Genomic DNA, 55950 nt, shown 5'->3' with positions numbered 1-55950 from the left:
GCCGCCCAACTCGCAGGTCGCCCAGGGAAATCGGTCCGCGAAGGCGTCCGGCGTGCCGCCGCGCACGGTGGTCGGCCGCAGGTCGGCGCCGATGCCCTCGTCGTCGCGCTGATGGGTGAAGAAGAAGTGCTTGCGGCAGGTGTCCGGCCAGCCGCCGTCCGCCTCGGTCCAGAAGGTCTCGGTGTAACCGCCGTACAGCGGAAGCAGTTCGTCGGGCGGGAGCCGGACGCCGCCCCAGGCGGTCGACGTCCACAGCGGGGCGCTCAGTCCGGCCCGCTGCGCCATCCGTTTCAGGGTGAGGAGGTGGCCGGGCTCGTCGTAGAGCTCGTTCTCGATCTGGATCGCCACGATCGGGCCGCCGTGCGCGCGGTCGAGGCCGCGCAACTGCTCGGCGATCGCCGTGAACCAGGCGTGGACGGCTTCGAGATAGGAGGGGTTGTCGGTGCGCGGGACGCAGTCGCGGGCCAGCAGCCAGTCGGGCAGACCGCCGCCCCGGACCTCCGCGTGCGACCAGGGGCCGATCCGCGGGACGAAGTCCAGACCGTGCCGGGCGCACAGTTCGGCGAAGCGGCGCAGGTCGCGGTCGCCGTCGAAGCGGACACGGCCCTCGATCTCCTCGTGGTGGATCCAGATGACGTAACTGGCGACCGCGGTCACCCCGCCCGCCTTCATCTTCAGCAGCTCCTCCTCCCACTCCCCGGCGGGGTAGCGGGAGTAGTGGAACTCACCGGAGACCGGGAACCAGGGACGGCCGCCGCGGGTCAGCCAACGGCTGGTGACCTCGATGGGATCGGGCACTCCGGGGGCGTCCGCGAAGGGCAGATGACCGGTGAGCGGCGGCCCGGCGGGGGTGGGGACGCGCAGCCGGTGCGGGTGGGCCATCAGTCGTTCTCCGGTCCGAGGTCGGGAGTGTCGGTGAGGTGGGCACGGGTGCCGGTGGTGGCGTGCAGCTCCAGCAGGACGAGGTCGTTGGCGCCCGGCCGCAGGACCGGGCCGGGGACGTACAGGGTGTGCTGCGGGCCGCGGTTCCAGTAGCGGCCGAGGGAGAAGCCGTTGACCCAGGCCTGGCCCTTCGTCCAGCCGGGCAGGGCGAGGAAGGTGTCGGCCGGGGTGGCCACGTCGAAGGTGCCCCGGTGGAAGGCGGGTACGGCGTCGGTGAGGGCATCGGAGGGCCCGAACGGCACGGCGTCCAGGTCGCCGAGGGGCACCGCCAGGCACTCCCAGCCGTGCAGCTCCGTGCCCTGGAACGACACCGGGCCCAGCAGGCCCTTGGGCGCCCCGATGCGCGGCCCGTAGTTGACCCCGCCCTGGTTCTCCACCAGCACTTCGAGGACGGCACCGGGCGCCGGCACCCGCACGGGCAGCGTCTCGTCGTGGCGTTCACGTTCCAGTACGCCGACGGAGGCGCCGTCCACGAAGACCTGGGCGCGGTCGCCGACGCCGCCCGGGAAGTGCAGCAGGCCGTCGCCCGAGCCGGGAACGGTGGTGCGGTACAGGACGTAACCGGTGGACACCCCGAGGCCGTTCGTCGTCACCGGGTCCTCGGCGCGCACGACGTCTTCCAGGGTGCGCAGATACGGCAGCAGCGGCGCCCGGCGGTCCAACTCGACCGCGGTCTGCGGGAGTTTGGGTCCCGGCGCCGGGGCCGGTTCGTCGGGGACCGGCGCGTGCCGGGCGATGACCTCACGGAACGCGTGGTACTTGGGGCCGGGGTCGCCGCTCTCGGTGAGCGGGGCGTCGTAGTCGTAGGACGTGATGGTGGGCTCGTAGGCGTGCTTGTGGTTGGCGCCGTTGGTGAAGCCGAAGTTGGTGCCGCCGTGGAACATGTAGATGTTGACGGAGGCGCCGGCGGACAGCAGCCGGTCCAGGTCGGCCGCCGCGTCGGCCGCCGACCGCGTGTGGTGGGGCCCGCCCCAGTAGTCGAACCAGCCGATCCAGAACTCCGCGCACATCAGCGGGCCTTCGGGCTGGTGCCTGCGCAGCGCGGCCAGGTTCTCCTCGACCCGGCTGCCGAAGGTCGCGGTGGCGAGGACGCCGGGCAGGCTCCCGGCGGTCAGGTGGTCGGCGCCCGCCTGGTCGCAGGTGAACAGCAGCTCCTCGACGCCCCGGGAGCGCAACGCCTGCTCGACGTGCTTGAGATACGCGGTGTCGTCGCCGTACGCCCCGTACTCGTTCTCCACCTGGACGGCTATCACCGGGCCGCCGTTGGCGGCGAGATGGGGCCGCAGCGGAGGCAGCAGCAGGTCGAGGTAGCGGTCGAGGGCGTCGGTGAACCGGGGGTCGCTGGTGCGCAGCCGGATGTCGGGGTCCGAGATCAGCCACGAGGGCAGCCCGCCGTCGTCCCATTCGGCGCAGATGTACGGCCCGGGCCGCAGCAGCACGTGCAACCCCTCCGCCTGCGCCAGCCGCAGGAAGCGGGGCAGGTCGAGCAGACCGTCGAGGACGAGGGTGCCGGGCTCCGGTTCGTGCAGGTTCCACGGCAGATACGTCTCGACGGTGTTGAGGCCCATCAGGCGTGCCTTGCGCAGCCGGTCGGTCCACTGGTCGGGGTGGACGCGGAAGTAGTGCAGGGCCCCGGAGATGATCCGGAACGGCTCGCCGTGCAGGAGGAAACCGTTGGACGTGGTCGTCAGAGCGGGCATGCGGGTGTGTCCCTTCGGTGGTGGGGTGCGGGGCCGTGTGACATGGGGCGAGAGCGGGCGGCGGGGTGGTGGGGGCGCCCTGGTGCAGCGGGGCTGCCCGGGACGAGGGGGTCAGTGGGTTCGGGTGCTGCGGATCAGCCAGAGCGTGGCGGCCAGGCACAGTGCCGAGACGCCGGCGAGCAGGAGCGGTACGGATCGGACGCCGGCCGTCTCGATCGCCCTGCCGAGCGCCGGTCCCGCCGCGACCCCGCCCACCATGGACGCGGCGATCACCAGCGCTCCGGCCCGCCGGGCCCGAGGAGCCGCCCGGTGCAGCCATGGCAGGCCGGTGGGGAAGATCGGGGCGATGAACAGCCCGACACCGGCGTAGGCGTACGGCGCGAGCGCCGGGACCGACGCCAGCAGCAGACAGATCGTCATGCCCGCGCAGGAGACGGTGATGATGGCCTGGGCGGAGAAACGCAACGCGATCGGGGCGGCCAGGAACCGGCCGACGGTCATCATCAGCCAGAACACGGAGGTCGCGGTCGCGGCGGCCCCGGCGCCGTAGCCCACGGTCTCCAGATGGGTCGGCTCCCAGCCGCCGACACCCGCCTCGATGCCCACGTGCAGCACGTAGAGGGCGACGAACACGCCCAGGACCGAGGCCAGACTGCGGCCGAGGACCCGCGGGGCAGCCTCCTCCGGCGTGTCGGACGCGCCGGGCGCGTGCTCGCGTACGCCCTTCAGACACAGCAGCAACGGCAGGTTGGCGAGCGCGAAGCCGAGGAAGAGCGCCGGGTAGTGGTCGGAGCCGACCATGGCGATCAGCGCCGGGCCGAGGATGGCGCCGATGCCGAAGTGCGCGTTGAGGATGTTCAGCATCGCGGTGGACCGGTGGCCGAAACCGACCGCGAACAGCTGGTTGAGCCCGTAGTCGATCCCGCCGAAGCCGAGCCCGGCCAGCAGTGCCATGGCCAGCGCGGCCGGCCAGTTCGGCGCGAGGCCGAAACCGGCGGCGCCGACCGCCATGAGCAGATACGAGGCGCCGAGGATCTGCCGGTTGCCGAGCCGGCCGTGGAGCCGGTCGAAGAGCAGTACTCCGGCGACCCCGCCGGCGAAGTGGGCGCTCAGCCCCAGCCCCGCGGCCGAGGGGGACAGTCCGAACTCCTCGCGCAGCGCCGGGAGGGCCGGGCCGTACAGCGCCTGGAGCACGCCGATGAGCACGAAGCCCGCACAGGAGGCGACCACGGCTGCCGGGCTGAAGACCGGTGCGCCGTCCGGTGGAGGTGGGGTGGTGGAGCGCTGGGGACTGCTGGTGTCGACCACTGGACTTCCCCCGGTACGGCAGACCTCGTTGACTCCGACCGCAGTGATGTTACCGGTAACATTTCATTGGTCAAGGTCCCTGACAGTTATGGAGAGAGATTGGACTTTTGGTCCAGAGGTTGGACGTGTAGTCTAGAAGACCTGATTGCGGCAGGGAGGACGGGTCGGTGGGCGAAGCGGTGCGGGTGGAGGCGGAGCGGGACGCGGTCATCGCCGCGCTGGTCCCGGTGATCGACGGGATCGCGGCGACGTTCGGGCCGACGTGCGAGGTGGTGCTCCACGACTACCGGCGCCCGGAGGAGTCGGTGGTCGCCCTCGCCGGCTCGGTGACCGGGCGCGCGGTCGGCGGCGCGATGAGCGAGATCGGCATGCGGATCGTCGCCCGCGGCGAGGAGGCGACCGACGAGCTGAACTACGTCACCCGGACCGGAACCGGACAGACCCTCAAGTCGTCCACGATGGTGCTGCGCGACTCCACCGGCGCGGTCTTCGGCGCGGTCTGCGTCAACCTCGACGTCACCGCGCTCACCGACGCCCACACGATCCTCGGCGCGCTCGCCGGCCTCGGCCGCCCGCCCGCCGAGCTGCCGGTCACCACCTTCGGCAACGACATCGACTCCGTCGTCGACGTCATCCTCGACGACCACCACCTCGGCCAGGACCGGGCGTGGGCCGGCCTCGACCGCGCGGCCCGCCTGGAGCTGTTCCGCGGCCTCGACGACCGCGGGGTCTTCGCGGTGCGCCGCTCGGTCGAGCAGGTGGCCACCCGCCTCGGCATCTCCCGCGCCTCCGCCTACAGCTATCTCTCCCAGGCCCGGGCCGCGACCGACACGACCCCCGACTCCACTGGAGGACACGCGTGACGACGACCACCCCGCCGGTCACCCTCGACGACATCCGTGACGCGGCAGCCCGGCTCAAGGGCATCGCGCACCGCACCCCCGTCCTGCGCTCCCGCACCCTCGACGCGCTGGTCGGCGCCGAGGTCTTCCTCAAGTGCGAGAACCTCCAGCGCGCGGGCGCCTTCAAGTTCCGCGGCGCCTACCACGCGGCCTCGCGGCTGACCCCGGAGCAGCTCGCCCGCGGCATCGCCACCTACTCCTCCGGGAACCACGCCCAGGCGGTCGCCCTCGCCGCCCGCGAACTCGGCACCACCGCGGTCATCGTCATGCCGCACGACGCCCCGGCCTCGAAGCGGGACGCCACCGCCGGCTACGGCGCCGAGATCGTGACCTACGACCGCTACACGGGCGACCGTGTCGCCCTCGCCGAGTCCCTGGCCGCCGACCGGGGCCTGGCCCTCGTCCCGCCCTACGAACACCCGCACGTCATCGCCGGACAGGGCACGGCAGCACTCGAACTCCTCGAAGAAGTAGGGGAGTTGGACGCGCTGATGACCCCGGTCGGCGGCGGCGGGCTGATCGCCGGAAGCGCCACGGCCGCCAAGGGGCAGTACGCGAACCTGCGGATGATCGGTGTCGAACCGGAGGCCGGGGACGACACCAAGCGGTCCCTGGAGGCGGGCCGGCGCGTCGAGATCCCGGTGCCGCACACCATCGCCGACGGCCAGGCCCTGCACACCCCCGGCGAACTGACCTTCTCCATCAACCGTCGCCTGGTGGACGCCGTCGCCCTGGTCTCCGACGACGAGATCCGGGAGGCCATGCGGTTCGCCTTCGAACGCCTCAAGATCGTCGTCGAGCCGAGCGGTGCCACCCCGCTGGCCGCCCTCCTCTCCGGCCGGGCGGGCCGGCTGCCGCGCCGGGTCGGCGTGATCATCTCCGGGGGGAACGTGGACGCGGAGCGGTTCGCGCGGCTGTGCGCGGGGGCGGGATGACGTGGTGGTGTCCGGCGTAGTGGCGTAGTGGCGTAGTGGCGTAGTGGCGTAGTGGAGTTCGGGGGCGTGTGGCTGGCGACTGGCGTTGTGGCGTGGGGTAGTGCGGTGACGGGTGGCGTCCCGCGTGGGGTGATGGTGTTCGACGCGGGGCGGCCTGGTGGCGCCCGTGGCCCTCACTCGAATGGCGGAGCCGGGTAGGTGGGCGGACGATGGAAGTGAGGGGCTCGGCCCCCGCCGGTGCCGCTCGCCCCGGGCGGGAGACGGAGACCGGCCCCGGCCGTGTCGACCACGGCCGGAAGGGAGTGCCGTCATGATCGAGGTGAAGCCGCTGGAGAAGCCCGACGAGCGGCGAGATTTCCCCCGAGGTCATATCGAAGCCGTCCACCTCACCGGACTGGACTTCGCCGTGGCCACCTTCGAACCCGGGTGGCGCTGGTCGGAGTCCGTGGCCCCGATCGCGGGCACCGACAGCTGCCAGGTCCACCACAACGGCTATGTCGTCCAGGGACGCCTGCAGATCCGCATGGACGACGGCGGTGAGAGCGAAGTGGGTCCCGGTGACGTCTTCGTGTGTCCGCCCGGACACGACGCCTGGGTGGTGGGCGACGAACAGTGCGTGGTGTACGACTTCGCGGGAGGCATGGCGACGGAATACGCCAAGGCCGACTGACCCCGGCCGCGGGTGCGCGCTTCGGGGGGCGCGCCTCGCCGGTGACCGTCTGACCTCCCCCTCGCGCCCGCCCCTGCGCGCCCGCCCGGCTCACACGGTGACGACCACCTTCGCCCGCGCGTGCTCGACCTCCAGATAGCGCATCGCCTCGGGCACCTCGCTCAGCGGATACGTGCGGTCCACGACCGGGGCGATCTTCCCGGAGTCGACCAGCTCGCGCAGTGCGGTGAGGTTCGCCTTGCTGGGCTTGGCCGGCAGTTCGAGCAGGCGCTGCCGGACGAAGGGCGCCACCAGGCGCCGCTTGAGGAACAGCCCCATCGGCCCGACCAGGCTGCCGCCCTCGAACACACCCCCGCCGGACAGTACGAGCGTCCCGGCGGGGGTCAGGGCGCGCCGGAACGCCCCGAGCGAGTGGTTGCCCACCAGGTCCAGCAGGACCTCGTACCGGCGTCCGCCGCGGGTGAAGTCCTCCTGCCGGTAGTCGATGACGTGGTCCGCGCCGAGCGCCCGGACGAGGTCGACGTTGCGGGTGCTGCACACGCCGGTCACCTCGGCGCCGTACGCCTTGGCGAGCTGTACCGCGAACGTGCCGACCCCGCCCGACGCCCCGTTCACCAGCACCGTCGTGCCCGTGCCGACGCCGGCCCGGTCGCGCAGGCCGATGAGGGCGGTGTTGGCGGCCAGCGGGATCGCGGCGGCCTGCTCGAAGGTGAGGCCGGCCGGCTTCAGGTCCACCGCGTGGTCCTCGGCGCACACGAACTGGGCGAAGGCGCCGTCGGCCTCGCCGTACACCTCGTCACCGGGACGCAGCCCCTCGACGCCGGCGCCGACCGCCTCCACCCGCCCGGCGAAGTCCCGGCCCCGGATCCGCGCCCTCGGTGCCCGCAGCCCGAAGGCCAGCCGCGCGAGCTTGGGGTCGCCGCGCATGAGATGCCAGTCGTAGGCGTTCAGCGCGGCGGCGTGCACCCGCACCAGTACCTCCCCGGCGGCGGGCGCCGGTGTCTCGACCTCCCTGACCTCCAGCGTGTCCGCCGGGCCGTACCTGTTCTGGACCACTGCCTTCATGGGTGTCCCCTCCCTTGCCGCGGAGCGTAGAGGCGGGGCGGCGAGAGGGACATCGGGAACGTTCCCTACTCCTCCGGGAGGAGCCCACCGAGAGGAGCCCAGGGAGCCCAGGGAAGCCGGGGGAGGCGGGTCGGGAGGGAGCGCGCCGTTGAGCCGGTGCCGCCTTGCCGTGTGGAAACCGATCGGTTTACTCTGGTCGACGTAAGGAAACCGATCGGTTTCTCATCGGTCCGTTCATGTTCGGGAGAGTTCCATGACCACCATCGAAGGTTCCGTCGCCCTGGTCACCGGCGGCAGCCGTGGCATCGGCCGGTCGCTGGTCGCCGCGCTGTACGAGCGCGGCGCGAAGAAGGTGTACGCCACCGCCCGCGACCCGCGGACCGTCACCCACCCCGACGCCGTGGCGCTGCCGCTGGAGGTCAGCGACCCCGCGTCCGTCGCCGCGGCCGCCGAGCGGGCGCAGGACGTGACCCTGCTCATCAACAACGCCGGCGCGTCCGTGAACGCGAACTTCCTGGACTCGCCCGTCGAGGACGTCCGCCGCGAGTTCGAGACCAACTTCTACGGCCCCCTCCTCGTCGCCAGGGCCTTCGTGCCGGTCATCGAACGCAATGGCGGCGGCCACATCCTGAACGTCCACTCGGTGCTGTCCTGGCTCGGCCTCGCCGGCTCCTACAGCGCCTCCAAGGCCGCCCTGTGGTCGCAGACCAACTCCCTGCGCCTGGACCTGAAGCCGCGCGGCATCGGCGTCACCGGCCTGCACGTCGGCTATGTCGACACCGACCTGACCGCCGGCATCGACGCACCGAAGTCCACGCCCGAGAGCATCGCCGCCCAGGCCCTCGACGGCATCGAGGCCGATGCCTTCGAGGTGCTGGCCGACGACCTCTCCCGGCAGGTGAAGGCCGGACTGGCCGCCGATCTCGCCGTGCTGTACCCGCAGTTGGCGGCGTAGCGAAAGCGGTCGGACCGGCGGCAGGCGTCCCAGCGGGGCGCCGGGCCGGCGGGCGTCGCGGCACTCGTGCATCGAGACGCGCTGCCGCCGTGCCGGCCCGTGAGCGTCGCCTGTGCCCCGATTCGGGCGCCGAGCCTTGCGGATCGGCGGCGCCGTGCACGAGCGGCCCGGTCGCCTCGCCGACCCGGTTGACGAAGGCGAACACGCCTACCCTGCCGAACTGGTCGTGCGGCGCCTGTGCAGGCGGCATCGTGCAGTCCGAGAACCCGGACACCGAGCCCGGCGCATCGGGCAGCGGCACCAGTTCCAGGTGGGCGGGGCGAGCGGGGCGGCGTCGGCGCAACGCCCTGCCCAAGCGCTGGATCGGCGCTGCTGTCACGCGTGAACCGGGAGCCGACCCGTCGGTACACCGATCGGTTTCCCGGGGGTCGGTGCCGAGGTAACCTCCCTGTATGGCCACCACAGACAGGGCGTCCACCAGGGACCGGTTGCTCGACGCGGCCGCCGAGCTCTTCTACCGCGACGGCGTCTCCATCGGCGTCGAGGCGCTCTGCCGGACGGCCGGGATCTCGAAGCGGTCGATGTACCAGTTGTTCACCAGCAAGGAGGAGGTCCTCGCGGCGAGCCTGGAACGCCGGGCGCCCGAGTACCGGCGGCTGCTCATTCCGGAGGAGGACACGGGCACCGCGCGCGAGCGCGTCCTGGGTGTCTTCGACCGACTGGAGAAGGCGTCGGTGGAGCCCGGCTACCGGGGCTGCCTCTTCCTGGCCGTGCTGGTCGAGCTGAAGGATCCCGCGCACCCGGCGAGCGTGGTCGCCCGCACGGAGAAGGACCGGCTGACCGACTGGTTCCGCGGCCTGGCCGAACTCGGCGGGGCGAGCGATCCCCGGCTGCTGGCCCGCCAGTTGATGCTGGTCTTCGACGGTGCGAGCGCCCGCGCGGGCGCCGGGGCGGAGACCCTGGACGGACTGACCACGGCGACCGTGAGGGCCCTGCTGGACGCGGCGGGCATGGAATAGCGGCGGGGCAGTCACCGAAGTGACTGCCCCTGGTGGGTCCCGCTCTCCTCACGCGGCGACCGCGACCGCCCCCACCGCCGGGGTCCGCAGCACCCGCCGGGCCGTCGCCAGACTCGTGCCCAGCGTCGCCGCCGCGGCGATCGACACGACCGCCAGCCAGATGCCGAAGCCCTGGTGCGGCAGTACCGAGTCGCTGCGCACGACGGTGAACGGGATGATCCCGGCCAGCGCGGCCACCGTCCCGAAGAACAACCCGGTGACCGTCAGGATCAGCCCCTCCGCGCCCACCGTGCCGAGCACCTGACCCGGGGTGGCCCCCGCGAGCCGCTGCTGCCCGAACTCCCGGCCGCGGTAAGTGGTCGCCGCGTACAGCGAGTTGACCAGCATCACGCAGACGAACACCACGATGATCCCGACGACCGTGAGGTTCAGCGTCTCCAGGTTCTTCGCCTCGACCGACTTGGCCAGGCCCGAGGCGTCGACCGCGTCGCTCTCCACCGCCTGCATGTACAGCGTGGCCGTGGCGACCGCCGTGAACAGGATCAGCGGCATCAGGATCCCGGCGAGGTGGTCCGCCCGGCGGCGCAGGTTGCGCACCGCCAGCCAGCCGCTCGGACCGGTCACCGGCAGCCGGTCCAGCACCCCCTTCAGCAGCTTCGGCGACAGCAGGGCGAACCCCACCGACAGCAGGATCGCCCCGTACGCGGGCGGCGCCATCAGGGCCGCGTCCGTCGCCGTGACGGCGAACGTGGACAGGACTCCGAGGACCCCGGCCGTCAGCGCCGCGTAGGCGAGGACGGTCCGGGCCCGGCCCGGCTGCCGGGAGCCGCGCGTCGCCCGTCGGACGGCGAGGAAGGCCGCGCCCGCCGCCGCGACCAGCGTGATGTCGACGCCCGACATCAGCGCGACCGGACCGAAGGAGTGGTCGACGGACCGGGCCACCTGACCGCTGTCCTGGAAGACGCCGAGCAGTGCCTGCCCGCCGAGCATCGCCGGGCCGATCGCCAGTGCCGCGCCCACCAGGGCGACGGCCACCGCCTCGCCCACGACCATCCGCCGGAGCTGCGCCGGAGTCGCCCCGGAGCAGCGCAGCAGCTCCAACTCGGCGGTCCGCTGACGGACGTTGACCGTCAGCGTGGAGGCGACGGCGAAGAACACCAGGAGAGTGCCGTAGCCGCCGACCACGCTCGCCGAGGTGGTCAGGGTCTCGGCGCTGACCGAGTCGACGCCGTCCTGCCCCGCCGTGTCGTACATCGAGTTGAACGTCATGATGATCGCCGCGCCCAGGAAGGCGGACAGCAGTGTCGCCAGGAACCGTCCGGGCCGCTGCCGGATCGACCGCATCGCCAGTACGAACATCGTCACACCCCCGCCTTCGTGTCGTCGCCCAGGTGTGCCAGCCGCTCGGCGACCGCGTCCGGGGTCGGCGCGTCCAGGTGCCCGGCGAGCCTGCCGTCCGCCAGGAACTGCACGGAGTCGGCGTAGGAGGCGGCGACCGGGTCGTGGGTCACCATCACCACGGTCCGTCCGTGCACCCGCACCGCCTGCTGGAGCAGCCGCAGCACATCCCGTGCGCTGCGGGTGTCCAGGGCACCCGTCGGCTCGTCCGCGAAGATCACCCGGGGTTCGGTGACCAGCGCGCGGGCGATGGCCACCCGCTGACGCTGACCACCGGAGAGCTGGTCGGGGCGGTGCCCCAGGCGGTCGCCGAGACCGACGGACGTCAGCACGTCACGGACCCGTGCCCGGTCCACGCGACGCCTCGCGAGCTTGAGCGGCAGCACCGTGTTCTGGGCGACGGTCAGGGTGTCCAGCAGGTTGTACTGCTGGAACACGAACCCGACCCGGCCCCGCCGGAACCTGGTGAGCGCGGCCTCGTCGCCCCCGGTCAGCTCGGTGCCGTCCACCCGTACGATGCCGCTGTCGGGCCTGTCGAGTCCGGCCGCGCACTGCAGCAGCGTGGACTTGCCCGAACCCGACGGCCCCATCACCGCGGTGAAGGTGCCACGGCCGAGGGTGAGCGTGACCCCGTCCAGCGCGGTGACGGCACTGTCGTCCGTCCCGTAGGTCTTGCTGACCTTGACCAGCCGAAGTGCTTCGGCGGCGGGTCCCGTGTCGTGCGTACGTCGCGAGCCTGCGCGAAACATCGTCATCACTCTCCGTCCGGCACTCCGTGTGCCTCGCTCAAGAAGCTACGGAGACGCCGGGCGCGGCACATTGGGCGCAGAACCCGTATCGGGGGGTGTATTCAGTGACACCCCGGGGCCCGATGCGCCAGGGTGATCACCATGACCGACGGAATAGCCTGGCTCGCCGCACCACAGTCCATCGCCTGGGGCGGCTACGGCGTCGTGATCGCCCGCGACCTCGCCTCGGACACCCTTGCCGCGCGCGTCGCCGACACCGTGCACGGCCCGCGCCGGGACCAACGGTCCCTCGGCGAACTCACCGGCCGTCAGACGCAGGACGTCCTGGAGGGCCTCTTCGGAGACGTCTTCCACGGGATCGCCCTGCGCCACGGGGAGATCGGCGAGTGGGCGTACGTGGTCAAGTACGGAGGCTGGCAGGGCGAGTTCGGCGGCACACCCCCGGTCTCCCGCGGCGGGGCGGAGATCTTCCTCCTGGAGTTCGAGGAGGAGAACGGCAAGCCGGTGCCGCCGACCTTCGCGCACCTGCACGACGAGCGCCTGATGTGCGCGTTCAACCTGCACCTCGACCGCTCCTGGGGAAACGGCGAGGTCGACGGGGATCCCGGGACGGTGTCCGCCGTGCGGGCCCGGCTCAGCGCCGCCGGACTGCCCGACGCGGGACTGGAGCGGCGCGTCGTCCACCGCACCGCACTGGAGGTCGTCCAGCGGCACTTCGGCCTCACCCTGCCCCGCCGGGCCGTCCTGGAGGAGACGCTCCCCACGATGCTCCTGTGGACGCCGTGACAGGCCTGGCCGGCCGCGCCGCCGCGGCGAGCGTGGCCACCGCGGCGGCCCTCGCCCTGGCCGGCTGCGGCGCCACCCGCGCCGGGACGGACCCGGGCCCCTCGGACACCACGGCCTCGTCCCCGCCCGTGCCGCGCCACATCGCCGCGGAACTACGGGAGGTGGAGGACTCGGCGTGCGGCACCACGACACCGAGACCGTCGTTGTCGTCGGCCGGGAAGGCCTCCGCCTCGCCCTCCGAGGGGGCCGTCGAGGACCGGCCCCCCAACTACGCCGACAACAACGCCTATCGGCGCACCCTGCCCCTGAAGGGCCTGGCCGTGTGCCGGGGCGAGGTGCACGTCGGCCGGCTCAGCGAGGGCCTCGGGAGCATCCCGGTGAACCGGGCCGAGGTCGACACGGCGCTGTCCCGCCTGGGCTACGGCGACCAGGTCGAGGACGTCCGGGGCACCGGCACGGGCGTCCGGTTCGTCATCGCCCTCGACGGGGTCTGCGTCACGGGGACCCTGACCCCGAGCCGCCGGAACACCGTCGAGGCCCACGGGCCCTACCTGGAGGGCGGCTGCGTCGAGCCCGCCTACGGACACTGACACCGGCCCCGGGGGGTGGAACGCGTCCTCGCGCCCCGGCTGCCGGTGGCCGCGGTCCGCCTGACCACCACCCGTCCCACCCCGTACGGGTCACCACAACGCGCCGATCCCGCCGCCCGCCCGGTGCAATGGACCCGTGACCGCGCCCCCGGACGACTGCCTCGCGCGCAACGAGTGGATCTGTGGCGAGTACCTGACCACCCGCCGGCAGATCCTTCTGGATGCGGTCCTCCAGCACCTCCAGCTCACCACGGTCTCGGTGCTCGTCGGCCTCGCCGTAGCGCTGCCGCTCGCGGTGCTGGCGCGCCGCTGGGGCTGGGCGGCCGGACCGGTCCTCGCCGTGACGACGATCCTCTACACGATCCCGTCCCTGGCGATGTTCTCCCTGCTGCTGCCCGTGTACGGGCTCTCCGCGAGCCTCGTCGTCGCCGGACTGGTCCTGTACTCGCTGACCCTGCTGGTGCGGAACATCCTCGCCGGGCTGCGGGCCGTCCCCGAGGAGACCCGGCAGGCCGCACGCGGCATGGGCTACGGCCCGGTCCGGCTCCTGCTCACCGTCGAACTGCCCCTCGCTCTGCCCGCCGCGATGGCCGGACTGCGCATCGCCACGGTCTCGGCGGTCTCCCTGGTGACCGTCGGGGCCATCGTGGGCTTCGGCGGGCTCGGCAACCTCATCTACTCCGGCATGAACACCTACTTCAAGGCGCAGGTCCTCACGGCGTCCGTGCTGTGCGTGGTGATCGCGGTGGTCGCCGATGTGCTGCTCCTCGGTCTGCAACGCCTGATGACCCCCTGGACCAGGGCGGCCCGCTCATGAACACGCTCACCGACGCATGGGACTGGCTCGCCGACCCGGCGCACTGGTCGGGCGAGGACGGCATCGGACACCGACTCCTCCAGCACGTCGTCCTCACGGTGGTCTGCCTGGTCGTCAGCTGTCTGATCGCCCTGCCGATCGCGCTGGTGCTCGGCCATCTCGGCAGGGGCGGCGCCCTGGCGGTGAACATCTCCAACATCGGCCGCGCGGTCCCGACCTTCGCCGTCCTCGTCCTGCTCCTGCTCACCCCGGTCGGCGACTGGGGCGAGGGCCCCACGGTCGTGGCGCTGGTGCTGTTCGCCGTACCGCCGCTGCTCACCAACGCCTACGTCGGTATGCGCGAGGTCGACCGCGGCGTGGTCCGGGCGGCGCGCGGCATGGGCATGACGGGCCGGCAGCTGCTGCTCCGCGTGGAACTGCCCCTGTCGCTCCCCATGGTCCTGACCGGTGTGCGGATCGCCGCGGTCCAGCTCGTCGCGACCGCCACCATCGCCGCCCTGGCGGGCGGGGGCGGCCTGGGCCGGATCATCACGGCGGGCTTCAACCTCGCCAGTACGGCACAGGTCGTGGCGGGGGCGGTGCTCGTCGCCGCGTTCGCGCTGGTCGTCGAGGCCGTCTTCGAGATGGCCGAGCGGCTGGCCCCGCGCTGGGCGAGGGCGGCGGGATGAGACGACGCCCGGCCGCCCTGGCCCTCCTCCTGCTCCTCACCGGCTGCGCCACCGGCCCCTCCCTGGAGAACCAGGGCGAGGTCACCGCACCACCCGGCGGCAGCCACCACCTGACCGTCGGATCCGCCGGATTCACCGAGAGCGACCTGCTCGCCCAGATGTACGCGCTCCTGCTGGACCAGGCCGGATACCGGACGTCCCTGCTGACCGTCGCCAACCGCGAACTGTACGAACCGGCCCTGGAATCGGGCCAGATCGACGTCGTACCCGAGTACGCGGCCACCTTCGCCGACTGGCTGAACGCCAAGACCAACGGCGCCGACGCACCACCGGTCGGCTCCCCGGACCTCGACGCCACGATGAAGGCCCTGCGCCGACTGGCCACACCCCGCGGCCTCACGGTCCTCGACCCCGGCCGGGCCGTCGACCAGAACGCCTTCGCGGTGAGCGCCTCCTACGCCCGGAAGCACGACCTCAGAACACTCAGCGACCTCGGCGCATCCGGTCTGCCGGTCCGGCTCGCCGCGGGCGACGAGTGCGTGCAGCGGCCCTACTGCGAACCGGGGTTGAAGAAGACGTACGGCATCGACATCACAGGAGTGGACCCCAAGGGGGTCGGCACCACGCCGGCGAAACGGGCCGTGCAGAGCGGCAAGGACCAGATGGTCCTCACCACCACGACCGACGCCACCCTGGACGACTTCGGCCTGGTCCTGCTCACCGACGACAAGCACCTGCAGAACGCCGACCACGTCGTCCCCGTCGTCAACCGCTCCCGGGCCGGCGGCGAGGGGGTCACCAAGGCACTCGGCGCCCTCAACGACGTCCTCACCACCGCCGACCTGGCCTCGATGAACCAACAGGTGGACAGCTGGCGGCGGTTGGCGAAGGACGTGGCACGGACGTATCTGCAGGACAAGGGACTGCTCAAGTGAGACGGGCCTGATCAGGCGTCCGCCACCGAGTCGAACTCCACCTGCCCCCTCGGCACCCCGAGCGCGTCCGCGTCCACCGATCTCCGCAGCGCCTCGTGGAGCTTCGCCGGGGTGAGGACGCCCAGGAAGCGGGCGCCGTCCAGGACCGCGACCCAGCCGGCGTCGTGCTGGAGCATCACGCCGAAGGCCTGCTTCAGCGGGGCGCCCACCGGCACCCAGGCGTTCATCCGCCGCGCGCGGTCGCCGACCGAGTGGCCGGCGGTGCCCGTGCCGAGGTCGGCGATGCCGACCCAGCCGTGCAGGTCGCCCCGCGTGTCGAGGACCACGGCCCAGCGCGCGCCCTCCGTCCGCAGCCGCTCCGCCGCCCGCTCGGCGGGCTCGTCCAGCCGGGCCACCGGAGGCTGCTCCAGGTCGTCCGGTTCGATCTCGGTGACCGACAGCCGCTTCAGCCCGCGATCCGCGCCCACGAACTCGGCGACGTACGGTGTCGCCGGTGTGCCGAGCACGGCGCCCGGCGTGTCGAACTGCTCGATCCGCCCCTGCCCGTACACGGCGATGCGGTCGCCCATCCGGACGGCCTCCTCGATGTCGTGGGTGACCAGCAGCACCGTCTTGCGGACCGTCGCCTGCATGCGCAGGAACTCGTCCTGCAACTGCTCCCGCACGACCGGGTCGACCGCGCCGAACGGCTCGTCCATCAGCAGCACCGGCGGATCGGCTGCCAACGCCCTCGCCACGCCGACGCGTTGCCGCTGCCCGCCCGACAGCTGGTCCGGGTAGCGCGATCCGTACGTCTTCGGGTCCAGGCCCACCAGATCGAGCAGCTCCGCCGCCCGCGCCCGTGCCTTGGCCTTCTTCCAGCCGACCAGCGACGGCACGGTGGCCGTGTTGTCGAGGATCGTGCGGTGCGGGAAGAGGCCGACCTGCTGGATGACGTATCCGATCCGTCGCCGCAGCCGGACCGGGTCGAGCGCGGCGATGTCGTCGCCGTCGACGAGGATCCGCCCCGAGGTCGGCTCGATCAGCCGGTTGACCATCATCATGGTGGTCGTCTTGCCGCAGCCCGACGGTCCCACCAGCGTGACGAGCTCACCCTCGGACACCTCGAAGCTGAGCCCGTCCACGGCGGTCGTACCGTCCGGATACCGCTTGGTCACCTGCTCGAACCGGATCATGACCTCACGCTAACGGCGCCCGCCGCACACCGCTCACCGGCGGGAGCCGTCCTGACGAAGGCCGCTCAGGCCGTCACCAGCACCACTTCCAGGGTGCGCGGCCCGTGCACCCCCTCCACCCGGTCCAGCTCGATGTCACTGGTGGCGGACGGCCCGGAGATCCAGGTCAACGGACGGGTCGGGACGAGGCGTTCGAGAGCCTGCGGCACGGACGCCACGACCTGCTCGGGGACCCGTACGACACAGATGTGGTGGTCGGGGACGAGCGTGATGCGGCGGCGGCCCTGGTCCGGGCTGCCGTCCAGCACGATCGTGCCGGTCTCGGCGACGGCCACCGCGCACGCGGTCACCACGCTGTCGACCCGGTCGAGTTCGTCCGGGGTGCTCTCCGCCCGGTCGGCGACGGGCTCGGCCTCCGCCGCCGACAGCCACTCCGGGGCCAGCCCCGGCGGTGCCAGCACGGTCCGCGCGCCCCGCGCGGCCAGCATCCCGGCGATCGTCGACGCCAGGTCGGCGCCGGTGCAGCGGTGCACGATCGCCCGGTAGTCCGCCAGGTTCTCGGCCAGCAGATCCACCGTCCCCTCGACATCGAGGCCACCGTGCTCGTTCTGGTAGTCCCGGGGAAACGCCTGCTCGTACGGCGTGTCGTCCGGCGGTACGTCCGCCAGCGCGCGCCGCACCCGGCCCAGGATCCGTTCCCTGCTGCTCACTTCGCGGCCCCCTTGTCGCCGTTGCCGCCCTGTGTCCGCTGCCACCAGTCGCGGAACGGCTCCGCCGGAACCGGCGGCAGGTCCCGTGTGCCGCTCCAGGCGCCGCCGGGACCGGGCAGGGTGCGCGGATGGAAGCGACGGGTGCGCGAGGCGAGCCGCTGGCCGGCCCGCAGCGCCCCCGGACGGGCGAACGCCCAGCGCGCCGCCCGCATCGCCGCCCGCTCGGCGGCATGTCCCTTGGCGGGCTTGAGCACCACCTTGTTGCCCTCCCGCGTCACCGGGCCGCCCTCGACGATCCGCTCCCGCAGATGCACCAGCACCTCGGGGATGTCGATGGCGACCGGGCACACCTCGTAGCAGGCCCCGCACAGCGAGGAGGCGTACGGCAGGGAGGCGTCGATGTCGCTCGCCGTCCCCCGGAGCTGGGGGCTGAGGATGGCCCCGATCGGCCCCGGGTAGACCGAGCCGTAGGCGTGGCCGCCGGCCCGCTCGTAGACCGGGCAGACGTTCAGGCACGCCGAGCAGCGGATGCAGCGCAGGGCCTGGCGGCCGACCTCGTCGGCGAGGGTGTCGGTGCGGCCGTTGTCGAGGAGGACCAGATGGAAGGTCCGCGGTCCGTCGGCGGTCTCGGAGTCCGTCGTCCCGGTCCACATCGACGTGTACGGGTTCATGCGCTCGGCCGTCGAGGAGCGGGGGAGGGTCTGCAGGAAGACCTCCAGGTCCCGCCAGGTCGGCACGATCTTCTCGATGCCGACGACCGAGATCAGCGTCTGAGGCAGGGTCAGGCACATCCGCCCGTTGCCCTCCGACTCGACGACCACCATCGTGCCCGTCTCGGCGACGATGAAGTTGGCGCCGGAGACACCGACCTTGGCGCGCAGGAACTTCTCCCGCAGGTGCAGCCGGGCCGCCTCGGCGAGTTCGGCGGGCGTGTCGGTGAGGCCCTCGGGGGCCGGGCGGCCCCACTCGCTCATCTCCCGCGCGAAGATCTCCCGGATCTCGCCCCGGTTGCGGTGGATCGCCGGGACGAGGATGTGCGAGGGCCGGTCCTTGCCCAACTGGACGATCAGCTCGGCGAGATCGGTCTCGTAGGCGTGGATGCCCTCGGCTTCCAGGGCCTCGTTGAGGCCGATCTCCTGCGTGGCCATCGACTTGACCTTGACGACCTCCGACTCGCCGGTCTCCTTGACGAGTGCGGTGACGATCCGGTTGGCCTCGTCGGCGTCGGCGGCCCAGTGGACGACACCGCCCGCGGCCGTCACCGACTCCTCCACCTGGAGGAGGTACCGGTCGAGGTGGAGCAGGGTGTGGTCCTTGATCCGCTTGCCGGCCTCCCGCAGCTCCGCCCAGTCGGACATCTCGGCCACGGCCTTGGCCCGCTTCGCCCGGATGGTGTGCGTGGCGTGCCGCAGATTGCCCCGCAGGGTCGGGTTGTTGACCGCCTCGTGCGCGGCCTCCGGGAAGGCCGGGTGGACGGGCGGGGGCGGGGGAAAGCCAGGCATTCCTACGAACGTTCCGCTCATACCGCCGGTTCCTCCTCCGTGCTCGCCAGGATCTCCGCGATGTGCACCGGCCGCATGCCGGTCCTGAGCCGGGTCATCGTCCCGCCGATGTGCATCAGGCAGGAGTTGTCGGCCGCGCACAGCACCTCGGCGCCCGTCGACTCGGCGTTGCGCACCTTGTCCGCGCCCATCGCCGCCGAGACGTCGGCGTTCTTCAGCGCGAACGTGCCGCCGAAGCCGCAGCACTCCTCGGCTCCCGGCAGCTCGGCCAGTTCCAGGCCCTTCACGGCCTGGAGCAGCCTGCGCGGCCGGTCGCCGAGACCGAGACTCCGCAGTCCGTGACAGGTCGGGTGGTACGTCACCGTGTGCGGGTAGTACGCGCCGACGTCCGTCACCCCCAGGACGTCCACCAGGAACTCCGTGAGCTCGTACGTCTTCGGCACGACCGGCGCCAGGGTGGCCGCGAGGGTGTCCCCACGCCCCTCGGCCCGGGCCCGCTCGCCCATCCTCGGATACAGCTCCCGCACCATCGCCCCGCAGGAACCCGACGGCGTCACGATCGCCTCGTACTCCCGGAAGACATCGGAGAAATGCCGGGCCAGCGGCTCCGCCTCGTGCCGGTAACCGGTGTTGTAGTGGGCCTGCCCGCAGCAGGTCTGCGCCATCGGGAAGTCGACGTCGACGCCCAGTCTGGTCAGCAGTTTCACCACGGCGCGCCCGGTGTCCGGATAGAGCGTGTCGTTGACACAGGTCAGGAACAGGGCGACACGCATCGCGGCTCCTTGTGGTCGGTCATCGGATGAGTGCAGCGTAGTCCGGGCTCGGGGCCCGGGGGAGTCCCCTTCACCGCACAGCGAGCCGGTCCTGTGCCTCGCGCCAGCGTTCCGGATCGCCCCGGGGCTCGTACCGGGTGAGCGGCTGGGTGCGGGTCAGCAGGTGCCGCATGCCGGTCAGGTCGCCCACCAGGCCGTGGGCCCGGGCCTGCACCAGGACGTTCCCGAGGGCCGCCGCCTCCGTCGGGCCGGCCACCACCGGCAGCCCGCAGGCGTCGGCGGTCAGCTGGCACAGCAGGGCGTTGCGGGTGCCGCCGCCGACGACGTGCACGACGTCGACCGGATGGTCGGCGAGCCGCTGCGCGTCCTCGACGGCCCGGCGGTGGGCGAGGGCGAGGGAGTCGAGGATGCAGCGCGTGATCTCGGCGGGCGACCGCGGCACCGGCTGGCCCGAGGCGCGGCACGCCTCGGCGATCCGCTCCGGCATCCGGCCCGGCGCCAGGAACCCGGCGTCCCCCGCGTCCACCACCGACCGCAGGGCGGGGACCTTCGCCGCCTCCAGGAGCAGGGCTCCCAGGTCGGGGTCCCCCCAGGCCCGTACGCACTCCTGGAGCAGCCACAGCCCCATGATGTTGCGGAGATAGCGGACCGTGCCGTTCAGCCCCAGTTCGTTGGTGAAGTTGGCGGCGCGGCTCTCCTCCGTCAGCACCGGCGCGGCCAGCTCCAGGCCGGCCAGGGACCAGGTGCCGGTGCAGATGTAGGCGAACCGTTCGCCGCCCGCCGGGACGGCCGCCACCGCGGACGCGGTGTCGTGGGAACCGACCGCCGTCACCGGGACCGGCCCGCTCAGCCCGGTCTCCTCCAGCACCTCAGGGCGCAGCACGCCCGCGGGATCGCCGGGCTGCCGCAGCGGCGCGAACAGACCGAGGTCGATGCCCAGCCGGGAGGCGATGTCCCGGGACCAGGTGCGCGTGCGGGGATCGATCAGCTGGGTCGTCGAGGCGTTGGTCAGTTCGGTGCCCTGCTCGCCCGTGAGCCAGTAGGAGAGCAGGTCGGGGATGAGCAACAGCCGCCTGGCGTATGCCAGTTGGGTGGTGGAGCGGGCGGCGACCAGCTGGTAGAGGGTGTTGAAGGGGGCGTACTGCAACCCGGTGGCCGCGTACAGCTCCTCGGCGGGCACGCTCGCCCACACCTTCTCCGCGACGCCCTCGGTCCGCGCGTCCCGGTAGTGCACGGGGTTGCCGAGCAGCGCCCCGTCGGCGTCGAGCAGGCCGTGGTCCACGGCCCAGCTGTCGATGCCGACGGAGTCGACCCGGCCCGCCGCCCGCAGCCCGTCGAGGACACCCGCGTACAGCCCGAGGACGTCCCAGCGCAGCCCCTCGGGCACCCGGACCGGCCGGTTGGGGAAGCGGTGTGCCTCGGTCAGCTCCAGGCTGTCGGGGCCGACGCGGCCGACCATGACCCGTCCACTGGACGCGCCGAGGTCGACCGCGGCGTACGACTTCACGGCCGCGCTCATCGCAGGAAGGCGGCCGCGACGCCGGCGTCGACCGGGACGTGCAGCCCGGTGGTGTGCGTCAGCTCCCCGCCCGTCAGCGCGAAGACCGCGTTCGCGACGTGCTCGGGCAGCACCTCGCGCTTGAGGATGGTCCGCTGGGCGTAGAACTCGCCCAGCTTCTCCTCCGGAACCCCGTACACGGCCGCCCGCTGGGCGCCCCAGCCGGCCGCGAAGATCCCGGAACCGCGCACGACGCCGTCCGGGTTGACCCCGTTGACGCGGATGCCGTGCTCGCCCAGCTCGGCGGCGAGCAGCCGCACCTGGTGGGCCTGGTCGGCCTTGGTCGCGGAGTAGGCGATGTTGTTGGGCCCGGCGAACACGGCGTTCTTCGACGCGATGTAGACGATGTCGCCGCCCAGCTCCTGCGCGATCATCACCCGGGCCGCCTCGCGCGAGACGAGGAACGAACCGCGGGCCATGATGTCGTGCTGGAGGTCCCAGTCCTTCGCGGACGTCTCCAGGAGCGGCTTGGAGATGGAGATCCCGGCGTTGTTGACCACCAGGTCCACCCCGCCGAAGGCCAGCGCCGCCGCCTTGAACGCCTCGGCGATCTGCTCCTCGGAGGTGACGTCCACGGCCACGGCGACGGCCTTGTCGGACCCGCCCAGCTCCTCGGCGACCTCCGCGGCGTTCTCGGCGTGGAGATCCGCGATGACGACACACGCGCCCTCCTCGACCAGCCGCCGCGCGATGGCCTTGCCGATCCCGCTGCCGGCGCCGGTGACGAGCGCGACCCGCGTCGCGAGCGGCTTGGGCTTCGGCATCCGCCGGAGCTTGGCCTCCTCAAGGGCCCAGTACTCGATCCGGAACTTCTCCGACTCCTCGATCGGCGCGTACGTCGAGACCGCCTCGGCCCCCCGCATCACGTTGATCGCGTTGACGTAGAACTCGCCGGCCACCCGCGCGGTCTGCTTGTCCTTGCCGAAGGAGAACATGCCCACGCCCGGGACCAGCACGATCGCCGGGTCGGCGCCGCGCATCGCGGGGGAGTCGGGCTCGGCGTGCCGCTGGTAGTAGGCGGCGTACTCCTCGCGGTACCCGGCGTGCAGCTCCTTCAGCCGTGCGATCGCCTCGTCCAGGGGAGCCGTCGGCGGCAGGTCCAGGACCAGCGGCCGGACCTTGGTGCGCAGGAAGTGGTCGGGGCAGGAGGTGCCGAGCGCGGCGAGCCGGGGGTGCTCGGCGCTCGCGAGGAAGTCGAGGACGACGTCGGCGTCGGTGAAGTGCCCGACCTGCGGCCGGTCCTGGGACGCCACGGCACGGACGTACGGCGCCAGGGCCGCCGCCCGGTCGCGCCGCTCGCCCTCGGGCAGTGCCCCGTACCCCTCGATCACCGGACCGAACGGCTCGGGCCTGCCCCGCTCGGCGAGGAAGGCCTCCGCGGTCCGGATGATGTGCAGCGAGTTGCGCTCGCACTCCTCGGACGTGTCGCCCCAGGCCGTGATCCCGTGCCCGCCGAGGACACAGCCGATCGCCTGCGGGTTGGCCTCCTTCACCGCCGCGATGTCCAGGCCGAGCTGGAAGCCGGGCCGCCGCCACGGCACCCACACCACCGTGTCGCCGAAGCACTCGGCGGTCAGCTTCTCCCCGTCGGCCGCACAGGCCAGCGCGATCCCGGAGTCCGGGTGCAGATGGTCGACGTGTGCCGCCTCGACGAGCCCGTGCATGGCGGTGTCGATGGACGGGGCGGCGCCTCCCTTGCCGTGCAGGCAGTAGTCGAACGCGGCGACCATCTCGTCCTCGCGCTCCACCCCCGGATACACGTCCTTCAGGCCGCGCAGCCGGTCGATCCGCAACACGGCCAGCCCACCGTCGGTGAGCGTCCCGAGATCCCCACCCGACCCCTTCACCCACATCAACTCGACGTCCCCGCCGGTCACGGGATCGATGTCGGTGCCCTTCGCGGACGTGTTGCCCCCCGCGTAGTTGGTGTTCCGGGGATCGGCGCCGAGCCGATGGGAGCGGCCCAGCAGAGCGGCGGCTTCGGGGTGGGGTGCCATGAGCTTCAGTCCTTCTGGAAGAGAGGGTGACTACAGCGCCCCTTCCTGGGGGCGCGGGGCTGTTTCACTGTGCGGCTCCGCCGCGTGGGCGCGACCAGACGCATCCGGCCGCGGCCGAAGTACTGCGGACCGCCTACGCGCCCCAGCCGGCCTGCTGCCCACCGACCCGCTCCGCCACGATCTTCTCGGCCCACCCGGACCTCCGATACGCGGCCATCGGATCCGCGTCGAGCCCCATCTCCTCACGGAGCGAGGCCAGCAACGGCCGGACGTCGGTGTTGTACGCGTCCATGATCACGGCGTTCGCTTCGAGCACGTCACCCGAGCGCTGCGCCACATCCAGCGCTGCCCGGTCCACGAGCAGCGCCTTCGCCGTGGCCTCCTGGACGTTCATCACCGACCGGATGATCGCGGGGATCTTCGCCTCGATGTTGTGGCACTGGTCGAGCATGAAGGCGACGTCGGGCGAGAACCCGCCGCCGCGGATCACCTCGTACATGATCCGGAACAGCTGGAAGGGATCGGCGGCACCCACCATCAGGTCGTCGTCCGCGTAGAACCGGGAGTTGAAGTCGAACGCGCCGAGCTTTCCCTCCCGCAGCAGGGTGGCGACGATGAACTCGATGTTGGTCCCCGGGGCGTGGTGCCCGGTGTCCACCACGACCTGTGCCTTCTCGCCGAGCTTGAGGCAGTGGGCGTAGGCCGTGCCCCAGTCGGGCACGTCCGTCGAGTAGAAGGCCGGCTCGAAGAACTTGTACTCCAGCAGCATGCGCTGCCCGTCACCGAGGCGGTCGTAGACCTCCGAGAGCGCCTCGGCGAGCCGGTCCTGTCGTTCCCGGAGGTCGTCCTGGCCGGGATAGTTCGTGCCGTCGGCGAACCACAGCTTCAGGTCCCGGGAGCCGGTGGCGTCCATGATGTCGACGCACTCCAGCAGATGGCCGAGCGCCTTGCGGCGCACCGCCGCGTCCGGGTGACAGACGCTGCCCAGCTTGTAGGCGTCGTCCTGGAACGTGTTCGAGTTGATCGCGCCCAGCTTCACGCCGCGTTCCTCGGCGAACTTCGCCAGCTCGGCGTACGCGTCGGGGCCTTCGACCTTGTCCCACGGGATGTGCAGGGCGACGGTCGGCGCGACGCCGGTGAACTCGTGCACCTTCGCCGCGTCCGCCAGCTTCTCCCACGGGTCGCGGGGGACACCTGCCTGGGCGAACACCTTGAAACGGGTGCCCGAGTTCCCGTACGCCCACGACGGCGTCTCTACGGCCTGGGTCTTGAGCGCGGCCTTCACCGCGGCGAGCTCGGTCACTTCGTGGCTCCTCGGTATGAATCGATTCAGAGCGTGAAGCTATGGGTGTCCCGTAGGGGTGTCAAGGGGTGCGGCAGACCCTGCCGTCCGTGCTCTGACCGTGACCTTTGGCTATCGAAACTTTTTCGAGGCGGACCCATTGACGTGACATGGCTGGCGCGCCTAACGTCCCGGCAACCAAGTTGAAACCTTTCACGACGCTGAGACGGCCACCGCCGGCGTTGTCGAGGAGCCCCTCATGACCCACCCGTCCGAAGCGGGTCCGGCCCCGGTGTTGTCGCTCAAGGACGTGTCGAAGTCCTTCGGAGCGGTGCGCGCCCTGCGGGACGTGTCCCTGGAACTGTTTCCCGGTGAGGTGCACGCGCTCGCCGGAGAGAACGGCGCGGGCAAGTCGACCCTCATCAAGACCCTCGCGGGGGTGCACCGACCGGACGCCGGCCAGGTACTCCTCGACGGTGCGCCCGTTCAGTTCCACGGCCCCGGCGACGCCCGCGACGCCGGCATCGCCGTGATCTACCAGGAGCCCACGCTCTTCCCCGACCTGTCGATCGCCGAGAACATCTTCATGGGCCGCCAGCCCCGGCGCGCTCTCGGCCGGATCGACCACAGGGCCACGCACACCGCGACCCTGGCCCTGATGCGGCGCCTCGGCGTCGAACTCGACCCCGACCGGCCCGCCCGCGGCCTCTCGATCGCCGACCAGCAGATCGTCGAGATCGCCAAGGCCCTCTCCTTCGACGCCCGCGTCCTGATCATGGACGAGCCCACCGCGGCCCTCACCGGCAGCGAGGTGGCCCGGCTCTTCGGAGTCGTGCGCACCCTGCGCGAACAGGGCGCCGCCGTCCTCTTCATCTCGCACCGCCTGGAGGAGATCTTCCGGATCTGCCAACGGGTCACCACCCTCCGGGACGGCGCCTGGATCTCCAGCGAGCCGATCGAGGGCATGACCGAGGACGATCTCGTGCGCCGCATGGTCGGCCGGGACCTCGACGAGCTGTACCCGAAGCAGGACGTCCGGCCCGGCGAAGTCGCCCTGAGCGTACGCCGGCTGACCCGGGAGGGCGTCTTCACCGACGTGTCCTTCGACGTCCGGCACGGCGAGATCGTCGGCCTCGCCGGACTCGTCGGCGCCGGCCGTACCGAGGTGGCCCGGGCCGTCTTCGGCATCGACCGCTGGGACGCGGGCGAGGTCGAGGTCCAGGGCCGCGCCCTCACCAACGGGGCCCCCTCCACCGCCATGGCCGCGGGGCTCGCCCTCGTGCCCGAGGACCGGCGCGCCCAGGGTCTCGTGATGGGCATGTCCATCGAGCGCAACATCGGGCTCACCGGACTCCGCACCAGTGTCAGGGCGGGCCTCGTCGACCGGGGCGCCGAGCGCAGCCGCTCCCTCGACTGGGCCGTCAAGCTCCAGGTGAAGTACGCCCGGATCGCCGACAGCGTCTCCACCCTGTCCGGCGGCAACCAGCAGAAGGTCGTCCTCGCCAAGTGGCTCGCCACCGGCCCCAGGGTGCTGATCGTCGACGAGCCGACCCGTGGCATCGACGTCGGCACCAAGGCCGAGGTGCACCGGCTGCTCAGCGAGCTGGCCGCCGACGGCGTCGCCGTCCTGATGATCTCCTCCGACCTGCCCGAGATCCTCGGCATGGCCGACCGGGTGCTCGTGATGCACGAGGGGCGCCTCGCCGCCGAGATCCCGCGCGCGGAGGCCACCGAGGAGTCCGTGATGGCCGCGGCCACCGGGAGGGCCGCCGCATGACACGCCCTACGACCGCGAACTCCCCTCGGCACGGCGGGCCGTACGACCACGAACTCCCCTCGGAGGGCCGCCGCATGACACCGACAACCTTCTGGAGGGTTGCCGCATGACGGTCACCGCCCCCGACCAGGCCCCCGTCACCGAGGTGCCCAAATCCAGCGGCACCCGCCTGGTCGACCGTGTCTTCAAGATGCGTGAACTCGCCATCCTGCTCGTCTTCCTGGTGATGATCGTCCTCACCCAGGCGGGCAACAGCGAGTTCCTGTCCGAGCAGGGCATCAAGGACCTGCTGCTGAACGCGACCATCCTGGTGCTGGTCGCCACCGGCCAGGCGCTGGTCGTCATCACCCGCAACGTCGACCTGTCCGTCGGATCGACCCTCGGCATCACCGCGTTCGCCGCCGGCCTCTATCTCCAGGGCGGCGGAAACCCGGTCGTGGCCGTCGTCCTGGCGGTCCTGCTCGGGATCGGCTGCGGCCTGCTGAACGGCCTGCTCGTCAGCCTCGGCCAGGTGCCCGCCCTCGTCGTCACCCTCGGCACCCTCTACATCATCCGCGGCGTCGACTCCATCTGGGTCGGCTCCCGGCAGATCACCGCGGCCGACCTGCCGGGCGGATTCGTCGACTTCGGCTCCGGCGGCCTCTCGGCCGTGCCGTGGCTGGCGATGATCGCCCTGGTCGTGCTGGTGGCGACCGCCTACTACCTCAAGCACTTCGGCAGCGGCCGCGAGCTCTACGCCCTCGGCTCCAACCCCGAGGCCGCCCGCCTCGCCGGTATCCCGGTCCGCAAGCGGATCCTCGCCGCGTACACCTTCTGCGGAGCCCTCGCCGGCCTCGCCGGCGCCATGTACCTGGCCCGGTTCGGCAACGTCGACTCCGGTACCGGAAACGGCTACGAACTCACCGTGGTCAGCGCGGTCGTGGTCGGCGGTGTGGTGTTCACCGGCGGCTCCGGCAGCGTCTACGGGGCCGCCCTCGGAGCCCTGCTCCTGACCTCCATCAACAGCGTGCTGCCCGCCCTCGGCGTCAGCTCGGTGTGGGTGCTCGCCATCAACGGCGTCCTGCTCATCCTCGCCATCGCGGTCGACCGGATCGTCGCCCTGCGCGTGGCCTCGGCCCTGAAGAAGAAGTCGGCCGCGGTCAGGACCACCGCCGGCCCCGTGGAGACCCCTGTGAAGACCTCTGTGAAGAAGGGAGACGCCGACCATGCCTGAGTCACTCACCCGTGCCGTCCGCTGGGACACGGTGGTCGGCGCCCTCCTCATCGTCCTGCTGTTGCTGTCCTTCTCCTCCGTGGACGGCTTCGGCAACGCCCTCAACCTGTCGTTCCTGATCGGCAACACCCTGCCCATCGCGCTGATCGCCCTGCCGATGACGCTCCTGGTGGTCTCCGGCGAGATCGACCTCTCGGTCGCCTCCACGGCCGGGCTGTCCGGCGCGGTCATGGGGTACCTGTGGAACCAGGGCATGACCATCGAGGCGATCATCCCGATCTGCCTGCTGCTGGGCGTCGTCTGCGGACTGATCAACGGCCTGCTGGTCACCCGGCTCGGACTGCCCTCCCTCGCCGTCACCATCGGCACCCTCGCCGCCTACCGGGGCATCGCACAGATCGTCCTCGGCTCCGACGCCGTGACCGACTTCCCCATCCAGTACCTGGACTTCGCGGCCGGACGCGTCGGCGACACGTTCGTCCCGCAGGCCCTCCTGCCCTTCCTGGTGCTGCTCGCCATCGCCGTGGTCGTCCTGCACGCCACCCCGTTCGGACGGTCGCTGTTCGCGATCGGCGCCAACGAGGAGGCCGCCCGCTTCGCCGGCATCCGCGTCAAGCGGCACAAGCTGATCCTGTTCACGGTGACCGGTCTGATGGCCTCCCTCACCGGCATCTTCTGGGCGCTGCACTACGCCAGCGCCCGCTACGACAACGCCACCGGTCTGGAACTGTCCGTCGTCGCCGCCGTACTGCTCGGCGGCATCGACTTCGACGGTGGCAAGGGCACGCTCGGCGGCGCGATCGCGGGAGTCTTCCTGCTCGGCGCACTGCAGAACGTGATGAGTCTCCTGAACGTCTCCGCGCAGTCGCAGATCGTCGTCACCGGCGTCCTGCTCGTCGTCTCCGTGCTCGGCCCCCGGGTCGCACGGCAGATCTCGGTCGCGAGGGCGGGTCGCAGAGCCGCCTCGACCCCGACCTCGTCCCTCACCTCAGCCCCGTAAAGGAATCACCGCCATGCGCAAGTCGACGCTCCGCCGCACCTGTGCCACCCTCGCCGCCGTCACCTCCCTCGCCCTGGCCGCCACCGCCTGCGGCGGCACCACCAAGGAGGACGTCAAGAGCGAGAGCACCGGCTCCGCCGCCTCCGCCGGCAAGGCCGACCCGAACGCCGCCCTGAAGAAGGGCCTGACCGTCGGCTTCCTGCCGAAGCAGGTCAACAACCCCTACTTCACCTCCGCCGACAAGGGCGGCGAGGCGGCCCTTAAGGAACTGGGCTCCAGCTACAAGGAGGTCGGCCCCTCCAGCGCCACCGACACCTCCGGCCAGGTCTCCTACGTCAACACGCTCACCCAGCAGCAGGTCGACGCGATGGCCGTCTCCGCCCAGGACCCGGGCGCCCTGTGCACCGCGCTCAAGCAGGCCATGAGCAACAAGATCAAGGTCGTCACCTACGACTCGGACACCAACCCCGGCTGCCGCAACGCCTTCGTCTCGCAGGCCAGCGCCGAGGACCTGGGCCGCACCGAGGTCCAGCTGCTCGCCGAACAGATCGGCTACAAGGGCGAGATCGCGATCCTGTCGGCCGCGCAGACCGCGACCAACCAGAACACCTGGATCGAGTTCATGAAGGACGAACTCAAGGACGCCAAGTACAAGGACATCAAGCTGGTCAAGGTCGCCTACGGCAACGACGACGCCCAGCAGTCCTTCCAGCAGACCCAGGGTCTCCTCCAGGAGTACCCGAACCTGAAGGGGATCATCTCCCCGACCACCGTCGGCATCAAGGCCGCCGCCCAGTACCTGTCGGGCTCCAAGTACAAGGGCAAGGTCAAGCTGACCGGCCTCGGCACCCCCAACGACATGCGCAAGTACGTCAAGAACGGCACCGTCGAGGGCTTCGAGCTGTGGGACCCGTCCAAGCTCGGCGAGCTGGCCGCCCGCACCGCCGTCGCGCTCGTCTCCGGCCAGATCACCGGCAAGGAGGGCGAGACCTTCAAGGCCGGCGACATGGGTGAGTACACCATCGGCAAGGACGGCGTGATCAGCCTCGGCAAGCCGACCGTGTTCGACGCCAAGAACATCGACCAGTTCAACTTCTAGGCATCGGAGGGTCGTTGATGCAGCGCGTGTGCTTCCTGCTGAAGGTCCGGGCGGACCGTCTCGCCGAGTACCGCGAGCGGCACGCCACCGTGTGGCCCGAGATGCTCGACGCCCTCTCGGCCACCGGCTGGCACAACTACTCGCTCTTCCTGCGCGACGACGGCCTGCTCGTCGGCTACCTGGAGACCGAGGACTTCGCCGCCGCCCAGGCCGGCATGGAGGGCACCGACGTCAACGCCCGCTGGCAGGCGGAGATGGCGCCGTTCTTCGAATCGCTGGACGGCGCCCGTCCCGACGAGGCCATGAAACCGCTCACCGAGGTGTTCCACCTGGCCTGATCCCCACAGGCCACCGCTCCCCGCTCCCCGTTTCACCGCTCCTCGCCCTCTCACCTCGCCGACAATGGAGTCCCCCGAGATGAACAGACGTACGTTGCTGGGCGCCGCCCTCGCCGGCGCCGTGGTGTCCCCCGCGCTCGCCGCCGGCACGGCACGGGCCGCCGACCCCGGCCCCTCGGTCACCCGGACCGGCAACACCACGCTCGACAGCCAGGCCATCTTCTTCGTGTCCTACGACGGCCTGGTCAACAACAACTCGTTCCAGAAGAACGGGCTGCTGACCTACAAGGGCTACCAGTACGCCGTCTGGTACACCGCCGACCGCAACGCCGTCGTCGGCCGCCGCATCCTCGGCGGCACCACCTGGGCCACCGTCCAGGTCGGCCACACCCTGCGCTACAACGACTCCCACAACGTCATCTCCATGGGCGTCTCCAAGATCGACGGCCGTCTCCACCTCAACATGGACTCCCACAGCGACGGCTTCACCTACGTCAAGTCGGTGGCCGGCCTGATGGACAACCCGGCCGGGCTGAGCTGGACCGCGAGCCGCTTCGGCGCCGCCCAGTCCACCCTGGACGGGCTGGCGCTCACCTCGCAGTTCACCTACCCCCAGTTCATCTCCACCCCGGACGGCAAGCTCCAGCTCAGCTACCGCGTCGCCGTCTCCGGCAACGGCCGCAACGCCCTCGCCGAGTACGACGGCACCGGCTGGACCAACCTCGGCGAGTGGTCGAGCTCCACCGGCACCTACACCAGCGAGCACGGCTCCAGCACGGTCCGCAACATGTACCTGCACGGCATCGACTACGACAAGAACGGGCGCCTGCACTCCTTCTTCACCTGGCGCGAGCAGAACGGCGCCGTGATGTGCAGCAGCGGCGGCATCACCAACCACGACACCGGCTACGTCTACTCCGACGACCGCGGCCGCACCTGGCGCAACAACGCCGGCACCCTGGTCGGCACCACCGGCGGCTCCGACAAGGTCGCGGTCACCGACGGCGGCCTGGTCGTCGACGCGCTCAACCCGGACCACTCCCTGATGAACCAGGAGAGCCAGTTCACCGACTCCGCCGGCCGCCCGCACGCGATCATCAGCTACGTCCCCGGCCGCTTCGGCCAGTGCACGACGAACTACGTGAGCGACCGCACCGCCAACGGCCGCGCCTTCCACCTGCGCAGGAACGCGTCGGGCAGCTGGCAGAAGACCGAGATCCCGGTCGCCCTGAACTCCAGCCAGCGCACCAGGCTGATCCTCGACAAGTACGACAACGCGTACGCGATCCTCCCCTTCGGCCGGATCGCCGGAGCCTCCGCGGCCTCCGGGTACACCGACTGGGCCGTCCTGTTCGACGGCAGCGGCCTCAACGCCTTCGGCGAGGTCGTCGTCGACGAGACCCGCGTCGCGCAGGACAACGTCCTGTCGGTGCTCTACCAGGAGAAGTCGACCGGTACGACCCCCTCGGCGCTCCACGTGGTCGACTTCCGACTGCCCGCCTGACCCGATCGGGAGTGCGGCGGGAGAGCGGTACTGTGAAGGTCTTCCCGCCGCACTCGTTCCTCATCGTTCCTCTGGAGGTCCCCGTCCGATGGCCCAGTCGGTGGGTATAAAGGACGTCGCCCGTGCCGCCGGAGTCTCCGTCGGCACCGTCTCGAACGTCATCAACCGCCCGGACAGCGTCGCCACCGAGACCCGGGCACGCGTGCTGTCCGCGATCGACCGGCTCGGCTACGTCCGCAGCGAGTCCGCGCGTCAGCTCCGCGCGGGCCGCAGCCGGATCATGGGCCTGCTCGTCCTCGACATGGGCAACCCCTTCTTCGTCGACGTGGCGCGCGGCGCCGAACGGGCCGCGCGCGCCACGGGCCTCGGCGTGATGGTCTGCAACAGCGCCCAGAACCCGGGCGAGGAGGCCGAGTACCTCTCGCTCTTCGCCGAACAGCGGGTCCGGGGCGTCCTGCTGACCCCCGCCGACGCGACCGGCCGCAACATCGAGTCCTTCCGCCGCCACGGCATCCCCTTCGTCCTCGTCGACCGGGTCGCCGAGGGCACCACCGAGTGCTCGGTCTCCGTGGACGACGTGGCCGGCGGCGCCCTCGCGGTCCGCCATCTCGTCGACGCCGGCCACCGCTCCCTCGCCTACGTCAGCGGCCCGCCCGGCCTCAACCAGGTCCGCGACCGCCGCACCGGCGCCCTCAACGCGCTCGCCGAGGCCGGGCTCGGCCCCGACGCGCTGCGCGAGCTGCCCACCGAACGCCTCGACGTGGCGGCCGGCCGGGACGCCGGCGCCCGCCTGCTCGGCCTCGCCGACCGCCCCACCGCCGTGTTCTGCGCCAACGACCTGCTCGCCCTGGGCGTCCTCCAGGCCATGTACGCGGCCGGCGTCGACGTCCCCGACGAACTCGCGATCGTCGGTTACGACGACATCGAGTTCGCCGCCGCCGCGGCCGTCCCGCTGACCTCGGTCCGCCAGCCCGCCGTCACCATGGGCGCCATGGCCGCCGAACTCCTCCTGGAGGAGACGGAGGCCGAGACCTCGCCGCGCGGGCACACGCACCGCCGGGTCGTGCTCCAGCCGGAACTGGTCGTGCGCCGCTCCAGCCTCTCGTCCCGCTGACCCCGCATTCAGTACGATTTCATGATCCCGGGGGTCGGTTGCCGGACGAACATGTGCTGAACTGGGACGCGGCCAGCAATCCGTCCGTCCAGGGAGCCCTGTTGTCCCCCACCTACCGACAGCCCGGCGTCGTCCTCGCCGACCGCCACTTCACCGTGCCCCTCGACCACGACGACCCCGCCGGGGAGAGCGTCGAGCTCTACGCCCGCGAGGTCGTCGCGAGCGACAAGGCGGGCCAGGACCTGCCGTGGCTGGTCTATCTGCAGGGTGGACCCGGCTTCGGGGCGAATCGTTTCGTCGGGAAGCCGGCCTGGCTCGGCCGGGCCCTGCAGGAGTACCGCGTCCTCCTCCTGGACCAGCGCGGCACCGGCCACTCCACCCCGGCCAACCGCCAGACCCTCCCCCTGCGCGGGGGCCCCGAGCGGCAGGCCGACTACCTCGCCCGCTTCCGCGCCGACTCGATCGTCCGCGACTGCGAGGCGATCCGCCCGGCCGTCACCGGCGGCGCCCCCTGGACCGTCCTCGGGCAGAGCTTCGGCGGTTTCTGCACGGTGAACTACCTCTCCACCGCCCCGGAGGGCCTCAGCGCCGCCGTCCTCACCGGCGGCCTGCCCTCCCTCGACGCCCACGCCGACGACGTCTACCGGGCCGCCTACCCGCGCATCGAGCGCAAGGTCACCGCGCACTACGAGCGCTACCCGCAGGACGTGGACCGCGCCCGGCACATCGCCGAGTACGTCCTCCAGCACGAACCGGTCCTGCCGAACGGCTACCGGCTCACCGCGGAGGCCTTCCAGTCCCTAGGCATCCTCCTCGGCGGCGGCGAGGGCAGCCACCGACTGCACTTCCTCCTGGAACAGGCCTTCGTGCCCACCCCGCAGGGCCCGGCCCTGTCCGACGCGTTCCAGGAAGAGGTCCAGTCCCTCCTGTCGTACGCGAGCCACCCCCTGTACGCCCTGGTCCACGAGGCGATCTACGGCCAGGACCGGCGCCCCACCGCCTGGTCGGCCGAACGCGTCCGCGCCGAGTTCCCTCAGTTCGACGCCGCCAAGACCCTCACGGGCGACGGACCGCTGCTCTTCACCGGCGAGTCGGTCCACCCCTGGATGTTCGACTGCGACCCGGCCCTGCGCCCGCTGCGCGAGGCCGCCGAACTCCTCGCCGCCCGCACCGACTGGGCCCCCCTCTACGACCCCGCCCGCCTCGCCGCCAACGAGGTGCCGGTCGCCGCGGCCGTCTACCACGACGACATGTACGTCGACACCACCCACGCCCTGGAGACGGCCCGGGCCATCCGCGGGCTGCGCACCTGGGTCACCGACGAGTTCGAACACGACGGCGTACGGGCGGGCGGCCCCCGTGTCCTGGACCGACTGCTGTCCCTGACCCGCGACGAGGCCTGACCCGGGACGAGGCCTGGGGCGAGGGCACGTTGTCGGCGGCTCGGTCTAGTCTGCCGACATGACCGAGCCGAAGATCACGCAGCTTCAGCCCATGCCCGACGACTGGCGGCGAGCCCTCGCGGTCGTGGCCCATCCGGACGACCTCGAGTACGGCTGCTCGGCCGCCGTCGCCGCCTGGACGGACGGCGGCCGAGAGGTCGCCTACGTCCTCGTCACCCGCGGCGAGGCCGGCATCGACACCCTGGAGCCCGCCCGGTGCGGCCCGCTGCGCGAGCGGGAGCAGCGGGCGAGCGCGGCCGTGGTGGGTGTGTCGGAGGTGGAGTTCCTCGACCACCGGGACGGGGTGATCGAGTACGGCACCGCCCTGCGCCGCGACATCGCCGCCGCGATCCGTCGCCACCGGCCCGAACTGGTCATCACCCTCAACCACCGGGACACCTGGGGCGGCGTCGCCTGGAACACCCCCGACCATGTGGCGGTGGGCCGCGCCACCCTGGACGCGGCGGGCGACGCGGGCAACCGCTGGATCTTCCCGGAACTCCTCGACCAGGGCCTGGAACCCTGGGACGGCGTCCGCTGGGTCGCCGTCGCCGGTTCCGTCACCCCCACCCACGCGGTGGACGCGGCACCGGGCCTGGAGCGCGCCGTGCACTCCCTCCTCCAACACCGCACCTACATCGAGGCGTTGACGAGCCAGGACCCGGAGGCGTACGTGCGGTCCTTCCTGACGGAGCACGCCGAGGCAGCGGGGGAGCGGTTCGGCGGGCGACCGGCGGTCGCGTTCGAGCTCTTCGGCCGGTAACCGGGCCGCCCGGCGGCGCGATGGTCGGGCCGCGCGGACAGCGAGCCCCCTCGATGCCGACATGCCCGCCCGAATATTCCGGCATAGGGTGCATTTCGTCGGCTCGGCGGTTCAGGAGGCTCGGATGCCCGAACGTATCGACACCGTCGTCCGGTCCCGGACGGCCGTCGTCGCACTGGCGATGACCGCCGCGCTCACCCTGGTGTCGTGCGGTTCGGACGGCGGCAGCGGCGACGAGCCGTCCACCACCCGGCCGACCGCCCCCGACACGGGCTCCTTCTCCGGTACGACACCGACCCCGCTCAAGTCGAAGGCCGCTTCGGCCGTCGAGTCGGCGCGTGCCTCCGCCTCCGCCGCGGCGGCTTCCGCGTCGGCCGCCGCGTCCGCCTTCGAGGCCTCGGTGTCGGCCGAGGCGGAGCGGGCCAACCAGGCCGCCGAGAAGGAACTCAAGGACGTCGACGGGCGGGGCGACGCGATCTCCGACGTCGCCATGACCGGCACACCGCGCTCCCGGACCGGCGGGCTGCTCGCCGTCGTCGTCACCATCACCAACAAGACGTCCCAGGCCGCGTCGTACGCCGTCCAGATCGACTTCCTCGACGCCTCCGGCAAGGCCGTCGAGACGCGTTACGTCGGCGCCGAGGACCTCGAACCCGGCGAGAGGGCCCAGCCGCTCGCCATCAGCCGCAAGCCCGCCGAGCCGGCGCTGACGCCGAAGCTGGCCAAGGCGCAGCGGTATTGAAGCGCAGGGGTGTCGCGGCACGCCGGTATCGAGGAGGCGGCGTTCACAGTCCGGTACCGGTGTGATGGGATCGACTCGCCTTCACACGGCACCGGGATCGTCTTGGGGGGACGGCATGAACGAGACAGAGCTGCTCGCGGACCGCTTCGAGGAACACCGCGGCCACCTGCGGGCGGTGGCCTACCGCATGCTCGGCTCGCTGACCGAGGCGGAGGACGCCGTCCAGGAGACCTGGCTGAAGCTGAGCCGCAGCGAGGCGGGGGAGATCCGGAACCTCGGCGGCTGGCTGACCACCGTCGTCAGCCGCGTCTGTCTGGACCTGCTGCGCTCGCGCCAGGTGCGCCGCGAGAGCCCCCTCGACGACGCCTTCGACACCTTCGTTCCCGATCCGGTGATCCGCCCCCTGACACGGACCGACCCGGAGCAGGAAATGATCCAGGCCGACTCCGTGGGGCTGGCCCTCCTGGTCGTCCTGGAGACGCTGGAGCCCGCCGAGCGGCTCGCGTTCGTCCTGCACGACATGTTCGCGGTGCCCTTCGACGACATCGCCCCGATCCTGGAGCGCACGTCGGCCGCCACCCGGCAACTGGCCAGCCGGGCCCGCCGCCGGGTGCAGGGCGCCACGCCCTCGGCCGACCCCGACCTCGGCAGGCAGCGCCAGGTCGTCGACGCCTTCCTCGCGGCCAGCCGCGCCGGGGACTTCGAGGCACTGCTGGCCGTCCTTCACCCCGACATCGTGCTCCGGGTCGACTCCGGGGTCCTGGTCGCCGGCGCGGCCGCCTCGAAGCTGGTCCACGGCGCGAAGGCGGTGGCCGAACAGGCGCTGCTGTTCGGGCAGTTCGCCCCGCTCGCCCGGGTGGCCCTCGTCAACGGGGAGATCGGGATGCTCAACGCCCCCGACGGTCAGCTGCGGTCGGTCATGGGCGTCACCGTCGCCGACGGCCGGATCGTCGCGATGTACATCCTGGCCGACCCCGAGCGCCTCGCCGGCCTCGACGTGCCGGACGCCATCGACTGAGCCGGGCGGCCACGGTCGCCGAGCCCGGCCGCCCGGGCCCCGAGGACGTAGCCGTGGGGATGACCTGCGGGAAAGTAGGCTGGAAGTCATGCCAGACCCAGACCCGGACCGCACGACCGACCGAAGCGAACTGCGCGGCGACTGCGCGCAGTGCTTCGGCCTGTGCTGTGTCGCCCTGCCCTTCGCCGCCTCCGCCGACTTCGCGATCGACAAGGCGGCCGGCACGCCCTGCCCGAACCTCCGGGGCGACCACCGCTGCGGCATCCACACCGAGCTGCGCACCAAGGGCTTCACCGGCTGCACGGTCTACGACTGCTTCGGCGCCGGGCAGAAGGTCTCGCAGCTCACCTTCGGCGGCCGGGACCGGCGCACCGGCTCGCGCGAGGACGCCCGGCGGATGGTCGACGTCTTCCCGGTCGTCCGCCAGCTCCACGAACTGCTCTGGTACCTCACCGAGGCACTCGCCCTGCCCGCCGCCCGCCCGATCCACGCGGACCTGCGGCAGGCGCTGGCACAGACCGACGCCCTGACCCGTCGGACCCCCGAGGAACTCGGCGCGCTGGACGTGGGCGCGCACCGGCAGGAGATCAACGTCCTCCTGCTGAGGACCAGCGAGCTGGCCCGGGCGGGCATCCGCGGCAAGAAGAAGAACCGCCGTGGCGCGGACCTGATGGGTGCCCGTCTCAAGGACGCCGACCTGCGGGGCGCCAATCTCCGCGGTGCCTACCTGATCGCCGCCGACCTCACCGGCGCCGACCTTCGCGGCGCCGACCTGATCGGCGCCGATCTGCGCGCCGCCGACCTCACGGACGCGGACCTGACCGACGCCCTCTTCCTGACCCAGCCGCAGCTCAACGCGGCCCGGGGCGGCGAGGGCACCCGGCTGCCGGGATCAGTCACCCGCCCCGCGCACTGGACAGCGCGGCCCTGACTCCGCCGCCCGGTCGGCAGCGGCCGTAGCTGCGGAGCCCGCGCCCGAACCGGCTGGACCGGCACAACCGACCGAATCGGCAGAACCGGACGAATCGGGAGTGCCGGTCCCACTCACCGCACCGGCCCGCCGCTCCAGACGGAGCCGCAGTCCCTCCGGCATCAGCGTCAGCCGTTCGGTCACCCGCAGCCGGTAGTCCGGTTCGGGGTACAGCTCGTAGCGGCGCAGCAGCAGGCCGAGGACCAGCACGGCCTCGTGCAGGGCGAACTGCCGCCCGATACAGGCCCGCGCCCCCGTGCCGAACGGCTTGTAGGTGTGCGGGGGACGGGACCGTACGGCCTTCGCCTCGAAGCGGTCCGGGTCGAACGCCTCCGCGTCGGCACCCCAGGCCGTCCGGTCGCGGTGCAGCATCGGTGTGATCACCAGCGTCCAGGCGCCGCGCCGCATCGGATGTGTGCCGGCCAGCGCGGTGTCCTGCCGGGCCTCCCGGGCGTAGGCGGGTGCCGTCGGCCACAGTCGCAGGGTCTCGTCCAGGACGCGGCGGACGTAGCGCAGCTTGGCCACCTGGTCGTAGCCGGGCAGGGGTGTGTCGCCCCAGACCTGGTCCACTTCGGCCCGGGCGCGGGCGGCGACGTCCGGGTGCCGGGCGAGATAGTGCAGGGCGAAGGACAGGGCGCCCGAGGTGGTCTCGTGACCGGCGACCAGGAAGGTGATGACCTGACGCCGGACGTTCTCCGCGGACAGGCGCTCCCCGCTCTCCGGGCGGGCCGTGTCCAGCATCCGGTCCAGCAGGTCCCCGCCCCCGTCCCCGCGCGCGGAACGCCGGGCGTGGACCAGGTCGTCGACCGTCCGGTCGAGGAAGGCGATGTCGGCCTCGTTGCGGCGGGCGGCCCGGCGCAGCAGCAGCGGGAACGGTGTCGTGTTGAGCTGCTGCGCGTAGGTGAGCGTGCCCACCATCGCCGTCACGAAGGGGTGCGGGCGGGCGCGTTCGAAGGAGCGGAAGTCGTGCCCGAAGCCGGTCCGCGCGATGGTCTCCAGGGTCAGTTTCGTCATGTCGCCGGGCACGTCCACCGTCCGGCCCGCGACCAGTTCGCGGTCCCAGTGGTCGGTGAGCCGGCCGGCCACCGCCAGCATCATCGGGTGGTAGCCCGCCATGGCCTCCCGGCTGAATCCCGGGGCCAGGACGTCGTGCGCCAGCTGCCAGTTGGGCTCGTGGTTGTACGCCGTGAAGAGGCCGTCCCCGGCGACCGGCCGCAGGTTGGCGACCCCGAGTCCCACGTGCTTGGCGAACCGTGACTCGTCCGCCAGATCCGCCACGAGGTCGGCGCCCCAGGTGAACACGAACTCCCTGCCGATCGCCTTGCGGCGGAAGATCGGCCCGAGCCGGCGGGCGTAGCGGAGGGTGTCCTGCAGCGGTGTGGTCCGACTGGCCCCGAGGACGTCCCCGAGCAGAGGGAGCCGCCGGGGCGGGTGCGGAATGCGGTCCAGCTCGGGCCAGCCCTGCTCGGCGCCGCGGAATCCGGCGGGCAGCCCGGCCTCGGTCGTGGTCTCCGCCATGGCCCCATCTCCCTTGATGCAGCGACAGGTTGGACGTGTTGTACGTGGGTTCAACAACGCGTTCCAGTCTGATCCCGCTGTTGAACCGACGTCAAGTAAAGTGCGGGCATGGCCGCGAACCAGGGCGAACGCGCACGGCGTCGGCTCAGCACCGAACAGCGCCGCGAGCAGCTGCTGTCGGTGGGGGCGCGGCTGTTCTCGGAGAGCCCCTACGACGAGGTGTGGATCGAGCAGGTCGCCGAGATCGCCGGAGTCTCGCGCGGACTGCTCTACCACTACTTCCCGACCAAACGGGACTTCTTCGCGGCGGTCGTCGAGCGCGAGAGCGGGCGGATGCTGCGGATGACGGCGGCCGTGCCCGGCGTGCCGGTGCGCGAACAGCTCGCCGCCGGTCTCGACACCTACCTCGAGTACGTCCAGGCCCACGCGCACGGCTACCGCGCCTTCCATCGCGCGGACGCCTCGGGGGATCTGACCGTGCGTACGGTCTACCGGCGGGCGCTGGCCGCGCAGGAGCGGCAGATCCTCGCGGCCCTGGCGGCCGATCCGGAGTTCGGCCCGCTCGCGGAGGAGCGGCCCGACCTGCGGCTGGCGGTCCGGGGCTGGCTGGCGTTCATCACCGCGGTCAGTCTGGAGTGGCTGCGCGGCTCGGACCTCTCCCGGGAGCAGGTGCGCGACCTGTGCGCCCGGGCGCTGCTCGGCGTCGTCTGATCCGCGGGTCCCTCACCTCTTCCTGGGACATTCCTGGTCGGCCGTGGTTGGCTTCGGCCCTGATCTTCGATAGGTTAGGCAAGGCTTACCTAAGGAGGATTTGGGATGGGTGACAGCCAAACCTGGACGGCCGCGCCTTCCGCAGCGGAGTGGGCCAGGTCGGTGCTCGCCGCCGCCTGGTCGTGCGCGGTGACCGCGGAGGGCGGGCGCGAGGAGTTCGTCGGTGCGCACACCGTAGCGGAGGACGGGCGGGTGCTCCTGCACGTGCCCGAGGACAGCACCCTGCTCGCGGCCGCGATCTGCGCGCCCCGCGGGGAGCCGTCCGCCGTCCTGGAGTTCGCGGACGTCGCACCCGTCCCGGTCCGCAACCGGATCCGGGCCCGGCTGTGGATCGCCGGATGGTTCGTCCCCGAGGAGGGCCATCTCGCGTTCCAGGCCACCCGGGTGGTGCTGCGCAGGCCGTCCGGCGCGGTCGTCGTGGACCTCGACGACTTCGCCACCGCCGCACCCGACCCGCTGGCCACGGCCGAGGCCCGGCTGCTCACGCACCTCGCCGACTGCCACGGCGACGCGGTCGAGCGGCTCACCCGCCTCGTCGAATCCGACAGCCTGCACGGCGCTGTCCGCGTCCAGCCCCTCGCCGTCGACCGGCACGGGCTGACGCTGCGCATCGAGCGCGCCCGGGCCCACGGCGACGTACGGCTGGCGTTCCACCGGCCCGCCGACGACGTCGCCCAGCTCACCGAGCGCATGCACGTCCTGCTCACCCAGGCCGCCGCCGCCACCTGCCCCCGGGCCCTACAGCGGCAGCGCACAGACGGCGACGGGTGACGCGAACGGCTCGCCCGCGAGCCGCAGCTCACCGCTGTCCCCGGCCACGTGGAACACGCTCACCGTGTTCGACCTCTGGTTCGCCGCGAACAGCAGCGTCCCCTCGGGCGAGAAGGCGATCTGCCGCGGGAAGTCACCGGAGACCGGAACCGTGTCGAGCAGCCGGAGCCGGGCACCGTCCGCCTCCACCGCGTAGCGCGTGAGGCTGTTGTGTCCCCGGTTGGCGAGATAGGCGTACGCGCCGTTCGACGTCACCAGGATCTGCGCCGGGTAGCTGGTACCCGAGCCCGTCCCCGTCGGCTGGGCGTCGCCGACGTCGAGTCGACCGCTGTCCGGGTCGTACGCGCAGACCGCGACCGTGTTGTCGACCTCGTTGGCCAGGTAGGCGTACCGCCCGCCGGGGTGGAAGGTCAGATGCCGCGGTCCGGCGCCGGGCCGGGTGTGTGCCTGGGCGACCTCGGTCAGCCTGCCGGTCGCCTCGTCCAGGCGGTAGGTGTACACGGTGTCCGTGCCCAGGTCGACGGCGAGCACATGGCCGCCGTCGGGACTCGTCACGAACTGGTGCGCGTGCGGGCCCTCCTGGCCCGGCCCGGGTGCCGGACGGGAGTGCGTGACCAGGTCGGAGCGCTCGCCGAGCGCTCCCGAGGCGTCGATCGGGTGCACGGCCACGCTGCCGGACGTGTAGTTGGCGCTGAGCAGCCAGCGCCCGCCGGGATGCACGGACAGATGACACGGGCCGGCGCCGCCGGTGCTCCGGCTCCCCAGGACCTTGCGGTCGGACAGCCGCACGGCGGTCACCGCACCCGCGTCCTGCTCGTCGACCGCGTACAGAGTGCGCCCGTTCGGATGCGTCGCGAGGTACGACGGGTTGTCGATCCCGGTGATCGTGCCGGTCCCGGTGACACGGCCGTCGGTGGCGTCGTAGGTGGCCAGACCGATGCCCCTGCCGCCGCCCTCCACGGACGTGTAGGTGCCCAGGTAGAGGGGGCGGGGGCCGGAGGGCGCGGGGCTTCTCGCCGGGGCGCTCGTGCTCGCCCCCGCGGCCGGGGGGTCGGCCGCGGAGTCGGCCGTCGGGGGCGTGTCCCCGCACGCGGGCAGCATGGCCCCCGCGCCCGTCCCCGCCAGGGCGCCGACGAATCGCCGCCTGCTCCAGCCCTCACTGCCCATGCGCACACCTCAGGTCCTCGGTCGTCCCCGTGAAGCCACCTTGGCGTGGATCACCCACCCCGTGCAACAACGGCACCACGCGTTGCCCAGGACGCAACGAACACCTCGGTCACCGGCCGCCCGCCACGAGCCGTCTGCGATGAGCCGTCGATCACCGGCCGTCGGCCGCCTGTCACCAGTCGCCGTCCTCCACCGGCTTTCCCGGCGCGTCCTTCAGCGGCTGCACCTGGTGCGACGAGGGCGCCTGCCAGGGCTCGTGGTCGTCCCCGAGCCAGTCGCCGACCGGCTGGACGTCCTGGAGGGTGCCGGTGGGTGCGAGATCCTCCGCGTCCTGGTCGTAGTAGTCGAACCAGGGCAGCCCGGCCCGGGTGTACGCGGCACGGTCCACGGGCGACGGCGGGGGAGCCTCGCCGGTGATGCGACGCCACTCGGGAGGCGTCACCAGATGCACGAACACCCGCCCCGCGGGCCGCTCGGCCCAGTCCGCGGGCGGCCGGTCGTCCCGGTAGACCTCCTGGCGCATCGAACCGCCCACCCCGAGGCCCATGGCCGCGGCGGCCCGAGGCCGGCCCGGCGCCGCGGGGGCCGGAGCCGCACCCCCGGCGGGAGCCGCCGCCATCGGCATCGCGGCGCCGTAGGCCTTGCCCGGCCTCGCCCTGGTCAGCTCCGCGCGGAGCCGCTCCTCCTCGCGCCAGCGGGCCAGCGGCCCCTCCCTCAGCCCGAACGCCTGCAGTTGTACGCCGCCCCAGACCTCCTCGCCCGTGACCTGGCCCTCGACGGTCGCGCCGAGTCCCAGCGGCACGGCCACGAACTGGCGGACCGTGCCCTTGCCGGAGTTGATGCCGTCCAGCCACGGCTGACGCGGCAGCACGACGTAGTTCTGCGGATCGCGGGAGAGCTCCTCGCTCCAGGGGCGGCCCGACACCGCGCACACCTTGCCCACCCCGACCTGGAGCGCGGCCGGCTCCTTCGTGCCCGAGAAGCTCAGCCACATCGCCTCGCGCAGGTACACCGGCAGCATCACCCCGCCCCGGGCCCGCCACGCCTGCGGGACGGTGTCCGGGAAGTCGCTGACCCGGCGGACGGGGAACTCGCCGAGCCCCGGCGGCAGCGGATGCGTCCCGGTCTCCGGCAGCCGCAGTGTGCGTACGAACCGCACCGCCGCCCCGCCCGGCAGCCGCAGTGTGTTCCCGTCGATCCGCACGCTCGTGTCGGTCATCCGCCCGCCCCCCTGTCCGGTCCCGGAGGCGGAGAGCCTCACGGTGACCTCGTCACCTTCAACGTCGCTCGGCCGCCGTGCGGTTCCGGCGCAGCGGTTCGGGCACCCGCAGACTCTCCCGCAGCCGGGTCAGCCGCGGCGAGCGTTCGCGCTGTTCGCGGGCGGCGCGGTCGAGTTCCTCCAGGAGGCGGCGCGAGCGGTGCTCGGTGTCGAGCTCGTCCAGGATGCGGTTGACCTCGGTGAGGACGGCACCGTAAAGCTGCCACTGGCGGGCATCGCGCCGCACTTCCTCCAGCAGGAGCCGGGCCAGTCTGTCGCGGGTCGTCGAGGCCTGCCGAAGCTCGGTGCTGAGCCGGGACTCCGCCGATTCGGCGTTCTGGCTCACCGGGCTGGTGACCAGGACCGCGAAGCTGACCACGGCGTCCGCCACCTCCGACAGCAACTGCTCCACCGGGGCGCCGGTCCGCCCGGGGAACAACGGCTCCGGGTGGCGTGCCTTGGCGAGATCGGTGAAGGTGCGCGCGAGGACCCGCAGCACGACCGTGCAGATCTCCAGCGTGTCCAGGCCGGTGCGCAGCACCACCCGGTGCAACAGGCCTTCCTTGACGCGTGGGTTGAGCCGCAGACTGTCCTCGGCCTGCCGCAGCGCGGCGTCCACGTCGATGATGTCGTGGTCGAGGCGGCGCGCCTCGTGCAGATGGGCCGTCGCCCGCTCGACGGGGGTGCGGCCCGCGGCCTCCTCGCCCATCCGGAGCATCAACTGCCGTACCCGGCGGGCCAGTCCCTCGATCGACTCGCCGGCCTCGCCCACCCACACCGGCGGGGCGAACAGCAGATTGCAGCCGAGCCCCACGACCGCGCCGATCAGGGTCTCCACGACCCGCGCCCAGGCGGTGTCCCCGACGGTGGTGACCCCGAGCACCAGCATCGCGCTGATCGCGACCTCGGGCACGAACTCGTTGACCCGCACCAGATGTCCGACGGCCAGCGCGGCCACGATCAGCAGTCCCAGGCTCCACCAGGTCAGCCCCACCAGCAGACTGAAGGCGATGGCGACGAGCACCCCCGCCACCACGGAGTTCACCCGGCGGACCCCGGTGGTGAGCGTGGCGTAGAGGGTGACCTGGACGACCAGCAGCGCGGTCAACGGCGCGGTGAGCGGCGCCGCTTCCGGACTGAGACGCAGCGCGATGACGTAGGCGATGGTCGCCGCGGCCGACGACCGCAGGGCCTGTACGACGACGGGGTCCCGGTGCCGCTTCACGAAGCGCACCAGAGGCATCGTCCACTCACGCACGTCGCGCATCCTCCGGGTGCCCCTTCCACTTCGGCGTCCGGCACGTCAGTGTGCCGCACGACCGCCGCCGGGCCTCGGCAGGCCCGTGCTGCACCGCCTACCCGGACGGGGATCAGGCGTCGAGCCGGTCGAGGAACGCGGACAGATTGCCGGTCGTGCGGGCGATCTGCTCCTCCAGGGTGAGGCTCTCCTCGAAACGGGACCCGGACTCCAGAGCCTTCTTGCCGCGCAGATAGAGGGAACACGCCAGGTCGGTGCACATGTAGAGGCCCACCGAGTTGCCCTCGCGGCCCGCCGGGCCGGCCTTGCGGGCCGTCATCAGGGAGACCCCGCCTCCCGGATGGGTGGTGAGACAGAGCGAGCACATGCTGCGGTGCAGAAAGCCGCGCCTGGAGGCCGGGAAGCGCAGGGTGACGCCGACGAGTCGTCCCGCCCGCTCCGTGACCACGTAACTGCGGTCGGGTGCTCCCGGATCGCGCCAGCCCAGGAAGTCCAGGTCGTCCCAAGGGCGTTCGGGCAGATCCCGGGGGACGGCCAGGCGTTTGGCCTCGCCCTTCGAGCAGTTGACGAAGGAGGTGCGGATGTCGTGCTCGGTGAGTGATCTCATGGGGGAGTCTCCTGGGGGGCGAATGCCGACACTGAAACCTAGGGGTATTAGGTTGTGTCAGGTTAGGCAGCGGCAGCGGGGAGAGGCCAGTGGATTTCCGGGACATCGGTTCGGCGCGCGCACGGACCGCCCTGCGGCACGTGGCGGCGGGCTCCGCGGGGCCCGCCGTCGCCCCCGACCTGCGCATCACCCTGAACTTCCACCCGGACCGGCTGGTGCGCGCACGGCCCATCCTGCACGCGATGGCCGAGGACGGCACCTATCACTCGCAGTTCGTCACGGGCACCGGCAACGGCGGCCTCACCGCGCATCCGGGCGGCGACCGGTGGCGCTGGGAGAGCCGGATCTTCGGCGGGGCCTACGACGACGCCCCCGCCCACGACCGGCCGGTGTACGGCGCGTTGGACTTCCGCCGCCAAGTGGTCGGCGCGGCGCCGAGGTTCGGCTCCTCCCACTTCCGCCTCACCGGCGCCACGCTCGCCCGCGCGACCTTCTGCTACCCCGACAGCGCGGCCGAGCCGACCGACTTCGGCGTCGCGGCCGGCATGTCCCTGATCGCGCGGGCCGAGGCGGAGAAGCGGGACGCCCTCGACGACTACATCGAGGCCCAGGTCCACGCGGGCCTCGTCCTCGCCCGTGATGTGGAGGCCCTCGTCCTGGACGCGAGCTACCGAGGCACCCCCGTCGAGACGGCGGCCCGCCTGCTGCCCTGCCCCGTCGAATGGCACCCCGGCTACCGGCTCACCGTGGCGCGACTGCGCCGCCACGCCGACTTCCGGGGACGGGAGTACGCGGACCTCGGCGCCCGCATCGCCCAGGACGGCCGGCTCGACCCGCGCATCATCGGCGACGCGGTCCGCACCGGCCGCCACGCGCTGCAGGACCTGAAAATGGTGTGGCACACCCTGGCCCGGTTCGGAGCACCGGAGGGTGCGGGCACGGCGTACGCGGGCACGGCGTGGGCCGACGGGTCGGGGCGGCCGGCGGGCCCTGCCGAGGCGACCGACACCAGGCGGACGCCTCACTCCGGCGGTACGGGCCGCTCCGGCGACGCGGATGCGGACACGGGTGTCGGTGGCCACACCCCGGCGGCCAGCACGCCCAGCGCATAGGCCCGGGCGACCAGTTCCGTACGGTTCGCCGCGCCCCAACGCGCGGACAGGCGCCGCAGGTGGTAGGTCACCCCGTCCACGGTGAGGCCGGTCTCGCGGGCCGCCCGGGCCGTGGTCGCGCCGCCCGCGAGCAGCGCCAGGACGCGGGCCTCGACCGGCGCCACCCGGACCGGTGCCTCCCCGGACGCCTGCGGCTCGCGCTCGCCCAGCACCCGCAGCATCACCAGCAGCGACGGCGTCACCTCCACGCTGTCGCTCACCGGGTCCGCCGTCAGCTCGCCGTACCGCCGCGCCCCGCCGGGCGCCTCCCAGCGCACCGACACCTGGTAGCGCGACCGGTGCCGCAGCCGCAGCGCCTCGGCGATCCGCTCCACCTGCGTCGCCTCCTGCGGCCGGAACAGCTCCAGCACATCCCGGCCGCGCAACCGCCCCGGCGTCGCCCCGCACTCCGCCGCCATCGCCGGATTGGCGAGCAGGACGGCACCGTACACATCACACACCGCGACCGGTACCGGGATCCGGTCGAAGAGCAGCAGGGCCCGATTGCGCCACGTCACGGCATCGGGCCGCTCGCCTTCCATCCGCACCTCCTGCCACGCCGGAACACCCGGCGCAAGGGCCGGCCGCCTGCATGTACTACACAATCATGTAGTCGGGCGGCATGGACCCGCAGGGCCGGTGGATCAACCTGGACGCAGTACTCCCGTACCGCGAAAGGCAGTTGTCGCGCCATGCCCCCCACCGCGCAGACCGCACCCTCCCTCCCCTCCGGCGCAGGCATCCCCCTCGTCGACATCTCCGCCAACGGCCCCGGCCGCACGCCGATCCAGCAGATCATGGGGCTGATGCGCGAGCACGGCTCGCTGGTGGTGCGGCGGCTGCACGGGCGGGACGTCACCTTCGTCGCCGATCTCGACCTCGTCACCGAACTCGCCGACGAGCGCAGGTTCGCCAAGGCCATCGGGCCCGCGCTGGAGAACGTGCGTGAGTTCGCCGCCGACGGGCTGTTCACCGCGTACAACCACGAGCCCAACTGGGCCAAGGCCCACGACATCCTGATGCCCGCGTTCGCGCTGGGCTCGATGCGTACCTACCACCCGGTGATGCTGGACGTCGCCCGCCGGCTCATCGCTTCCTGGGACCGGGCCGCCGGCGCCGGGCAGCCGGTGAACGTCCCCGACGACATGACCCGGATGACACTCGACACCATCGGCCTTACCGGGTTCGGCTACGACTTCGGCTCCTTCGACCGGGAGGAGCCGCACCCCTTCATCGAGTCGATGGTGCGCTGCCTGGAGTGGGCCATGACCCACCTGGCGCGCACCCCGGACGGCGACCACACGGCCGAGGACGAGGCCTTCCGCGCCGACGCCGGCCACCTCGCCCAGGTCGTCGACGACGTGATCGGCGCCCGGGTGGCCTCCGGCGAGACGGGCTCCGACGACCTCCTGGGCCTCATGCTCTCCGCCACGCACCCGCAGGACGGCACCACCCTCGACACCACCAACATCCGCAACCAGGTGATCACCTTCCTGATCGCCGGGCACGAGACCACCTCCGGCGCGATGTCCTTCGCGATGTACTACCTCGCCAAGCACCCGGCCGTGCTCCAGCTGGTGCAGCGCGAGGTGGACGGACTGTGGGGCGACGCGGCCGACCCCGAGCCCACGTTCGACGAGGTCGGACGGCTCACCTACACCCGCCAGGTCGTCAACGAGGCACTCAGGCTGTGGCCGACGGCCGCCGCGTTCAGCCGCCAGGCCCGCGAGGACACCGTGCTCGGCGGCCGGCTCCCGCTGCGTGCCGGGGAGGCCGTCACCGTGGTCGCGCCGATGCTGCACCGGCAGTCGGCCTGGGGCGACAACCCCGAGCTGTTCGACCCCTCCCGCTTCACACCCGAGGCGGAGGCCGCGCGTTCGCCGCACGCCTTCAAGCCCTTCGGGACGGGTGAACGCGCCTGCATCGGACGGCAGTTCGCCCTGCACGAGGCGACCATGCTGCTCGCGCTGCTGGTCCACCGCTACCGCCTGCACGACCACGCCGACTACCGGCTCACCGTCAAGGAGGCGCTCACCCTCAAGCCGGACGGCTTCACCCTCACCCTGATCCCGCGCACCGCCCCGGACCGGGTCCACGCGGCGCTGCCGGGCGCCGCCGCCGTCCACGAGCACGCCACGGCCGCCGCCAGCGCGCTCCCCGCCCGGGTCCGCCCCGGGACCCGCGCCCTCTTCCTGCACGGCAGCAACTACGGCACCTGCCGCGACTTCGCCGGCCAACTCGCCGACGAGGCCGCCGCCGTGGGCTGCGAGACGGAGGTCGCGCCGCTCGACGCCTACCCCGACGGCCTGCCCACCGACCGCCCAGTAGTGATCACCGCCGCCTCCTACAACGGCCAACCCACCGACGACGCCCGGGAGTTCGCCGCCTGGCTGGACAGCGCCCCCGACGCGAGCGGTGTCACCTACGCCGTCCTCGGCATCGGCGACCGCAACTGGGCCGCCACCTACCAGCACGTGCCCACCCGCTTCGACGAACGCCTCGCCGACCTCGGCGCCACCCGCCTCCTGGACCGCGCCGCGGGCGACGCCTCCGGCGATCTCACCGGCACGGTCCGCGCGTTCACCGCCGAACTGCGCACCGCGCTCCTCCAGGCCTACGGTGACCCGGACGCCACCGCGGCACCCGAAGGGGAGCCGGCGACCGCCTACGAGGTCCGGACGCTCACCGGGGGACCGCTGGACGCCCTGGCCGATCGGCACGACCTGGTCCCGATGACCGTGACCGACGCCCACGACCTCACCGCCCCCGGCCACCCCCGCCTCAAGCGGCTCGTCCGGATCGCCCTGCCCGCCGGCACCACCTACCGCACCGCCGACCACGTCACGGTCCTCCCCGCCAACGACAAGACCCTGGTCGAACGGGCCGCCGACGCGTTCGGCGTCGACCCGGACGCCGTACTGGACATCCGCCCCACCCGCCCGCGCCGCGACGGCCTCGCCGTGGACCGGCCGTTGACGGTGCGTCAACTGTTCACGCATCACGTGGAGTTGCAGCAGCGCCCCACCGCCGGCCAACTGGCCGCGCTGGCCGCCGCCAACCCGTGTCCGCCCGAGCGCGCCCAACTGGCCGCCCTCGTCGACGACCCGCGCACCCTGGTGGAGGTCTTCGAGTCGCACCCCGCCCTGCGCGGCGCCCTCGACTGGCCCGCGCTCCTCGACCTCCTCGCGCCGCTGCGTCCCCGCCACTACTCGGTGTCCTCGTCCCCGGCGGCCGACCCGGACCACGTCGACCTCATGATCTCCCTGCTGGAGGCGCCCGCCCGCTCGGGCAACGGCACCTACCGGGGTGTCGGCTCCGCCCACCTCGCCGGCGTCCGGCCCGGGGACACCGTCCTGGCCCGCGTCCAGCCCTGCCGGGACGTCTTCCGCGTCGACCACTCCCGGCCGGTCGTCATGATCGCGGCGGGCACCGGCCTCGCCCCGTTCCGCGGAGCCGTCGCCGACCGGGTCGCCGCCCTGGCCCGGGGCGAGGAACTCCCGCCCGCGCTCTGCTACTTCGGCTGCGACGCCCCGGACGCCGACTTCCTGCACGCCGACGAACTCCGGTCCGCCGAGGCCGCCGGGGCGATCCGGCTCCGCCCGGCCTTCAGCGCCGCCCCGGAGGGCGCGGTGCGGTTCGTGCAGCACCGGATCGCCGCCGAGGCGGACGAGGTGGGGGACCTCCTCGACGCGGGCGCCCGGGTGTATGTCTGCGGCGACGGAGCACGGATGGCACCGGGTGTGCGGGACGCGTTCCGTACCCTGTACCGGGAGCGCACGCCGGACGCCGACGACACGGCTGCCGAGCGGTGGCTCGGCCAACTGGTGGCGGCCGGGCGTTACGTCGAGGACGTGTACGCCGCGGGCTGACCCGAACGGAGGGGCGGTCGCGGGTGGAGAGCGTGGACGGCGATGTACAGGACGCGCAGGACGCGGAGCATTCCTGGGAACGGGCCCGGCTCGTCCTGGAAGAGGCGGGCCTGCCCGCCGACCGGCTCACCCGCGTCCGGCCGCTGACCGGGGGCACCTACAACACCGTCGAGGAGATCGCCCTCAGCGACGGCAGCCGTTACGTGCTGAAGGTCGCCCCCGCACCGACCGTGCCGGGACTGCGGTACGAGAGCCGACTCCTGGTCTCCGAGGCGGAGTTCTACCGCGCCGCCGCCGAGGCCGGGGTCGGGGCTCCGCACGTGGTGGCGTTCGGCGCGGACACCGTCGTACCACGACTCCTGATGACGGCCTGCCCCGGACAGCCGTGGAACGGATCCCTGGAGGACTCCGAACGGGACTCCCTGCGCAGGGAGTTGGGGCGTCAGGTGGCTCGGCTGCACCGCGTGCACGGGCCCGGCTTCGGCTACCCGTCCGGCGCCCTCGGGCCGCTCGCCCCCGACTGGCGCACCGCCTTCGGCGCCATGATCGAGGCGATCCTGGAGGACGCCCTCCGCTACCGGGCCGCGCTGCCCCGGCCCGCCCGGCAGGTGGCGCGCACGCTGCGAGCCGCTCTCCCCGCGCTGGACGAGGTCACCACTGCCTGCCTGGTCCACTTCGACCTGTGGAACGGGAACATCCTGTTGGACCGGCCGGCGGGGGAGGAGCCGCGTATCGGCGGGCTCATCGACGGGGAGCGCATGTTCTGGGGCGACCCCCTCGCCGACTTCGTCTCCCTGGCGCTGCTGGGTGACATCAAGAAGGACGAGGCGTTCCTCACCGGCTACCGGGAAGCCGGCGGGCGCGCGGAGTTCGACGCCCCGGCCCGGCTCCGCCTGGCCCTCTACCGCGCCTACCTCTACCTGATCATGATGACCGAGACGGTTCCGCGGGGAGCCGACGCCGATCAGTGCCGCTGGGTCCAGGACGTGGTCGCGCCGGAACTGGTGGCGGCGCTGGAGGAGATCGAGGAGGGGACCCGGGGAGGAATCCGGGAGGTCTCTTAGCTCACATCATGAACTAAGGGTTGGAGGAATGTCGCGCCCTGCCTGCCCGCAGGGGTATGTTGCAGGCCGGGCAGGGGTCGGGAGGAGCCACATGGCGGGGCGCAACGGGCGAACGGTACGCGATCTGAGGCGGGCCAACCGTACGGCCGTACTGCAGCGGCTCTACTTCGACGGGCCCCTCAGCCGCTTCGAGCTCGGCCCCGCGACCGGGCTCAGCTCCGGCTCCGTGAGCAACGTCGTCTCCGACCTGGTCACCGACGGCCTGGTCGAGGAGGCCGGCAGCGTCGACTCCGACGGCGGGCGCCCCCGCACCCTGCTGCGGGTGGCACCCGGCAGCGGCCACATGATCGGCGTCGACGTCGGCGAGACCCGGGTCCGGATCGAGCTGTTCGACCTCACCCTCACCGAACTCGCCCGCGCCGAACGCCCGTTGACCCAGCAGCGCTACGACGTCGACGTCATCGTCGGCCACATCCGCGACGGCGTCACCGAGGTGCTGGCGGAGACCGGCATCGCCCCCGAACAGCTCCTCGGCGTGGGGATCGGCGTCCCCGGCATCGTCGAGCACACCCCCGAGCGCGGTGCCGTCGTGCACGGACAGACCATCGGCTGGGACGCCGTCCCGCTGGAGGAGCTGCTGCGCACCGGCATCCAACTCCCCGACACCACCCGGTACTTCATCGACAACGGCGCCAAGACCCTCGGCCAGGCCGAGATGTGGTTCGGCGGCGGACGCGGGGCCCGCAACGCGGTCGTGGTGCTCTTCGGCTCCGGCGTCGGCGCCTGCCTGGTCACACCCGAGGTGGAGCACGGCCGGGCGGTCGAGTGGGGGCATCTGACGGTACGGGTCAGGGGGCGCCGGTGCCGGTGCGGTGCCCTCGGCTGCCTGGAGGCCTACGCGGGAGCCGAGTCGCTGCTGGAACGCTGGCGCGAGGAGGGCGGACGGCCCCTGCGGGACACCGACGAGGAGACCGCGCTCACCGCCATGCTGGCCGCCGCCTACCCGGCCGACGGCGGTGACGCCGACCCGGTCGCCCTCGCCGTCCTGGAGGAGACCGCCGAGTACCTGGGCGCCGGCCTGTCCGACCTGATCAACCTCTTCCAGCCCGAGCGCATCCTCATCGGCGGCTGGGCCGGACTCCAGCTCGGTGCGCGGTTCCTGCCGGCCGTCCGCCGGCACGCGGTGTCGTACGCGCTGCGTCACCCGGCCGAGAAGGTCACCGTCGACCTCGGCCGGCTCGGGCCGGACGCCGTCACCGTGGGCGCCGCGATCCTCCCGCTCGCCGACTTCTTCGCCCGGGGCGGCAGACGCCCCGAACCGGCGCCCGAGGGGCCCGCGCCCGCCTGGCGCGCGGCCCTGGAGGAGCGGGCCCCGCACTGACGTTTCGCTGGTCACCGCGGAGGTACCCGCGTCTCGCCGAAGCGAAGCGAAGGGAGTACACCGTGGACGAGCACCGTAGCGAAGGACCCGGCGAGAACGGGGTGCCTGTCCCGCGGGATCTGCCCGACCAGCAGGCGCACGACGGCGACGACCCCTGGGAGCTCGGCACCGGCCGAGCCCAGGGCGACACGGTCGACACCACAGGGGCCGCGGAACCGGACGGGTCCGACGACGCGTCCGACGACGTCCCGGACACGGACGAGGCGGGCACCGGCCGGCAGGGCGCCGCGCACTCGGGCGCCGCACACCCCGAGCACCCGGTGCCGGACGAGCCCTCCGCGTAGGCGGTGAGCCCCGTACCGCCGGGGCGGACCGAGCATCCCGGCCGCGCATCCGGCCGGTCCGCTCGACCCGCCCGGCCAGGGCCCGGTACCGGTCGTACGGCGACCGGTACCGGGCCCTGGCCGTCGGCGCACCCGGCGTGCCGTACGGGCCCCGGGAAGGCGACGCGTCCGGGGATCTGCCCGGCCGGGAGGGGTCCTAGCCGGCGAAGGCGTCCACTCCCGTCCGGCGTGCCGACAGCTCCCACAGGCGTTCCGCCTGGTCCGGGTCCACGGCGTAGTCCTTGACGCCGGTGCGCTCACCGTCGGCCGGGGCGGGTTCGGCGAGGTCGCAGTCCTCCAGGTAGACGCCGCCCCGACCGTCCAGCTGGGGGGAGGTCGCGGCCCAGACCTGGGTGGCGGCGCCTTGCTGCGGGGTCTTCATGCCCTGGAGCGGGAGGGCGTTGCCGTCCTCGTCGATCCAGCCGTTGGCCACCATCTCCTCCCTCGGCAGGTGTCGCTGGAGCGGGGTGAGGATGCCGCCGGGGTGCAGCGAGAAGGCGCGCACACCGCGGTCCCGGGCGAGCCGGTCGAGGTGCACGGCGAACAGGACGTTCGCCGTCTTCGCCTGGCCGTACGCCTGCCACTTGTCGTAGCCGTCCCGCCAGTCGACGTCGTCCCAGCGGATCCCGGAGAAGTGGTGGCCGCGCGAGGAGACCGAGACCACCCGCGCGCCGCCCGGCTCGATGGCCGGCCACAGGCGGTTGACCAGGGCGAAGTGGCCGAGGTGGTTGGTCGCGAACTGCGCCTCCCAGCCGGGTCCGGTCCGGGTCTCGGGGCAGGCCATGATCCCGGCGTTGTCGATGACGAGGTCGAGGGTGCGGCCCGAGGCGAGGAACCGCTGCGCGAACGTGTGCACGCTCTCCAGGTCGCCGAGGTCCAGCTCGTCCACCTCGACGCCGTCGAGGCCGGTCAGGGCCTCGCGTGCGACGGCGGGGCGCCGGGCGGGGACGACGACCCGGGCGCCGGCCCTCGTGAGCGCCCGGGTGGTCTCCAGGCCGAGCCCGGAGTAGCCGCCCGTGACGAGCGCGAGCCGTCCCCTCAGGTCGATACCGGCCAGGACGTCGGCGGCGGTGCTGTGGGCGCCGAATCCCGAACCGATCTTGTGCTGTGCGGTGCTGGCAGTGCTCATGACCGGAACGCTACGAATTGGAGTGCTCTCGAAGTCAAGCCCGCCCCGCCGGTCGTCGGCGAAGGCCCCGCCGTCCGTCGACGACACTGCCCCGGACACGGGGAAGCCCCGACCGGACGGGGGAATCACGGTCGGGGCTGGTTCAGGTGTGGGCGCGGATGGCGGTCGCCTCTCGGCGAAAGGCTCCACAGGGCTTCAGCCGAACGATCGTCCCTGTGGGCAAAAGGTGAGGCCCGGGGACACTGTCCCATCCGCACCCACGATCTGTTCAACGGGCAACCACCCGTGGATGTTCCGTCGGCCGCCGCCGCACGGGGTGATCCGTGTCACGGGCACCGGCCGCACTGGATCGCGCCCCTCAGGAGCCGCCCGCCACCCGCTCCGGCACCTCGCCCTCCCGGCTCCATGCCAGCAGCTCCGCCAGGGACCAGGTGGTGACCACCCGCTCGGCGGGTACCCCGCACTCCTCCGCCCGCGCGCACCCGAGGATCTGCCAGTCCAGCTGGCCGGGGGCGTGCGCGTCGGTGTCGACGGAGAACAGCACGCCCGCGTCCACCGCCCGGCGCAGCAGTCGCCGCGGCGGGTCGAGCCGCTCCGGCCGGCTGTTGATCTCCACGGCCGTGCCGGACTCGGCGCACGCGGCGAACACCTCGTCCGCGTCGAACTCCGACTCCGGCCGCTCCCGGCCCGTGACCAGCCGTCCCGTGCAGTGTCCGAGGACGTCCGCGTGCGGATCGCGTACGGCGGCCACCATCCGGCGGGTCATCGAGCGGGCGTCCATCCGCAGCTTGGAGTGCACGGACACGACCACGACGTCCAGCCGCTCCAGCAGCTCCGGCTCCTGGTCGAGCGAGCCGTCGTCGAGAATGTCGCACTCGATGCCGGTGAGCAGCCGGAACGGGGCCCAGGTCGCGTTGAGCGCGGCCACCACGTCGAGCTGCTCGCGCATCCGCTCGGGCGAAAGCCCGCGTGCCACGGTCAGCCGCGGCGAGTGGTCGGTCAGCACCGCCCACTCGTGTCCGAGCTCCGCCGCGGTCCGGCCCATCTCCTCGATGGGGCTGCCGCCGTCCGACCAGTCGGAGTGCAGATGGCAGTCTCCGCGCAGCAGGGCTCGCAGCCGTTCTCCGCCCTGGGCGGCCGGGGCCGCGGCCCCGCTCTCGTCCTCCAGTTTCCGCAGGTAGTCGGGCACCCGGTCGTCCAGTGCCTCCCGCACCACCTGGGCCGTCCTCGGGCCGACCCCCTTGAGCGACTCCAGCGTGCCCGCCTCCGCCCGCTCACGCACCTCGCCCTCGGGCAGGGCGGCCAGCACCCGGGCCGCGGTACGGAAGGCGCGCACCCGGTACGTCGGCGCCAGGGAACGCTCCAGCAGGAATCCGATCCGCTCCAGCGCCCGCACGGGATCCATGGCCACCTCCTCCTCCAGGGTTCCCCAGGCCCGGGAGGGCCGCACCCCCACGGCGGGGTGGCGGACCGTGCGGGGCGCGGGTCGGGCGGCGGTCGCCGATCTGCCGGGTGGGTGACGTGCGCGAAGCCGTCCCGCGCGTTGAGATCTACGCTCTATGCATGACCGAAATCGGGAGCCCTTACATGTCCCACCCGCGGATCATGGTGCTCGGGGTGCAGCCGGGCAGGCCGGGCACGGAGCCCTTCCGGATCGTGGAGATCGACGGCGAGGTGGTCGGGGAGGCGAGGACCCTCTTCGACGTCCTGTCGGCGGCGGCAGCCTTCGGCATCACCGTCCATGACCTCGACGACCCGGACGTGGTCCGCTGGGTGGGCGGCGACAAGTTCACCTGGACCCGGCGCTGACCGGCCTGCTCAGCCGACCGTCCACGTCCGGTGGGCACCGCCCGAGCAGGTCCACCGCTGCAGCCCGGTGCCGTTGGCCGGGTTGTTCCCCGTCACGTCCAGGCACTCGTCCGCCTGAGGGTTGACGATGTCGCCCGCCGCGGAGACGGCCCGTCTCTGCTTGGCGCCGCCGGTGCGGTCCCACAGCTGGACGGCCGAGCCGTCCGCGGTGCCGTTGCCCGTGACGTCCAGACACGTGCCCGGCGCCCGGAGCGTGCCGTCCGCGCCGACGGTCCACCGCTGGGCCGTGGGGGGGGGGGGGGGGGACGACCCCCCCCCCCCCCCCCCCCCCCCCCCCCTCCCTCCCCCCCCCCCCCCTCCCCCCCCCCCCCCCCCCCCCCCCCCCCCCCCCCCCACGT

The 55950-nt window shown here is 72.4% G+C and carries 51 protein-coding genes and 2 pseudogenes (1 of these 53 only partly in view); 30 read left to right on the top strand and 23 right to left on the bottom strand.

Annotated elements, in window-relative coordinates:
* The 3 genes from ACZ5VD_RS06360 to ACZ5VD_RS06350 all read right to left on the bottom strand — a co-directional run.
* On the bottom strand, positions 1-882 hold the beginning of the coding sequence (locus ACZ5VD_RS06360) for a beta-galactosidase (protein WP_468681124.1). The gene continues 1500 nt to the left of window position 1, outside the view; 882 of the gene's 2382 nt are visible here — the first part of the coding sequence; it begins with the start codon at positions 880-882; the stop codon falls past the left edge of the window.
* Positions 882-2642: a beta-galactosidase gene (locus ACZ5VD_RS06355; protein WP_468548551.1), complete on the bottom strand. Its 1761-nt coding sequence runs from the start codon at positions 2640-2642 to the stop codon at positions 882-884. The genes ACZ5VD_RS06360 and ACZ5VD_RS06355 overlap by 1 nt, the downstream gene beginning before the upstream one ends.
* Positions 2643-2753: 111 nt before the next feature.
* On the bottom strand, positions 2754-3950 hold the full coding sequence (locus ACZ5VD_RS06350) for an MFS transporter (RefSeq protein WP_468681122.1): 1197 nt from the start codon (positions 3948-3950) through the stop codon (positions 2754-2756).
* A 167-nt stretch (positions 3951-4117) separates the two neighbouring features.
* On the opposite strand from ACZ5VD_RS06350, the gene ACZ5VD_RS06345 reads away from it, so the two are divergent.
* From ACZ5VD_RS06345 to ACZ5VD_RS06335, 3 genes are all read left to right on the top strand, one after another.
* Complete coding sequence (locus ACZ5VD_RS06345) at positions 4118-4813, top strand: helix-turn-helix transcriptional regulator (protein WP_468548553.1); 696 nt, start codon at positions 4118-4120, stop codon at positions 4811-4813.
* A complete protein-coding gene (locus ACZ5VD_RS06340) occupies positions 4810-5787 on the top strand; it encodes a pyridoxal-phosphate dependent enzyme (protein ID WP_468681120.1) in 978 nt (325 codons plus the stop codon). The genes ACZ5VD_RS06345 and ACZ5VD_RS06340 overlap by 4 nt, the downstream gene beginning before the upstream one ends.
* 310 nt (positions 5788-6097) lie before the next feature.
* Positions 6098-6457 carry a cupin domain-containing protein gene (locus tag ACZ5VD_RS06335; protein ID WP_468548555.1) on the top strand — a complete coding sequence of 120 codons (360 nt, stop codon included), beginning with the start codon at positions 6098-6100 and terminating at the stop codon, positions 6455-6457.
* Positions 6458-6547: 90 nt separating this feature from the next.
* Here the strand turns inward: ACZ5VD_RS06335 and ACZ5VD_RS06330 are convergent, their stop codons facing one another.
* Complete coding sequence (locus tag ACZ5VD_RS06330) at positions 6548-7522, bottom strand: NAD(P)-dependent alcohol dehydrogenase (RefSeq protein WP_468681117.1); 975 nt, start codon at positions 7520-7522, stop codon at positions 6548-6550.
* A 253-nt stretch (positions 7523-7775) separates the two neighbouring features.
* On the opposite strand from ACZ5VD_RS06330, the gene ACZ5VD_RS06325 reads away from it, so the two are divergent.
* Complete coding sequence (locus ACZ5VD_RS06325) at positions 7776-8477, top strand: SDR family oxidoreductase (RefSeq protein WP_468548557.1); 702 nt, start codon at positions 7776-7778, stop codon at positions 8475-8477.
* A gap of 80 nt (positions 8478-8557) precedes the next feature.
* Here the strand turns inward: ACZ5VD_RS06325 and ACZ5VD_RS06320 are convergent.
* A pseudogene (locus ACZ5VD_RS06320) lies at positions 8558-8820 on the bottom strand (hypothetical protein); the annotation flags it as partial.
* A 109-nt stretch (positions 8821-8929) separates the two neighbouring features.
* Between ACZ5VD_RS06320 and ACZ5VD_RS06315 the strand changes: the two are divergent.
* On the top strand, positions 8930-9496 hold the full coding sequence (locus ACZ5VD_RS06315; RefSeq protein ID WP_468681115.1) for a TetR/AcrR family transcriptional regulator: 567 nt from the start codon (positions 8930-8932) through the stop codon (positions 9494-9496).
* Between the two features lie 48 nt (positions 9497-9544).
* On the opposite strand, the gene ACZ5VD_RS06310 is transcribed toward ACZ5VD_RS06315, so the two are convergent.
* Both ACZ5VD_RS06310 and ACZ5VD_RS06305 read right to left on the bottom strand, forming a co-directional pair.
* Entirely contained in the window at positions 9545-10855 is a 1311-nt protein-coding gene (locus ACZ5VD_RS06310) for an FtsX-like permease family protein (RefSeq protein WP_468548772.1), read from the bottom strand.
* Positions 10856-10857: 2 nt separating this feature from the next.
* Positions 10858-11643 carry an ABC transporter ATP-binding protein gene (locus ACZ5VD_RS06305; protein WP_468681659.1) on the bottom strand — a complete coding sequence of 262 codons (786 nt, stop codon included), beginning with the start codon at positions 11641-11643 and terminating at the stop codon, positions 10858-10860.
* Between the two features lie 141 nt (positions 11644-11784).
* Between ACZ5VD_RS06305 and ACZ5VD_RS06300 the strand changes: the two genes are divergently transcribed.
* The 5 genes from ACZ5VD_RS06300 (at position 11785) to ACZ5VD_RS06280 (ending at position 15439) form a co-directional block, all read left to right on the top strand.
* A complete protein-coding gene (locus ACZ5VD_RS06300) occupies positions 11785-12429 on the top strand; it encodes a hypothetical protein (protein WP_468548560.1) in 645 nt (214 codons plus the stop codon).
* The gene (locus tag ACZ5VD_RS06295) at positions 12417-13019 is read left to right on the top strand and encodes a hypothetical protein (RefSeq protein WP_468681113.1); all 603 of its coding nucleotides are present in this window, start codon (positions 12417-12419) and stop codon (positions 13017-13019) included. The genes ACZ5VD_RS06300 and ACZ5VD_RS06295 overlap by 13 nt, the downstream gene beginning before the upstream one ends.
* A gap of 136 nt (positions 13020-13155) precedes the next feature.
* Positions 13156-13836, top strand: coding sequence for an ABC transporter permease (locus ACZ5VD_RS06290; protein WP_468681110.1), 681 nt, complete (start codon positions 13156-13158; stop codon positions 13834-13836).
* The gene (locus tag ACZ5VD_RS06285) at positions 13833-14504 is read left to right on the top strand and encodes an ABC transporter permease (RefSeq protein ID WP_468548563.1); all 672 of its coding nucleotides are present in this window, start codon (positions 13833-13835) and stop codon (positions 14502-14504) included. Before ACZ5VD_RS06290 ends, ACZ5VD_RS06285 begins: the two co-directional genes overlap by 4 nt.
* Complete coding sequence (locus ACZ5VD_RS06280) at positions 14501-15439, top strand: ABC transporter substrate-binding protein (RefSeq protein WP_468548564.1); 939 nt, start codon at positions 14501-14503, stop codon at positions 15437-15439. The genes ACZ5VD_RS06285 and ACZ5VD_RS06280 overlap by 4 nt, the downstream gene beginning before the upstream one ends.
* A gap of 11 nt (positions 15440-15450) precedes the next feature.
* On the opposite strand, the gene ACZ5VD_RS06275 is transcribed toward ACZ5VD_RS06280, so the two are convergent.
* The 7 genes from ACZ5VD_RS06275 to rhaI all read right to left on the bottom strand — a co-directional run bounded on the left by ACZ5VD_RS06275 (position 15451) and on the right by rhaI (position 24457).
* The gene (locus tag ACZ5VD_RS06275; RefSeq protein ID WP_468548565.1) at positions 15451-16614 is read right to left on the bottom strand and encodes a betaine/proline/choline family ABC transporter ATP-binding protein; all 1164 of its coding nucleotides are present in this window, start codon (positions 16612-16614) and stop codon (positions 15451-15453) included.
* Between the two features lie 65 nt (positions 16615-16679).
* Positions 16680-17324, bottom strand: a complete 645-nt coding sequence (locus tag ACZ5VD_RS06270; RefSeq protein ID WP_468548566.1) for a LutC/YkgG family protein — start codon at positions 17322-17324, stop codon at positions 16680-16682.
* On the bottom strand, positions 17321-18847 hold the full coding sequence (locus ACZ5VD_RS06265; protein WP_468681108.1) for a LutB/LldF family L-lactate oxidation iron-sulfur protein: 1527 nt from the start codon (positions 18845-18847) through the stop codon (positions 17321-17323). The genes ACZ5VD_RS06270 and ACZ5VD_RS06265 overlap by 4 nt, the downstream gene beginning before the upstream one ends.
* Positions 18844-19599 (bottom strand): (Fe-S)-binding protein, encoded by a 756-nt coding sequence (locus ACZ5VD_RS06260; protein WP_468548568.1) that lies wholly within the window; start codon positions 19597-19599, stop codon positions 18844-18846. The genes ACZ5VD_RS06265 and ACZ5VD_RS06260 overlap by 4 nt, the downstream gene beginning before the upstream one ends.
* Positions 19600-19669: 70 nt before the next feature.
* Positions 19670-21118 carry a rhamnulokinase gene (locus ACZ5VD_RS06255; protein WP_468681106.1) on the bottom strand — a complete coding sequence of 483 codons (1449 nt, stop codon included), beginning with the start codon at positions 21116-21118 and terminating at the stop codon, positions 19670-19672.
* Positions 21115-23154, bottom strand: coding sequence for a bifunctional aldolase/short-chain dehydrogenase (locus ACZ5VD_RS06250; RefSeq protein WP_468548570.1), 2040 nt, complete (start codon positions 23152-23154; stop codon positions 21115-21117). Before ACZ5VD_RS06250 ends, ACZ5VD_RS06255 begins: the two co-directional genes overlap by 4 nt.
* Positions 23155-23287: 133 nt before the next feature.
* Positions 23288-24457, bottom strand: coding sequence for an L-rhamnose isomerase (gene rhaI, locus ACZ5VD_RS06245; RefSeq protein ID WP_468681104.1), 1170 nt, complete (start codon positions 24455-24457; stop codon positions 23288-23290).
* Between the two features lie 238 nt (positions 24458-24695).
* Between rhaI and ACZ5VD_RS06240 the strand changes: the two genes are divergently transcribed.
* The 12 genes from ACZ5VD_RS06240 (at position 24696) to ACZ5VD_RS06185 (ending at position 37377) form a co-directional block, all read left to right on the top strand.
* A complete protein-coding gene (locus tag ACZ5VD_RS06240; protein WP_468548572.1) occupies positions 24696-26213 on the top strand; it encodes a sugar ABC transporter ATP-binding protein in 1518 nt (505 codons plus the stop codon).
* A 106-nt stretch (positions 26214-26319) separates the two neighbouring features.
* Positions 26320-27426, top strand: a complete 1107-nt coding sequence (locus ACZ5VD_RS06235; RefSeq protein ID WP_468548573.1) for an ABC transporter permease — start codon at positions 26320-26322, stop codon at positions 27424-27426.
* The gene (locus ACZ5VD_RS06230; protein ID WP_468681102.1) at positions 27419-28426 is read left to right on the top strand and encodes an ABC transporter permease; all 1008 of its coding nucleotides are present in this window, start codon (positions 27419-27421) and stop codon (positions 28424-28426) included. The genes ACZ5VD_RS06235 and ACZ5VD_RS06230 overlap by 8 nt, the downstream gene beginning before the upstream one ends.
* A 13-nt stretch (positions 28427-28439) precedes the next feature.
* Positions 28440-29525, top strand: a complete 1086-nt coding sequence (gene rhaS, locus ACZ5VD_RS06225) for a rhamnose ABC transporter substrate-binding protein (RefSeq protein ID WP_468681100.1) — start codon at positions 28440-28442, stop codon at positions 29523-29525.
* 17 nt (positions 29526-29542) lie between these two features.
* Positions 29543-29863 (top strand): L-rhamnose mutarotase, encoded by a 321-nt coding sequence (locus ACZ5VD_RS06220; RefSeq protein ID WP_468548576.1) that lies wholly within the window; start codon positions 29543-29545, stop codon positions 29861-29863.
* A 79-nt stretch (positions 29864-29942) separates the two neighbouring features.
* Positions 29943-31367 (top strand): BNR repeat-containing protein, encoded by a 1425-nt coding sequence (locus tag ACZ5VD_RS06215; protein WP_468548577.1) that lies wholly within the window; start codon positions 29943-29945, stop codon positions 31365-31367.
* Positions 31368-31455: 88 nt separating this feature from the next.
* A complete protein-coding gene (locus ACZ5VD_RS06210; protein WP_468681098.1) occupies positions 31456-32481 on the top strand; it encodes a LacI family DNA-binding transcriptional regulator in 1026 nt (341 codons plus the stop codon).
* Between the two features lie 101 nt (positions 32482-32582).
* Complete coding sequence (locus ACZ5VD_RS06205; RefSeq protein ID WP_468681656.1) at positions 32583-33884, top strand: alpha/beta fold hydrolase; 1302 nt, start codon at positions 32583-32585, stop codon at positions 33882-33884.
* Between the two features lie 58 nt (positions 33885-33942).
* Positions 33943-34686, top strand: a complete 744-nt coding sequence (locus tag ACZ5VD_RS06200; protein ID WP_468681097.1) for a PIG-L deacetylase family protein — start codon at positions 33943-33945, stop codon at positions 34684-34686.
* 124 nt (positions 34687-34810) lie between these two features.
* Positions 34811-35428: an FxLYD domain-containing protein gene (locus ACZ5VD_RS06195; protein ID WP_468681095.1), complete on the top strand. Its 618-nt coding sequence runs from the start codon at positions 34811-34813 to the stop codon at positions 35426-35428.
* Positions 35429-35543: 115 nt separating this feature from the next.
* Entirely contained in the window at positions 35544-36446 is a 903-nt protein-coding gene (gene sigJ / locus ACZ5VD_RS06190) for an RNA polymerase sigma factor SigJ (RefSeq protein WP_468681093.1), read from the top strand.
* 88 nt (positions 36447-36534) lie between these two features.
* Entirely contained in the window at positions 36535-37377 is an 843-nt protein-coding gene (locus ACZ5VD_RS06185; RefSeq protein WP_468548582.1) for a pentapeptide repeat-containing protein, read from the top strand.
* Here the strand turns inward: ACZ5VD_RS06185 and ACZ5VD_RS06180 are convergent.
* Positions 37339-38934, bottom strand: a complete 1596-nt coding sequence (locus tag ACZ5VD_RS06180) for a cytochrome P450 (RefSeq protein WP_468548583.1) — start codon at positions 38932-38934, stop codon at positions 37339-37341. The two genes, ACZ5VD_RS06185 and ACZ5VD_RS06180, sit on opposite strands and share 39 nt — an antisense overlap.
* Before the next feature lie 108 nt (positions 38935-39042).
* Here ACZ5VD_RS06180 and ACZ5VD_RS06175 point away from each other — a divergent pair, with 108 nt between their 5' ends.
* Together ACZ5VD_RS06175 and ACZ5VD_RS06170 are read left to right on the top strand one after the other, a co-directional pair.
* Positions 39043-39645: a TetR/AcrR family transcriptional regulator gene (locus ACZ5VD_RS06175; protein WP_468548584.1), complete on the top strand. Its 603-nt coding sequence runs from the start codon at positions 39043-39045 to the stop codon at positions 39643-39645.
* A 105-nt stretch (positions 39646-39750) separates the two neighbouring features.
* Positions 39751-40476 carry a DUF2470 domain-containing protein gene (locus ACZ5VD_RS06170; protein ID WP_468681092.1) on the top strand — a complete coding sequence of 242 codons (726 nt, stop codon included), beginning with the start codon at positions 39751-39753 and terminating at the stop codon, positions 40474-40476.
* Here the strand turns inward: ACZ5VD_RS06170 and ACZ5VD_RS06165 are convergent.
* From ACZ5VD_RS06165 to ACZ5VD_RS06150, 4 genes are all read right to left on the bottom strand, one after another.
* On the bottom strand, positions 40444-41643 hold the full coding sequence (locus ACZ5VD_RS06165; protein WP_468681090.1) for a lactonase family protein: 1200 nt from the start codon (positions 41641-41643) through the stop codon (positions 40444-40446). The genes ACZ5VD_RS06170 and ACZ5VD_RS06165 overlap by 33 nt on opposite strands.
* 172 nt (positions 41644-41815) lie before the next feature.
* Complete coding sequence (locus ACZ5VD_RS06160; protein ID WP_468681088.1) at positions 41816-42862, bottom strand: hypothetical protein; 1047 nt, start codon at positions 42860-42862, stop codon at positions 41816-41818.
* Positions 42863-42920: 58 nt separating this feature from the next.
* Positions 42921-44168: an FUSC family protein gene (locus ACZ5VD_RS06155; RefSeq protein ID WP_468548588.1), complete on the bottom strand. Its 1248-nt coding sequence runs from the start codon at positions 44166-44168 to the stop codon at positions 42921-42923.
* Between the two features lie 103 nt (positions 44169-44271).
* Complete coding sequence (locus ACZ5VD_RS06150; protein WP_468548589.1) at positions 44272-44766, bottom strand: FBP domain-containing protein; 495 nt, start codon at positions 44764-44766, stop codon at positions 44272-44274.
* Between the two features lie 89 nt (positions 44767-44855).
* On the opposite strand from ACZ5VD_RS06150, the gene ACZ5VD_RS06145 reads away from it, so the two are divergent.
* On the top strand, positions 44856-45878 hold the full coding sequence (locus ACZ5VD_RS06145; protein WP_468681085.1) for a DUF3626 domain-containing protein: 1023 nt from the start codon (positions 44856-44858) through the stop codon (positions 45876-45878).
* Here ACZ5VD_RS06145 and ACZ5VD_RS06140 read toward each other — a convergent pair.
* A complete protein-coding gene (locus tag ACZ5VD_RS06140; protein WP_468681083.1) occupies positions 45788-46459 on the bottom strand; it encodes a PAS domain-containing protein in 672 nt (223 codons plus the stop codon). The genes ACZ5VD_RS06145 and ACZ5VD_RS06140 overlap by 91 nt on opposite strands.
* A gap of 150 nt (positions 46460-46609) precedes the next feature.
* Between ACZ5VD_RS06140 and ACZ5VD_RS06135 the strand changes: the two genes are divergently transcribed.
* From ACZ5VD_RS06135 to ACZ5VD_RS06120, 4 genes are all read left to right on the top strand, one after another.
* Positions 46610-49786, top strand: coding sequence for a cytochrome P450 (locus tag ACZ5VD_RS06135; RefSeq protein WP_468681081.1), 3177 nt, complete (start codon positions 46610-46612; stop codon positions 49784-49786).
* A gap of 32 nt (positions 49787-49818) precedes the next feature.
* Positions 49819-50850, top strand: a complete 1032-nt coding sequence (locus ACZ5VD_RS06130; RefSeq protein ID WP_468681079.1) for a phosphotransferase family protein — start codon at positions 49819-49821, stop codon at positions 50848-50850.
* Between the two features lie 91 nt (positions 50851-50941).
* Complete coding sequence (locus ACZ5VD_RS06125) at positions 50942-52231, top strand: ROK family protein (protein WP_468681076.1); 1290 nt, start codon at positions 50942-50944, stop codon at positions 52229-52231.
* 62 nt (positions 52232-52293) lie between these two features.
* Complete coding sequence (locus ACZ5VD_RS06120; RefSeq protein ID WP_468681074.1) at positions 52294-52575, top strand: hypothetical protein; 282 nt, start codon at positions 52294-52296, stop codon at positions 52573-52575.
* A 196-nt stretch (positions 52576-52771) separates the two neighbouring features.
* On the opposite strand, the gene ACZ5VD_RS06115 is transcribed toward ACZ5VD_RS06120, so the two are convergent.
* Both ACZ5VD_RS06115 and ACZ5VD_RS06110 read right to left on the bottom strand, forming a co-directional pair.
* A complete protein-coding gene (locus ACZ5VD_RS06115) occupies positions 52772-53743 on the bottom strand; it encodes an SDR family NAD(P)-dependent oxidoreductase (protein ID WP_468681072.1) in 972 nt (323 codons plus the stop codon).
* Positions 53744-54101: 358 nt separating this feature from the next.
* Complete coding sequence (locus ACZ5VD_RS06110; protein WP_468681070.1) at positions 54102-55148, bottom strand: PHP domain-containing protein; 1047 nt, start codon at positions 55146-55148, stop codon at positions 54102-54104.
* A 158-nt stretch (positions 55149-55306) separates the two neighbouring features.
* On the opposite strand from ACZ5VD_RS06110, the gene ACZ5VD_RS06105 reads away from it, so the two are divergent.
* Complete coding sequence (locus ACZ5VD_RS06105) at positions 55307-55552, top strand: hypothetical protein (RefSeq protein ID WP_468548598.1); 246 nt, start codon at positions 55307-55309, stop codon at positions 55550-55552.
* A 9-nt stretch (positions 55553-55561) separates the two neighbouring features.
* Here the strand turns inward: ACZ5VD_RS06105 and ACZ5VD_RS06100 are convergent.
* Positions 55562-55837: pseudogene (locus tag ACZ5VD_RS06100) on the bottom strand (ricin-type beta-trefoil lectin domain protein); the annotation flags it as partial.
* Positions 55838-55950 lie beyond the last annotated feature (113 nt).

The sequence above is a fragment of the Streptomyces sp. NPDC032822 genome, assembly GCF_055578825.1.
Note: the sequence above shows the minus strand (reverse complement) of the source record. Positions and strands in the feature narration are given on the sequence as shown.

Bases quoted from the DNA above. Each gene is read 5' to 3' on its own strand.
- ACZ5VD_RS06355 (WP_468548551.1), bottom strand. From the start codon at position 2,642: ATGCCCGCTCTGACGACCACGTCCAACGGTTTCCTCCTGCACGGCGAG.
- ACZ5VD_RS06335 (WP_468548555.1), top strand. From the start codon at position 6,098: ATGATCGAGGTGAAGCCGCTGGAGAAGCCCGACGAGCGGCGAGATTTC.
- ACZ5VD_RS06330 (WP_468681117.1), bottom strand. From the start codon at position 7,522: ATGAAGGCAGTGGTCCAGAACAGGTACGGCCCGGCGGACACGCTGGAG.
- ACZ5VD_RS06325 (WP_468548557.1), top strand. From the start codon at position 7,776: ATGACCACCATCGAAGGTTCCGTCGCCCTGGTCACCGGCGGCAGCCGT.
- ACZ5VD_RS06315 (WP_468681115.1), top strand. From the start codon at position 8,930: ATGGCCACCACAGACAGGGCGTCCACCAGGGACCGGTTGCTCGACGCG.
- ACZ5VD_RS06310 (WP_468548772.1), bottom strand. From the start codon at position 10,855: ATGTTCGTACTGGCGATGCGGTCGATCCGGCAGCGGCCCGGACGGTTC.
- ACZ5VD_RS06305 (WP_468681659.1), bottom strand. From the start codon at position 11,643: ATGTTTCGCGCAGGCTCGCGACGTACGCACGACACGGGACCCGCCGCC.
- ACZ5VD_RS06300 (WP_468548560.1), top strand. From the start codon at position 11,785: ATGACCGACGGAATAGCCTGGCTCGCCGCACCACAGTCCATCGCCTGG.
- ACZ5VD_RS06285 (WP_468548563.1), top strand. From the start codon at position 13,833: ATGAACACGCTCACCGACGCATGGGACTGGCTCGCCGACCCGGCGCAC.
- ACZ5VD_RS06280 (WP_468548564.1), top strand. From the start codon at position 14,501: ATGAGACGACGCCCGGCCGCCCTGGCCCTCCTCCTGCTCCTCACCGGC.
- ACZ5VD_RS06275 (WP_468548565.1), bottom strand. From the start codon at position 16,614: ATGATCCGGTTCGAGCAGGTGACCAAGCGGTATCCGGACGGTACGACC.
- ACZ5VD_RS06265 (WP_468681108.1), bottom strand. From the start codon at position 18,847: ATGAGCGGAACGTTCGTAGGAATGCCTGGCTTTCCCCCGCCCCCGCCC.
- ACZ5VD_RS06260 (WP_468548568.1), bottom strand. From the start codon at position 19,599: ATGCGTGTCGCCCTGTTCCTGACCTGTGTCAACGACACGCTCTATCCG.
- ACZ5VD_RS06255 (WP_468681106.1), bottom strand. From the start codon at position 21,118: ATGAGCGCGGCCGTGAAGTCGTACGCCGCGGTCGACCTCGGCGCGTCC.
- ACZ5VD_RS06250 (WP_468548570.1), bottom strand. From the start codon at position 23,154: ATGGCACCCCACCCCGAAGCCGCCGCTCTGCTGGGCCGCTCCCATCGG.
- ACZ5VD_RS06240 (WP_468548572.1), top strand. From the start codon at position 24,696: ATGACCCACCCGTCCGAAGCGGGTCCGGCCCCGGTGTTGTCGCTCAAG.
- ACZ5VD_RS06235 (WP_468548573.1), top strand. From the start codon at position 26,320: ATGACGGTCACCGCCCCCGACCAGGCCCCCGTCACCGAGGTGCCCAAA.
- ACZ5VD_RS06230 (WP_468681102.1), top strand. From the start codon at position 27,419: ATGCCTGAGTCACTCACCCGTGCCGTCCGCTGGGACACGGTGGTCGGC.
- rhaS (WP_468681100.1), top strand. From the start codon at position 28,440: ATGCGCAAGTCGACGCTCCGCCGCACCTGTGCCACCCTCGCCGCCGTC.
- ACZ5VD_RS06220 (WP_468548576.1), top strand. From the start codon at position 29,543: ATGCAGCGCGTGTGCTTCCTGCTGAAGGTCCGGGCGGACCGTCTCGCC.
- ACZ5VD_RS06215 (WP_468548577.1), top strand. From the start codon at position 29,943: ATGAACAGACGTACGTTGCTGGGCGCCGCCCTCGCCGGCGCCGTGGTG.
- ACZ5VD_RS06210 (WP_468681098.1), top strand. From the start codon at position 31,456: ATGGCCCAGTCGGTGGGTATAAAGGACGTCGCCCGTGCCGCCGGAGTC.
- ACZ5VD_RS06200 (WP_468681097.1), top strand. From the start codon at position 33,943: ATGACCGAGCCGAAGATCACGCAGCTTCAGCCCATGCCCGACGACTGG.
- ACZ5VD_RS06195 (WP_468681095.1), top strand. From the start codon at position 34,811: ATGCCCGAACGTATCGACACCGTCGTCCGGTCCCGGACGGCCGTCGTC.
- sigJ (WP_468681093.1), top strand. From the start codon at position 35,544: ATGAACGAGACAGAGCTGCTCGCGGACCGCTTCGAGGAACACCGCGGC.
- ACZ5VD_RS06185 (WP_468548582.1), top strand. From the start codon at position 36,535: ATGCCAGACCCAGACCCGGACCGCACGACCGACCGAAGCGAACTGCGC.
- ACZ5VD_RS06180 (WP_468548583.1), bottom strand. From the start codon at position 38,934: ATGGCGGAGACCACGACCGAGGCCGGGCTGCCCGCCGGATTCCGCGGC.
- ACZ5VD_RS06175 (WP_468548584.1), top strand. From the start codon at position 39,043: ATGGCCGCGAACCAGGGCGAACGCGCACGGCGTCGGCTCAGCACCGAA.
- ACZ5VD_RS06170 (WP_468681092.1), top strand. From the start codon at position 39,751: ATGGGTGACAGCCAAACCTGGACGGCCGCGCCTTCCGCAGCGGAGTGG.
- ACZ5VD_RS06165 (WP_468681090.1), bottom strand. From the start codon at position 41,643: ATGGGCAGTGAGGGCTGGAGCAGGCGGCGATTCGTCGGCGCCCTGGCG.
- ACZ5VD_RS06160 (WP_468681088.1), bottom strand. From the start codon at position 42,862: ATGACCGACACGAGCGTGCGGATCGACGGGAACACACTGCGGCTGCCG.
- ACZ5VD_RS06155 (WP_468548588.1), bottom strand. From the start codon at position 44,168: ATGCGCGACGTGCGTGAGTGGACGATGCCTCTGGTGCGCTTCGTGAAG.
- ACZ5VD_RS06150 (WP_468548589.1), bottom strand. From the start codon at position 44,766: ATGAGATCACTCACCGAGCACGACATCCGCACCTCCTTCGTCAACTGC.
- ACZ5VD_RS06140 (WP_468681083.1), bottom strand. From the start codon at position 46,459: ATGGAAGGCGAGCGGCCCGATGCCGTGACGTGGCGCAATCGGGCCCTG.
- ACZ5VD_RS06135 (WP_468681081.1), top strand. From the start codon at position 46,610: ATGCCCCCCACCGCGCAGACCGCACCCTCCCTCCCCTCCGGCGCAGGC.
- ACZ5VD_RS06125 (WP_468681076.1), top strand. From the start codon at position 50,942: ATGGCGGGGCGCAACGGGCGAACGGTACGCGATCTGAGGCGGGCCAAC.
- ACZ5VD_RS06115 (WP_468681072.1), bottom strand. From the start codon at position 53,743: ATGAGCACTGCCAGCACCGCACAGCACAAGATCGGTTCGGGATTCGGC.
- ACZ5VD_RS06110 (WP_468681070.1), bottom strand. From the start codon at position 55,148: ATGGATCCCGTGCGGGCGCTGGAGCGGATCGGATTCCTGCTGGAGCGT.
- ACZ5VD_RS06105 (WP_468548598.1), top strand. From the start codon at position 55,307: ATGACCGAAATCGGGAGCCCTTACATGTCCCACCCGCGGATCATGGTG.